A 55,455-nucleotide genomic window follows, 5' to 3' on the forward strand; every position below is an offset into this window, starting at 1 on the left:
GGTGTCGGCGCCCTGTAGGCCATGTCGGTGATCTGTCGGTCGTTTGTCGGTGGGTCCTGACACCGTCCTCTGCATGACGCGAATCGACAAGAACCCCGACGGCGTGAGCAGCGCCGTATCCGTGCGGGGACTGGTCAAGCACTACGGCGAGACCAAGGCTCTGGACGGTGTTGACCTCACGGTGCGCGAGGGCACCGTCATGGGCGTGCTCGGGCCGAACGGCGCCGGGAAGACCACCCTGGTGCGGATCCTGTCCACGCTGCTGGCGCCGGACGCCGGACGGGCCACCGTGGCCGGGTACGACGTCGTCCGGCAGCCCCGGCAGCTGCGGCGGGTGATCGGGCTGACCGGGCAGTACGCCTCCGTGGACGAGAAGCTCCCCGGGTGGGAGAACCTCTACCTCATCGGGCGGCTGCTCGATCTGCCCCGCAAGGAGGCACGCACGCGTGCCGACGAGCTGCTGGAGCGGTTCTCCCTGACCGAGGCGGCCAAGCGGCCCGCCTCGACCTACTCCGGCGGTATGCGGCGGCGGCTCGACCTGGCCGCCTCGATGATCGGCCGGCCCGCGGTGCTGTTCCTCGACGAGCCGACCACCGGCCTCGACCCGCGCACCCGCAACGAGGTGTGGGACGAGGTCAAGGCCATGGTCGGCGACGGCGTGACCGTGCTGCTGACCACCCAGTACATGGAGGAGGCCGAGCAGCTCGCCACCGAGCTGACGGTCGTCGACCGGGGCAAGGTCATCGCGGGCGGCGGCATCGAGGAGCTCAAGGCCAAGGTCGGCGGGCGGACCCTGCGCGTCCGGCCGGCCGACGCCCTGCAGCTGCGGCCCCTCGCCGGATACCTGGACGAGCTCGGCATCACCGGGCTCGCCACCACCACCGTGGACACCGAGACCGGCACCCTGCTCGTCCCGGTCCTCAGCGACGAGCAGCTCACCGCGATCGTCGGCGCCGTCACCGCGCGCGGCATCACGCTCGCCTCCATCACCACCGAACTGCCCAGCCTGGACGAGGTCTTCCTGTCCCTCACCGGCCACCGCGCCAGTGCCCCGCAGGACGCCGTGCCCGCCGACGCCCGCGAGGAGGTCGCCGTATGAGCGCCGCCACTCTTTCCACCCCCACCCCCACCGACGACGCCCGCATCCCGCTGCGCGGGCACCTGCGGCACACCGGCGCCCTCGTCCGCCGCAACCTGCTGTGGATCCGCCAGGACCCCGAGTCGATGGCCGACGCGCTGCTGATGCCGGTCATCTTCACCCTGCTGTTCGTGTTCGTCTTCGGCGGCTCGATCGGGCAGGCGCTGGGCGGCGGACAGGACCAGTACGTGCAGTACGTGATCCCCGGCATGATCGCGATGATGAGCATGACGCTGTCCCAGGGCGTCGGCACCGGCTTCAGCCAGGACTTCAACTCCGGTGTCATGGACCGCTTCCGGTCCCTGCCGATCGGACGCGGCTCGGTGCTCTTCGCGAAGATCTCGGTGGAGCTGCTGCGGATGCTGTTCGCGACCGCTGTGCTGATGATCGTCGCCGTCGCCGTCGGGTTCGACATCGACAACTGGGCCGGTCTGTTCGCGACCGTGGCCCTGTCCACGGCGTTCGCCTCGTCGATCATGTGGGTGTTCCTCACCCTCGGCGTGATCATGAAGAGCGCGCAGTCCGTGCAGGCCATGGGCTTCCTGGTGCTGTTCCCGCTCCAGTTCGGCTCGTCGATCTTCGCGCCGACGACCTCGATGCCGGGCTGGCTGCAGGCCTTCACCGACTACAACCCGCTGTCCACGCTCGCGGACGCCTCACGCGGACTGATGGTGGGCGGGCCGGTAGCGCACGACCTGTGGGTGACGCTCGGCTGGTCGGTGGCCATCACGGCGGTGATGGCGCCGGTCGCGATCCACAAGTTCCGGACGAAGAGCTGACGTACGGACCCGGTCCGTGCCGGTGCGCGTCAGATCAGGGCGGCGGCCTCCCGCGCGGAGAGGGCGCCGCCCTCCGCGTACGCCGACTCGTAAGCCGCGTCGCCCAGCACGGCACGGATGCGCTCCCGGGTCCGGTCGCGCACCTCGCGCTCGTGGAACGTCTCGACGTACACGGGCGGCAGCCCCGCGTCGGCGGCGCCGAGGCAGCGGGCGGCGTCGCGGCCCCGGCCACCGTCGTGGAGGCCGGCGAGGGCGTACGCGGCCGTGGTCAGAAACGCGGAGCGGATGTGCGGGGTCAGGGCCTCGGCCAGCGGGTCCTCGGCCTGTTCCAGGGCGCGCCGGATCAGGGCGAGGGACCTTTCACTGTGGCCGTCGACCGCGTCCAGCCAGGCCTCGGCGCCGAGGATGTAGGCGTCGAAGACGACGAAGTGGGCGATCTTGAACTGCTCGCGCAGCAACCGGAGTTGTTCGCGCGCCTCGGGCACCCGGCCGATCACGCCGAACCAGCCGGCCAGTATGAGCCGGGCGAAGGGCAACGCCTGGTCGTACCCGCCCTTCGAACCGTCGATGACCTCGCGCAGCAGCCGCTCACCCTGCTCGGCCTCGCCCGCCTCGATGAGCACGCTGCCGAGCCGGGCGCTGAGGACGCCCGCCTGGGCATGGGCGCCGAGGCGTTCGGCGTGTTCGATCGCGGCCTCGTAGTCGGCTGCGGCCAGGCGGTAGTCGCCTTTCTTCTCCCGTGCCTCGGCGCGCGCGGCGAGCGCCTCCGCGGTGCCCCACAGATCACCGAGGCGGCCGTAGATGGCCAGCGACTCATCGGCGTCGCGGGTGGCGTCGCCGCTCCACTCGGTGCGGTTGGCGAGCAGATTGGCCCGCATCTGCAGACCGGCGGCGAGGTCCCACTCGTATGCGGGCACACGGCGGCAGGTGTCGACGGCGGCGTCGACGATCTCCCGGACCCGCGCTATGTCCCCGGTCATCAGGACGGCGTAGAACCACAGGGAGCCGGGGAACCGGCAGCCCTGCGGAAGTCCGGGCGCGTACGTCTCGCTGATGACGCGCAGCTTCTGCTTTCTCTCAGGCGTCTGCCAGGCGTCCAGCTCCGTGTCCATGCAGGCGAGATGGACCAGGTGGACACCGCGGCGGGCCTCCGCGAGGACCTCGCCCGTCCAGGGCGGCGGCGTGGCCGTGCAGCGCTCCCACAGCGGGGCGGCGGGCCGGACCGGCTCGGTGAAGGGGTCGGGGCCGAGCTGCTGGACCTCCCGGCACCAGTTGCGGGCGACGATGCGCTGGTCGCGCATCTGCCAGTACCAGCCCATCGACAGCACCAGGCACATCGCCTCCTGCTCGTCGCGCAGGGCGACGGCGTGGTGCAGGGCGGCGCGGACGTTCTCGCTCTCGCGCTCCAGCCGCTGGATGGCGGTGAGTTGACCGGCGCCGCGCAGCAACGGCTCGGTGGTGCGGGCGAGTTCGCGGTAGTACGTCATATGCGCGCGCTCGGCCTCCGCGCGCCGTCCCGCCTCGTCGAGCCGCTCGCCCGCGTACTCGGCCACGGTCTCCAGGAGCCGGTAGCGCATCTCGCCGTCGCCCGAAGGGGCCGCCACCACGAGGGACTTGTCGACGAGTGAGCCGAGCGCGTCCAGGGCGCCCGGACCGCACACGGCCTCGGCGGCTGCGAGATCACACCCGCCGGCGAAGACCGACAGCCGCTGCAGCACGTCCCGTTCGGCCTCGTCCAGCAGCTCCCAGGACCAGTCGACGACCGCGCGCAGGGTCTGCTGGCGGGGCAGGACGGTACGGCTGCCCGAGGTGAGCAGCCGGAAGCGGTCGTCGAGCCGGTCGGCGATCTGCCGCGGGGTCAGCATGCGCAGGCGGGCGGCCGCGAGCTCGATGGCGAGGGGCAGTCCGTCGAGCCGCCGGCAGATCTCCGCGCACGCCTCCGGATCGGCCTCGGTCCGGAATCCGGGCCTCGCCGCGGCTCCCCGGTCGGCGAGCAGCTTCAGCGCCACCGGCTCCGGCAACGGCTCCACGGGCCGCAGCAACTCCCCCGGTACGCCGAGGGGTTCACGACTCGTCGCGAGCACCGTCAGCTCCGGGCAGCGCTCCAGCAGCTCCTCCACCAGGCGGGCGGCGGCCTCGACGACATGCTCGCAGTTGTCGAGGATCAGCAGCATGCGGCGCTTGCCGCAGTGCTCGGCGAGCCGCTCCACGGGGTCGTCGTGCCGCTCGGACCCGGCCCGCATGGCATCCGCCCCGGCGCCGTACAGCACGGTCTCGCGGGCGCCGACGGCGGTGAGCACGGCCTCCGGTACGGCCTGCGGATCGTCGACCGGCGCGAGCTCGGCCAGCCACACCCCGTCCGGGGCGGCGTCCCGCACCCTCTCGCCGGCCTCCTGCGACAACCGTGTCTTCCCGGCACCGCCGGGGCCGAGCAGCGTGACGAGCCGGGCGGCACCGAGGTCCCCGCGGATGGCCTCGATGTCCGCTTCCCGCCCGACGAAAGAGGTGAGGCGGGCGCGGAGGTTGCCGGTGGGCGGGGGTGGGGTGAGGCCGGTGCCGGGGGACTTGCCGCTCCACGAGCCGGACGCGCGGGGGTGACGAGGTGCCGCCTGCCCGTTGCGGTCGGCGCGCGGGGCGTCGTGGGTGGGGTGGAGTCCGTCGCGCGTACGCGGGCCGGGCCCTCCGACGTGCACGCCCTCATCCTGCCGGAGCAACTCGCCGTGCAGCGAGCGCAGTTCCGGCCCCGGGTCGGAACCGAGCCGGTCCGCCAGCAGTTGTCGTACGTCCTCGTAGGCGACCAGGGCCTCCGCCGTGCGGCCCGCGTCGCGCAGGGCGCGCAGGCGCAGGGCCTGGAGGGGCTCGTCCAGGGGGTGGGTGTCGCACAGGGCCGTCAGCTCGGGGAGAGCCTCGTCGGCGCGGCCGAGGGCGAGGGCGGCGGCGTGCCGGGTGCGCAGCGCGTCGAGGCGCCGGGTCCCCCAGCGGGCCGACTCGGCGGTGCGGTCGGGGAGGTCGGCGAGGGCGGGGCCGTGCCACAGGGCGAGAGCGTCGTCGAGGACGACGGCGGCCTTGGCGGGGTCGTCGTCGGCCAGCGCGCGCGTGCCCTCGCCGACGAGGCGTTCGAAGCGGTGCAGGTCGATGTCGTCGGGCGTGGCCGCGAGGCGGTAGCCGCCCTCCACCGACAGCACCGCGTCCGCGCCGAGCGCCCGTCGAAGCCGGCCGACGAGCGCCTGCAGGGCCCCCGCCGCGTCGGCGGGCGCATCCCCGTTCCACACCTCGTCGACCAGCACACTCACCGGCACGGTACGTCCGCCCCGCAGCGCCAGCACGGTCAGCAGGGCGCGCAGCCGCGCACCGCCCACCGGAACCGGGGTTCCGTCGGGCCGGAGAGCCTGGGTGGTGCCGAGGATGCGATAGCGCACGGGGTTCATTCTCTCCGGTCGGTCAGGGGAAGGTCACAGGGTCGGGTGACATGGGGACGTCGTGACGCATCACGACGATCGTGACGAGGAGTGGCGGCTCGCGTCCCCGTCCGGCACCTCCAGCGTCACCACCACCCCCGCCTCCACCGACCGCCGCCCCCGCTCGCCCGGCATCCCGTCGGCGAACCACTTCGGGCACGCGTCCACCGACCGCAGCGTCCGCGCCCCGGGCCCGCGCACCGGCTCCCAGGACCGCGACCCCGGCGGCGTCTCCGCGTACTCCTGGGTCACCACCCGCACCGCCCGCACGCGGCCGCTCACCTCGGGCCACTCGCCCCCGTGCGTCTCCACCGCGAGGAGGCCGACCAGCCGGACCCGGTCCCCCGGCCCGACGCCGGCCCCGGTCTCCCCGCCCAGGGCCACCGTGAGCCCCGACCCGTCCCGCAGGATCCGCACCGAGCCGTCCTCGCCGTCCGCCAGGTCCTCCACCGGTCCCGCGACCTTGGAGAGCTCGTCGTCCCAGCCACCGCCGAGCGCGTCGTCCGCGTCCGTGAACAGCAGCGGCCAGCTCACCTCGTCGCCCACCTCGAACGGCGTGCCGCAGCACTCCATCTGCCAGTCCTCGTAGAAGACATGCCACAACCCCATGCCTCCACCCTCCACGGAACCACCGCTCACCGCGAGACGTTTTCCCGGTGCGCCCGCTACGGTCGGGCAGGCCCGACGTCCCGTCCCACAGGAGCCCTTCCTCATGACGACCGCCCTCAGCCGCCGCAGCGACCGGCGGGTCAGCCCCGTCTTCGTCGGGATCCTGGCCGTCACGGCGGTGACGGGCTGGGCCACCTGGACCGGCTTCGCCGAGCAGCCCGGCGTGGCCGTGTTCCTGTTCGTGACCGCCGCGTGGATCGTGTCCCTGTGTCTGCACGAGTACGCACACGCGCGTACCGCCCTGCACAGCGGCGACATCTCGGTGGGCGCGAAGGGCTATCTCACGCTCAACCCGCTGAAGTACACGCACGCGCTGCTGAGCATCGTGCTGCCCGTCCTGTTCCTGATCATGGGTGGTATCGGTCTGCCCGGTGGCGCCGTCTTCATCGAGCGCGGGCGGATCAAGGGGCGCTGGCGGCACAGTCTCATCTCGGCGGCCGGTCCACTGACGAACGTCCTGTTCGCGCTCGCCTGCACGGCCCCGTTCTGGCTGGACGCCCTCGACGGTGTGCCGCTGAAGTTCCGCTTCGCCCTGGCCCTGCTGGCCCTGCTCCAGGTCACGGCCGCGATCCTGAACTTCCTGCCGGTTCCGGGCCTGGACGGCTACGGAGTGATCGAGCCCTGGCTGTCGCAGAACATCAAGCGCCAGGTGGAGCCGTTCGCCCCCTTCGGCCTGCTCTTCGTGTTCGCGCTGCTGTGGCTGCCGCAGGTCAACAGCGTGTTCTTCGGCGCCGTCGACGCGATCCTGCGCGGCCTCGGAGTCAGCGAGGTGGAGACCGCGTCCGGCTGGCACCTCTACCGCTTCTGGTAGGTGGCCTTCCTGTGCTTCACGTAGTACCAGCACATGTTGGACGAAAGCCCTGCCAGCAGCACCCACACGATGCCCAGCAGACTGCCCTGGGCGAAGGAGACGATCGCCGCGGCCACGGAGAGAAGGCAGACGACGAGGGCATAGAGGGCTAGACGGGGCATATCGGTCGGCTCCTGTCGGGGGACACTGCTGCACTGCTGGTGCCGACCAGTGTCCCCCATCGGCTCATACGTCCGTGACGCGGAGCCCGGCGTGCGCCTTGTACCGCCGGTTCACCGAGATCAGGTTCGCGACCAGCGACTCCACCTGGTGGGCGTTGCGCAGCCGCCCCGCGAAGATGCCGCGCATGCCGGGGATGCGACCGGCCAGGGCCTGGACGATCTCGACGTCCGCCCGCACCTCGCCGAGGACCATCACATCCGTGTCGATCTCGTCGATCTCCGGGTCCTGCAGCAGGACCGCCGACAGGTGGTGGAAGGCCGCCGTCACCCGGGAGTCCGGCAGCAGGGCGGCGGCCTGCTCGGCGGCGCTGCCCTCCTCCGGCTTCAGCGCGTAGGCGCCCTTCTTGTCGAAGCCGAGCGGGTTGACACAGTCGACGACCAGCTTGCCGGCCAGCTCCTCGCGGAGGGACTCCAGCGTCTTGCCGTGGCCCTCCCACGGCACGGCGACGATCACGATGTCGCTGCGCCGCGCGCACTCGGCGTTGTCGGCGCCCTCGATGCCGTGCCCGAGCTCCTCGGCGGCGGCCCGGGCACGCTCGGCGGCCCGCGAGCCGATGATCACCTTCTGGCCGGCCCGCGCCAGCCGGTAGGCGAGGCCCTTGCCCTGCGGCCCGGTCCCGCCGAGCACGCCGACGACGAGCCCGGAGACGTCGGGCAGGTCCCAGGGGTCCTTGGCCGGGGCCTTCGCGGGGGCGTCGGTGGGCTGCTGTGCACTGTCGGTAGAGGTCATGGGCCGACTTTACGTCCGCCCCGCGCACCCCAAGCGGTCAGGTGAGGTGCGTCACGGGCACCCGCCGGAAGGTGATGGTCTCGTACGCGCTGAAGTCGCCGGTCTCGTAGAGGAGTCCGACCGTCCGCGCGTCGATCCGGGCGAGGTCCGAGTAGGCGGCGGGCAGCCCGTCGACCGTGTGCACGGGGCGCCATGTGGTGCCGCCGTCGGTGGAGGCGCGGATGGTCATCAGGGCGCGGGCGGCGGGGTCGGCGGGGCCGGAGAAGAGCAGGACGTCGGGGTCGCGCAGGTGCAGGACACTGCCCTCGCAGACGGGGGCGGACAGGCCGGCCTGCGGGCGGAAGCGCTTGGTCAGCGTCCGGCCGCCGTCCTTCGAGTGGGCGTCGGCACGGGTGCCCGGGGACGGGGAGTCGTTGCGGGTGTTGAAGTAGACGCGGCCGTCGGGGAGTTCGGCGGCGGTGGTCTCGTTGACGTTGATGTAGCCGTCGGTGTTGTCGTCGACGTATCCGATGCGCCAGGTCGCGCCGCGGTCGTCGCTCAGCAGGCAGTGGCCGCCGTTGTACTTGCCCTCGGTGCCGTTGTCCCGTCCGGTCGGCGGCAGGGAGTGGTTGGCGGGGACGACGACCCGGCCGCCGGCCAGCTGGATCGCATGGCCGGGGGTGGTGGCGTACCAGCGCCACTCCGGCCGTTTCGTCTCCTTGGTGATCTCCTTGGGGCTCGACCAGGTGGCGCCTTCGTCGTCGCTGTGCTGCACCCATACCCGTCGCCCGTCCGCCGCGCTCACCACACCGCGCCGGATGGCGTCCTCGGTCGCGAGGGCGGCGTTGCGTACGTGCACGAGCAGGATGCGGCCGGTGTCCAGGACGACGGGGGCCGGATTGCCGGCGAGGTGGTCGCCGTTCTTGGCGGCGACCTGGAGCGGGCCCCAGGTGCGGCCGCCGTCGGTGGAGCGCTTCAGCACGATGTCGATGTCCCCGAAATCGGCGCCCGATCCGACCCGGCCCTCGCAGAAGGCGAGCACCGTGCCCTGGCCGCTGACGACGACGGCGGGGATGCGGAAGGAGGCATACCCCTCCCGGCCCGCACGGAAGGGGACGCTGGTCTCAATCATGGTCGGACTCCTCGGACATGGCCGCCGGGTCCCTCTGCTTCCCCAGGCCGGGCGAATTCGAGGTGAACTCGGGGTCACGACTGGTCGGTTGCGGCAGGATGCGTTCGTATGGACGCCGTACGTGTCGCGTTGCTCCGTGAAGTGCTCGCCGGGACCGAGTGGTTGGGGTCCACGCGGCGGTTCGCGGGGGTGCTGCGGGCGTCGGCGGTGGCGCACGGGGGCGGGCTGCTGCTGGTCGGCACCCCGGAGTACGAGCCGTGGCATCTGGCGGCCCATCTGGTGGACGAGGCCGCGTGGTCGGGGACGCCGGAGCTGGCCCCGACCCTCGTCCGGCACGGCGCGCGCGCCTCGGATCCGGCGCATCTGGCGGTCGGTCTCGGGCGGTTGGCGGCGGCGCGGCGCGGGGAGACGCTGCTGGTGGTGTCGCCGGGAGGGCCCGGGGCGCCGCTCCTGGAGCGGGTGCACGACGCCCGGCAGGCCGGGGCGACGGTGCTGGCGCTCGGCGCCGGGGAGCGGGAGCTGACGGCCCTGGCGCATGAGGCGCTGGCCGTGCCGGAGGGTGCGGAGCTGGATCTGGACACGGTGCAGCACCTGGTGAGCGCGGCGGCCGGGGAGAACGCGCTGCCCTCTCCGAGGGGGCGCAGGCGCTTCAGGGACCGTCTGGCGCAGCTGGCGGAGCTGCTGACGGCACCGCCGCCCACGCGCTGGTGACGCCGGCCACCCGGCTCGTCCCCCGGCCGGCTCGCCCCCGCCCGTAAATCCGGTTGCCTCCGGCTCCGGCCCCGCCCGAACATGGCCCCTCGTGACCTCCGTGCTGCCCGACCTCGCGCCTTGGCGGGCCTCCGCCGACTTCCGCAGGCTGTGGCTCTCCGGACTGATCTCGTCCTTCGGCAGTTTCCTGACCTTCGTCGCGCTGCCCGTGCAGATCAAGGAGCTCACCGGGTCCGCCGCGGCGGTCGGGGCGATCGGGGCCGTGGAGCTGGTGCCACTGGTCGTGTTCGGGCTGTACGGGGGCGCGCTCGCCGACGCGCTCGACAAGCGGAAGCTGATCCTGTGGACGGAGGCCGGCCAGGCGGTGCTGAGCGCGGCCCTGCTGGTCAACGCGCTGCTGCCGAGCCCGGCCGTGTGGCCGCTGTTCGCCGTCGCCGCCCTGTCCTCCGCCCTCGTCTCCGTGCAGCGCCCGGCCCTGGACGCCCTGTGGCCCCGGATCGTGGCCCACGAGCACCTGCCCGCCGCCGCCTCGCTGAACGCCCTGCGCTGGCAGGCCGGCGGCGTGGCGGGCCCGGCCGTGGCCGGCGTGGTCGTGGCATACGCGGGGCTCGGCTGGGCCTACGGCGCGGACCTGCTGACCTTCGTCGCCTCCGTCCTGCTCACCCTCGGCATCGCCCCCTCCCCCGCCTCCCACGCGGCGGCGAAGCCGTCCCTGATGGCCATCGCCGAGGGCGCACGGTACGCCTGGAGCCGCAAGGAGCTCCTCGGCACGTACGTCATCGACATCGCGGCGATGCTCTTCGCGATGCCGCTCGCCGTACTGCCGTTCCTCGCGGACGAGTTGGACGCCCCGTGGTCGCTGGGGCTGATGTACGCGGCCGTCCCGGCCGGCGCGATGCTGGTGAGCCTGACCGGCGGCTGGACGTCGCGGGTGCACCGGCACGGGCGGATCGTGGTCCTCTCGGCGGCGCTGTGGGGCCTGGCGATCGCGGCCGCCGGTGTCTCCCGGAACGTCTGGCTGGTGCTGCTGTTCCTGCTCCTCGGCGGCGCGGCCGACATGGTCAGCGGCATCTTCCGCGGGGTGATGTGGAACCAGACGATCCCGGACGAGCTGCGCGGCCGGCTCGCCGGGATCGAGCTGCTGTCGTACTCGGTCGGCCCGCAGCTCGGCCAGACCTACGTGGGCGGCGTCGCCGCCTGGAAGGGCGTCAGGACGTCCGTCTGGTCGGGCGGGCTGCTGTGCGTGGGTGCGGTGGGGCTGCTGGCGCTGTGTCTGCCGAAGCTGATGTCGTACGACGCGCGCACGAACGAACATGCGGTACGGCTGCGGGAGCAGCGGGCGGCGGCAGCGGGTACCGCACCGGCACCCTCGTCGACACCCGCATCGGCGCCCGCGGAGGGCTGATTCAGTCGTCGTCCGCGGGACCGGCCGGGGCGTCGTGCCACCGGGGGTCGTTCTCCCACTCCAGGTTGCGCTCGCGGGCGAGGTCCATCGCGTGCTGGGCCTCTTCCCGGGAGGCGTACGGCCCGAAGCGGTCCTTGGCCGGGCACTCCGGCCCCTCTTCGACCTTCTTGTGCACGAGGCAGTAGTACCACTCCCCCGGCTTCCCGACCGTCCGCTTCTTGAACAGGGCCATGACCGGCTCCTTTCGCCTGGGCTCGCCACGGACATGGTCCCCCATGGCCGCTGTCTTAGACTCGCTGGCATGTCTGGCCAGTCGCTGCTCGTCCCAGGGGAGCTCTCTCCCACCCGTTCCGTGCCCGGAAACATCCGCCGCCCCGAGTACGTCGGCAAGCCCGCGCCGACCCCGTACTCCGGTCCGGAGGTGCAGACCCCGGAGACCGTCGAGGCGATGCGCGTCGCCGGTCGGATCGCCGCGCGGGCGATGGCCGAGGCGGCGAAGCTGATCGCCCCCGGCGTGACGACGGACGAACTGGACAAGGTGGCGCACGAATACATGTGCGACCACGGCGCCTACCCCTCGACGCTCGGCTACCGCGGCTTCCCCAAGTCCCTGTGCACCTCGCTCAACGAGGTGATCTGCCACGGCATCCCGGACTCCACGGTGCTGCGCGACGGCGACATCGTCAACCTCGACGTGACGGCGTACATCGGCGGGGTGCACGGCGACAACAACGCGACGTACCTGGTGGGTGACGTCGACGAGGAGAGCCGCCTGCTGGTGGAGCGCACCCGCGAGTCGCTCAACCGCGCGATCAAGGCGGTCAAGCCGGGGCGCCAGATCAACGTGATCGGCCGGGTGATCGAGTCGTACGCGAAGCGCTTCGGCTATGGAGTGGTCCGCGACTTCACGGGCCACGGCATCAACTCGTCCTTCCACTCGGGCCTGATCATCCCGCACTACGACAGCCCGCACGCGACGACGGTGATGCAGCCCGGCATGACCTTCACCATCGAGCCGATGCTGACGCTCGGGACGCACGAGTACGACATGTGGGACGACGGCTGGACGGTCGTCACCAAGGACCGGAAGCGGACGGCACAGTTCGAGCACACGCTGGTGGTGACGGAGACGGGAGCGGAGATCCTGACGCTGCCCTGATCCCCGTCTCCGATCACCGATCACCGGCCCGCCCTGCCAGGGCGGGCTTTCTCTTGTACGCTTTTACCGACAGAGTGTCGGCAAACCTATTGACTTAGGTTAGCCTTACCTTAGAGGATGTGCTCATGGACTCCTTCTCGACACTCATCCGCACGGCGTCCCAGGAACAGCACATGGAGGCCGAGACCTCGACGTTCATGAGCGACCTGCTCGGCGGACGGCTCGGCGTCGACGCGTACGCGCGCTACACCGAGCAGCTGTGGTTCGTGTACGAGGCACTGGAGACCGGGGCCGAGCGGCTGGCGTCGGACCCGGTGGCCGGACCGTTCGTCCGGCCGGAGCTGTTCCGGCTGCCGGCACTGGAGCGGGACCTGGCGCATCTGCGGGGACCGGACTGGCGGGCGGGACTGTCGGCGCTCCCGGCGACGCGGATGTACGCGGACCGGGTGCGCGAGTGCGCCGAGCGCTGGCCGGGCGGTTACGTCGCCCACCACTACACCCGCTACCTCGGCGACCTCTCCGGTGGCCAGATCATCCGCGACAAGGCGGAGAAGACGTGGGGTTTCGCGCGCAAGGGTGACGGGGTCCGGTTCTACGTCTTCGAGCGGATCGCCAACCCGGCCGCGTTCAAGCGGGGTTACCGCGAACTGCTGGACGCCGTCCACGCGGACGACCTGGAGAAGCAGCGGATCGTGGCCGAGTGCAGGACGGCGTTCGCCTTGAACACCGGGGTCTTCCGGGCGTTGGGCGAGGAGTTCCCGCTGAGCGCCTGAGGCTCACCGCTCCAGGAGAACGCGGCCCCCGACCTCCACCCAGCCCCCCGGCTGCGGTGCCGTCAGGATCTGCGACCCCGCTCCCTGCGTGATGTTCAGGGCACGGCCCAGCCGGTCCGTGAGGAGCAGTGCCGCCGCACCCGTGGCCTCGTCCTCCTCGATGCCGTCGTCACGGCCGGGGAAGGCGCGGGCCCGGACACGTCCGGCCGCCTCGTCCTCCCAGGCCCAGGCGTAGACCCACTCGCCGGGCTGCGGGACGTCCAGGGCCTCCACCTCGGCGGCCGTCGCGTACTGCCGCAGGGTGCGCGGCGGGGCCCACTCCGCCCGCGCCTCGATCCAGCTGAACTCCCCGTCCAGCCGCGCCCCCACCACACCGGCGGGGGTGACCAGTTCGGGCACGTCGAGCAGCCAGGCCGTACCGACGCAGGGGTGACCGGCGAAGGGCAGCCGCAGAGTCGGCGTGTAGATGTCGATGACCCCGCGCTCGGGATCATCGACGAACACGGTCTCGCTGAACCCCAGCTTGGCCGCGAACGCCTGCCGGTCGCTGCGCTCGGGCATCACCGATCCGTCACGGACGACACCGAGTTCGTTGCCGTATCCGCCTCGGGGGCCGCAGAAGACGCGGAGGACGTCGTAGTCAGTCACGGGGGAATTGAAACATCGTGCGGGCGGCGAGGTCGTCCCAGGCGGCGGCTCCGCCGGGGAGGGGCGAGAAGCGGGCGGGGGGCGCACAGGAGGGCGCCGCGATTCACTTGACCAGCCCTTGACCTCCCCATGGGGGCCGTTTTGAGCCACCGTGATCAAGCCGTGCTCGTACGCCGTCAATGAGAGAAGCTTCACTGGACGTACCGGTTTTGGTGAGGTAAGCCTCAGATAAGTTTGGGCAACCTCACCTTATCTGTGTGCCCGCTAGGTACCTCCTTGGAGCCGAAATGCGCCCCTTCAGACTGTCCGCCGTCGCCGCTGCCACGACCGTGGCGGCGCTCACCGCCGTCACCGGCTGCACCGAGAAGGGCAGCTCGGAGGGCGGCGACCGCGTCATCAACGTGACCTCGACGGACGACAAGTGCGAGGTGTCGAAGAAGGAGTTCCCCGCCGGGCACGTCGAGCTCGCCATCGAGAACAAGGGCTCCAAGGTCACCGAGGTCTACGTCCTCTTCCCGGACGACCGCATCGTCACCGAGCGCGAGAACATCGGCCCCGGCACCAAGCAGAGGGTCACCGCCGAGGTGAAGGCGGGCGACTACACGATCGCCTGCAAGCCCGGGATGAAGGGTGACGGCATCCGGCAGACCGTCAAGGCCACCGGCGGGGGCGCCACCGCCAAGCGCGACCCGCGCCTCGACAAGGCCGTCGCCGCCTACCGCGAGTACGCGCAGGAGCAGGCCGACCAGACCCTGCCGCTCGCCGAGACCTTCGCCAAGGCGGTCAAGGACGGTGACGTCGAGGCCGCGAAGAAGGCCTACGCCCCCTCCCGCATCGGCTGGGAGCGCACCGAGCCGGTCGCCGAGTCCTTCGGCGACATCGACCCGAAGGTCGACCTCCGCGAGGACGGTCTGAAGGGCGACCAGAAGTGGACCGGCTGGCACCGCCTGGAGAAGTCCCTCTGGCAGGACAAGAAGATCACCGCTGCGGACAAGACCCTCGCGGACCAGCTCATCACCGACCTGAAGGACTGGCAGGAGCGGGTCGGCAAGGCCGAGATCACCCCGACCTCCATGGCCAACGGCGCCAAGGAGCTGCTCGACGAGGTCGCCACCGGCAAGGTCACCGGCGAGGAGGAGCGTTACTCGCACACCGACCTGGTCGACTTCAAGGCCAACGTCGAGGGTGCCCAGAAGGCGTACGAGCTGCTGAAGCCGGTCGCCAAGGAGAACGACCAGGCGCTGGTCACCGAGCTCGACAAGCAGTTCGCCGCGCTCGACGCGCAGCTCGACAAGTACCGCGCGGACAAGAACTCGTACGACTTCGTCTCCTACGACAAGGTCACCGAGGCCCAGCAGAAGGAGCTGTCGGACGGCGTCAACGCCCTCGCGGAGCCGCTGTCCAAGCTCGCCGCCGCCGTCGCGAAGTAACCGGGAGCCCAAGCCATGACGGACACGGACAGCAGCCCGAAGTCGCCCACCCGGCGCGCGCTGATCGGCTGGGGCGGTGCGGGCCTGGCGCTCGGCGCCGCCGCGGCCGGCGGTACGGTCGCCATGACCCGTACCGGCAACGACGTGGACCCCGCCGGTGCCGCCACGGGAGCCGCGATCGCCTTCCACGGCACACACCAGGCCGGCATCGCCACCCCGGTGCAGGACCGGCTGCACTTCGCCGCCTTCGACGTACAGACCGACGACCGCGCCGAGTTCGTGCAGATGCTCAAGGACTGGACGGCGGCCGCGCGCCGGATGACCGCCGGGCATGCGGTCGGTGAGGGCGCGTACGGCGGCCTGGCCGAGGCGCCGCCGGACGACACCGGTGAGGCGCTGGGGCTGAAGCCGTCGCGGCTGACGCTGACGATCGGCTTCGGTCCGTCGCTGTTCCAGAAGTTCGGGCTGGACGGGCAGCGGCCCGAAGCGCTCGTCGACCTGCCGCACTTCGCCGGCGACAACCTCGACAAGAACCGCAGCGGCGGCGACCTGTGCATCCAGGCCTGCGCCGACGACCCGCAGGTCGCCGTGCACGCGATCCGCAACCTGGCCCGCATCGGCTTCGGCAAGGTCGTCATCAAGTGGTCGCAGCTCGGCTTCGGCAAGACGTCGTCGACGACGCCCGAGGAGCAGACTCCGCGCAACCTCATGGGCTTCAAGGACGGCACCCGCAACATCGCGGGAACCGAGACGGACCGCCTGAAGAAGTTCGTGTGGGTGGACGAGAAGGCCGGTCCCGACTGGATGGTGGGCGGCTCGTATCTCGTCGCCCGGCGCATCCGCATGCACATCGAGACCTGGGACCGCACCTCCCTGCAGGAGCAGGAGGACATCTTCGGCCGCGACAAGGGCGAGGGCGCCCCGGTCGGCAAGGCCAAGGAGCGCGACGAGCCGTTCCTGAAGGCGATGAAGCCCGACGCGCATGTGCGGCTCGCGCACCCCGAGTCCAACCACGGGTCGACGATCCTGCGCCGCGGCTACTCCTTCACCGACGGCACCGACGGCCTGGGCAGGCTGGAGGCGGGCCTGTTCTTCCTGGCCTACCAGCGTGACGTGCGCGAGGGGTTCATCCGCATCCAGCGCAACCTCGCCACGGACGCGCTCAACGAGTACATCCAGCACGTGGGTTCGGCGGTCTTCGCCGTTCCGCCCGGCGTCCGGGACAAGGACGACTGGTGGGGCAGCACGCTGTTCTCCAAGGAGGCGTAAGGGACCGTGTTCTCCAACTATCTGATCGGCCTGCGTGAGGGCCTGGAGGCCAGCCTCGTCGTCTGCATCCTCATCGCCTACCTGGTGAAGACGGACCGGCGGGACGCGCTGAAGCCGATCTGGATCGGCATCGGCGTCGCGGTCGCCCTCGCCCTCGGCTTCGGCTGCGCCCTCGAATTCGGCTCCCAGGAGCTGACGTTCGAGGCGCAGGAGGCGCTCGGCGGCACCCTGTCCGTCATCGCGGTCGGCCTGGTGACCTGGATGGTGTTCTGGATGCGGCGCACCGCCCGGCACCTCAAGGCCGAGCTGCACGGCAAGCTGGACGCGGCCCTGCAGATGGGCACCGGCGCACTGGTCGCCACGGCGTTCCTGGCCGTCGGCCGGGAGGGGTTGGAGACGTCCCTGTTCGTGTGGACGTCGGTGCGCGCGGCCGGTGACGGCAGCCCGCGCCCGGTGATCGGCGCCGCCCTGGGCCTGGCCACGGCCGTGTTGCTGGGCTGGCTGTTCTACCGGGGCGCGCTGCGCATCAACCTGGCCAAGTTCTTCACCTGGACCGGCGGCATGCTGGTCGTCGTGGCCGCGGGCGTGCTGGCGTACGGCTTCCACGACCTGCAGGAGGCCCGCTTCCTGCCGGGCCTGAAGACGCTGGCCTTCGACGTCAGCGACACCATCGATCCGTCCAGCTGGTACGGCACTCTGCTGAAGGGCGTCTTCAACTTCCAGCCGGACCCGACCGTCCTCCAGGTCACGGTGTGGCTGCTGTACCTGATCCCGACGCTCGCGCTGTTCCTGTCCCCGGTAGGGTTCGCCTCCGGGAAGGGGAAGGTGAAGGGACCTGATGAGCAGGGAACGCGGCCCTCGAAGGCTCCGCAGGCTTGACCGGAACGCTCTGATTGCGGCCTCGGTGACCGCTTTGTCGTTGACGGCGAGCGGATGCATGGTGGTCCACGGGGAGAAGGAGATTCTCCCCTCGGCCACCAAGGCGGAGGCCGCCAAGGCGCTCCAGCAGTTCACCACCGCGTACAACAAGGCCGAGAAGGCCTACGACATCTCCCTGGAGGCCGATCATGTCTCCGGCGCGCTCAGCGACATACTCGAGGCGCGGCTGAAGGCGAGCAAGGCGACCAGCCCCGGCGGCAATCCGTCGTACACCCCGCTGGAGTTGTCGGACACCAAGTTCACGATCCCGAAGAAGGCCGGCTGGCCGCGCTGGTTCGTCGCCGACGCGGCCGCCAACAAGGGCGGCAGCGCGCGCTGGGTCTTCGTGTTCAGCCGCAACAGCCTGTCCGACCCGTGGGAGGCGGCGTATCTGACGCTGATGGCCCCCGGCGACGTACCGGAGTTCAAGACGGACAAGGACGGCTGGGCCGAGGCCGTCCCGGCGAATTCGTCCGAACTGGCCGTGCCGCCCGCGGACTTGAGCAAGGCATACGCGAACTACCTCAAGAACGGCGGGGACACCTTCGCGGACGGCCTGAACACCACCAAGTGGCGCGCCGACCGGGCGAAGGACGCCAAGAAGCCGGGCCTGGTCAGGCAGTACATCGACGAGCCGATGACGAACGGCGACTACGCGCCGCTGGCACTGCGCACCGCGGACGGTGGCGCGCTGGTGTTCTTCACCACGCATCACTTCGAGAAGCAGACGGCCTACACCGGCACCACGCTCACCGCGCCGAACAAGGCCGTGGAGACCCTGACCGAAGGCGAGATCAAGCAGTCGCTGACGATGGAGATCGTCTCCAACGAGGCGGCCCTGACCCCGAAGAAGGGCTCGGGGAAGGTGGACGTCCTCGGCCGCATCCAGGGACTGACGTCGGCGAAGGGCGAGTAGCCGCAGTTCAGTGGCGCAGGGGCCAGGCCGCGGGGATGTGGTGGTCGGGCTCCTCGCCGACGTGGCGGGCGCAGGCGTCGGTGAGGACTTCCAGCAGGCTCAGCGGGTCGGGCAGCGGATGCTCCAGCCCGCGCACCCAGTGCACGGTCTGTTCCTCACCGGGCAACTGCGCGGGCGGGACGAGGACGTACGACCCCCGGCAGTGCCAGCGCAGTCCCGGGTGCTCGTCCATGGTCTCGGGGTGGCAGTCCAGCTCGCAGGGCCACCACTCGTCCTCGTCCTCGGGGGTGCCGCGGGTGAGGGTGAAGAACAGCAGGCGTCCGTCGTCGCTCTCGGCGACGGGCCCGACCTCGATCCCCGCGCCGAGCAGCCGCTCCAGCGCCTCGCGCCCGGCCTCCAGCGGCACGTCGAGCACGTCGTGGACCATGCCGGTCGCGGTGATGAAGTTGGCCTGCGGCTGGTGGCGGGCCCAGCGTTCGATCTGGGCGCGGTCGGTGGTGGACTGCGTCTGCCAGGCGAAGGACACCGGGTGCCGGGCCGGCGTGGGACAGCCGACGCGGTCGCAGGAGCACCGGTAGCCGGGGGCGGGGTGCGCGGCGGGCGCGAGCGGCAGACCCGCTCCGGCGGCGGCCAGCAGCAGGGCCTCACGACCGCCGTCGTCCGCGGCGGTGTCCTTCGGGCGGCGTCCACGCAGCCACTGGGAGAGTTTGCCCTGCAGGCCGGTCCGGCCGCCCAACTCCGCGCTCATCTATCCCCTCGCCTCGCTGTCGTGCGGAACAGCATGCCCTATGGTCCCATCATCGTGCGCTCCGGGGGGCCGTAGCGGACAAGCGGGCCAGGTGGGGCGAGGTGATACACAGCACCTTGATCAGGCGTAATGGACTGCATTGGCGGGATTTACGCCCCTACCGCGCATGGGCCGCGATGCCGTGCAAGGCGTACTCGACGAGGGTGTCGGTGTAGTCGTACGAGATCGGTCCCGTGTGCTGGAGCCAGCGCTGGGCGAGCGGGGAGACGAAGAGCTCCAGGGCGATGCGCGGGTCGACCTCGGGGCGTACGTCGCCCGCCGCCTGGGCGGCACGCAGCCGCTCGATGTACAGGTCGAGCGAGGGCTGCAGGAGCTTGGCGACGAGCTCCCGGCCGAACTGCTCGTCCACCACGCCCTCCGCGGCCAGGGCCCGGGACGGCACCTCGAACCTGGGGTCCTTCAACTCGTCGACGGTGGCGCGCAGGACACCCTTGAGATCGGCGGCGAGGTCTCCGGTGTCCGGGAAGACGTGGGGCTCCTGGCCCACGTCCCGCGACGCCTGCTCGGCGAGATCGAGGAACGCCTCCATCAGCACGTCCGCCTTCGACGACCACCAGCGGTAGATCGTCTGCTTGCCGACACCGGCACGGGCGGCGATGCCCTCGACGGTGGTCCTGGCGTAGCCGACCTCTCCGACGAGGGCGAGGGCGGCGTCGTAGATGGCGCGGCGGGACTTCTCGCTGCGGCGGGTGGCGTTGGGGGCGGACTTCTGGGCGGCCATGGGTCGAATTTATCAGGTTGACAAGACGGAGCGTCTCGCCGGACTCTGATGAGCGCGAGATATCGAGACGATACGTCTCGTGTCAGTCGGATGACGGAAGGAGCCCACGATGACCCGAAGCGGGGCCGGAAGCATGCTGGGAGTCGGCGGGACGCGACGAAACCTCGGCCGGAAGGCGCTGCGCGGCGGTGGCCGAGGCGGCGGGATCGGTGGCGGGGGCGACGCCCAGGCCCAGAAGAAGGAACTGTTGCGCAAGCTCCAGGAGAAACGACAGGGCGGGGCGGCATCCGACGCGTCGACGTGACCGGCCGCGCCGCCGCCTCTCCTGCGGCCCGTCTCCCCCTCCCGAGGGAGACAGGCCCCTCTCGCGCGGGATCCCCGCCCGACGCCCGACGGCTGTACTGAAGCGGTCAGCAGCTCCAGGGAGACACGGGGAGGAATCAGGATGCGTAGCAGGATGCGCGGCTGGACGAGACGACGGGCACTCATCGCAGGGGCCGCGACGGTCTCGGCCGCGGGGCCGGCCACTGCCACCGCCGCGCCCGCACTCGCCGCGGGCCGGCCGCGCCCGGGGAGCGGCGACATCGCCGACGCCTTGCGGGCGCTGCCGGGACTGAGAGTGATCGAGGAGCGGCCGGGGGCCGAGCCGGGGTACCGGTTCTTCGTGCTCGGACTGCGTCAGCCGGTCGACCACACCGACCCCGCGGCCGGCACCTTCGAACAGCGCCTCACCCTCCTCCACACCTCCGCCGACCGTCCCATGGTGCTGTTCACCACCGGGTACCACGCCGTGCTGACACCCCGGCGGACCGAGGTGACCGTGCTGCTGGGCGCCAACCAGCTGCAGATCGAACACCGCTTCTTCGGCACCTCCCGACCCGCGACCCCCGACTACGCGCACCTGACCATCCGCCAGGCCGCCGACGACCACCACCGCGCCGTGCGCCTCTTCCGCCGGCTGTACCCGGCCCCATGGGTCTCCACGGGCGGCAGCAAGGGCGGCATGGCCACGGTCTACCATCGCCGCTTCCACCCGTTCGACGTGGACGGCACCGTGGTCCACGGCGCCCCCAACAACGTCGACGACCGGGACGACTCCGCCTACCTGCGCTTCCTGGAGACCGTGGGCAGCGCCGACGTCCGCGAGGCCCTCAAGGCGGCCCAGCGGCGGATCCTCGTGCACCGCGCCGAGATGGTCGCCCGTTACGAGGCCTGGGCCACCGCCGCCGGGGACACCTTCCGCCTCGTCGGCGGCGCCGACACGGCACTCGAAATCGCCGTACTGCGCGCGCCGCTCATGTTCTGGCAGGACGCCACCGCGGCCGACCACGCCGCCGTCCCCGGCCCGCACGCCACGACGGACGAGCTGTACACCTGGCTCGACCGCACGGCCGGACTGCCCCTGTACGCCGACTCGACCGCGCGGAACTACATCCCGTACTGGTACCAACTGGGCACCCAGCTGGGGTACCTCAGCCTGCCCACGTCCCATCTCGACGGACTGCTGCGCCACCCGGGCGCCGTCGAGCCCCGCTCGTTCGTGCCGCGTGACATTCCACTGCCGTTCGACTCGGCCGCGATGCCGGACGTCGACCGCTGGGTCCGTCGGCGCGGCAGCCGCCTGCTGTTCGTCAACGGCACCATGGACCCCTCCGTCGCCGAGCCCTTCCGTCCCGGCGGGCCCGACTCCCGCGTCCTGTGGGTGCCGGGCGGCAACCATCACGTCACGCTCGGGCAGCTCGCCCCGGCCGACCGCGACGAGGCGATCGCGACGCTGACGCGGTGGGCTTCCTAGGCGTCCTGGATGTCTGCCTTCCTAGGCGTCCTGGATGTCTTCGGCCGGGGGCCAGGCGTCGCCCCAGTCCGCGTCGCGGGCCGCCTTGTAGAGGTCGCCGTGGCGTTTGGTGACCGTGGCGCGGCGCAGGGACGGCTCGGTCTCGCACAGGTCGAGGAGGACCTGGCCCTTGCGGATCTGGGGTTTGCGGACGATGCGGGCGGGGGCCGGGGTGGCCGGGAGGCGCGTGGCGGCGACGTAGCTGAACTTCTCGTCCTCGTAGGCGAGGGAGCCGCCCTTGATCTGGCGGTGCAGCGAGGAGCGGCTGACGCGGGCCGAGAAGTGGCACCAGTCCGTGCCGGGGGCGATGGGGCAGGCGGCGCTGTGCGGGCAGGGGGCGGCGATGCGGAAGCCGGCGGTGATCAGGTGATCGCGGGCCTCGATGACGCGGGTGTAGCCGTCGGGGGTGCCGGGTTCGACGATCACGACGGTCCGGGCGGCGGACGCGACGGTGGTGAGGAGGGCGGCGCGGTCGGGGGCGGTGAGCTCGTTGAGGACGTAGGAGACGGTGACGAGGTCGGTGGGGTCGAGGGTGAGCGCCGAGCCGATCCGGGCGCGCTGCCAACGGGCGTTCGCCAGTGCGGGGTTGGCTGCGGCGATCTCCCGGCCGATCGCCAGGGCGGGCTCGGCCCAGTCCAGCACGGTGACGCTGCGCTCGCCGGGCCAGGTGGCGGTGACGGCCCAGGTCGCGGCGCCGGTTCCGCCGCCGACGTCGGTGTGGTCGGCGGGGGTCCATGCCGGTACGGCCGCGGCGAACGCCTCCAGTGCCGCGTGGACCGCCTCGAAGGTGGCGGGCATCCGGTAGGCGGCGTAGGCGGCCACGTCGGCGCGGTCGCGGAGGATCGGGGCGTCGGTGGGGGTGGCGCCCCGGTAGCTGGCGATCAGCCGGTCGACGGCCTGGGCGGCCTGGCGGGGTGGGAGGCCGTCGAGGAGGGCGGCGAGACTGCTGCGCAGGGCGTCTGCCGGGGATGCGGGGGCGTTCACTCGCCGATTCTACGAGGCGGCGTGCACCGGCCTCGCGGGTCCTCGCCCCCGCCGCCCCTACCCATTCCCATCCCCCAGGGGCTCCGCCCCTTCGACCCCGGCTCCTGGGGGCTGCCGCCCCCAGACCCCCGCTTCGGCCCCGAAAGGGCCTCGTCCTCAAACGCCGGACGGGCTGAAATGCTGGACCGGCGTCGAGAGGTGCGGCCTCGCTACCGGCCCCGCACCGCCCGTGCCACCCGTGTCCCCGCTCGTGCCCTCGGGCCGTTGTCCGCCGCACGTCGGCGTGGGTGGACCGTGTTGGCCAGCAGCACCAGGAAGGTGTCGGTCGCCGGGTCGAGCACGAGGGACGTGCCCGTGAAGCCCGTGTGCCCCGCTGCTCCCCGCCCCGCCAGCTCCCCCATGAACCACGGCTGGTCGACCGCGAACCCCAGCCCGGGCGGGGTGAGGAGCAGTTCCACGAAGTCGGGGCCGAGGATGCGGGCGGGGCCGTACGCGCCGCCGGAGAGCAGGGCGCGGGAGAAGACCGCCAGGTCCCGGGCCGTGGAGAACAGGCCCGCATGGCCCGCCACCCCGCCCAGCGCCCACGCGTTCTCGTCGTGGACGACACCCCGCAGCATGCCCCGGTCCGCCTTGGCCCAGGGACGCCGCTGGTCCTCGGTCGCCGCCGCACCGGGGCAGGGGCCGAAGCGGGTCGCGGTCATGCCGAGGGGTCGGGTGATGCCGTCATGGATCAGGACGTCGAGCGTGCGGCTCGTGATGCGTTCCAGCACGTGCTGGAGCAGCAGAAGGTTCAGGTCGGAGTAGCAGTAGGTGCCGGGCACGCCGATCGGCGGTTCCGCGCGCAGCCGCTCCAGGCGCTCCGCGTCGTCCGCGCAGTCGTACAGCGGGAGTTCGGGCCGCAGCCCTGAGGTGTGAGTGAGCAGCTGGCGCACGGTGACGTCGTGCCGGTCGGCCGCCCGGAAGTCCGGCAGATACGCCCCGACCCGCGCGTCGATGCCGAGCGTGCCGCGCTCGATCTGCTGCACCGCGGCGACCGAGGTGAACAGTTTCGTGAGGGAGGCCAGGTCGAAGGGGGTGGCCGTGGTCATCGGAACGCGGGAGTCGGGCGGCAGCTCCACCCCCGCGTCCGTCTCCTCGTCGTAGGAGGCGTACCGCACCGCCCAGCCCGCCGCCTCCTCGGCGGCGACGTACGGCCCCCGCCCGACGACCAGTACCGCTCCGGCCGCCCAGGGGCGGGGGCCGGTGGTGAGATCGTGGACCTCGCGGACGAGATGACGGATCTCCTCGGGGTCGAGTCCGGCCCTATCCGGCGTGTCCCCGCGCAGTCTCGGCGCGCTCAGTTCTCTGCTCCCTCCGCAGCCGCATGTCCATCCGTACGTCCATCCATACGTTCATCCGTACGTATGTTCCAAGGACGGCACAGTCCCATGAAGCACACCAGCGCCACCAGTGCCGCGGCCAGTTGGACGACGGCCATCGGGACGGCGGTGTCCTCCCCGGCGATGCCCACGAGGGGTGAGGCAATCGCGCCGATGAGGAAGGAGGACGTACCGAGGAGCGCGGAGGCGGATCCGGCGGCGTGCCTGGTGCGCAGCAGGGCCAGCGACTGGGCGTTGGGGAGCGTCACCCCCATCGCCGACATCAGGACGAACAGCGCCGCGGCGACCGGGGCCAGTCCGACCTCGCCGAAGGCGCCGACGGACATCAGCAGCAGCGCCGTCGCCGAGAGGATCACCACGGCCAGGCCCGCGCCCAGGACCTTGTCCAGGCCGACCCGCCCCACCAGCAGCTTGCCGTTGATCTGGCCGACGACCACGAGCCCGACCGAGTTGAGCCCGAACAGCAGGCTGAAGGTCTGCGGCGAGGCCCCGTAGATCTCCTGGATCACGAACGGCGACGCCGATATGTACGCGAACAGCGCGGCGAAGGCGAACCCGCCGGCCAGCATGTACCCGGCGAAGGCACCGTCGGCGAGCAGACCGCGCATGGCGCGCAGGGCCTCGCCGACCCCGCCGCCGTGCCGGTCGGCCGGCGCGAGTGTCTCGGGCAGCTTCCGCCAGACGAGCCCGGCGAGCAGCAGTCCGACGACCGTGAGCACGACGAACACGCCCCGCCAGTCCGTCACCCGCAGGATCTGCCCGCCGATGAGCGGCGCCACGATCGGGGCGACCCCGGAGATCAGCATGAGGGTCGAGAAGAAGCGGGCCATGGCCACGCCGTCGTAGAGATCGCGGACGACCGCCCGCGCGATCACGATTCCCGCCGCACCGGCGAGGCCCTGCGCCAGCCGGAAGGCGACCAGGAACTCGACGGTGGGCGCGAGCGCGCAGAGCGCCGTGGCGACGACGTAGACGGCGAGGCCGGCCAGGAGCGGGCGCCTGCGGCCCCATCGGTCGCTCATCGGGCCGACCACCAGCTGCCCGAGCGCCATGCCGGCCAGGCAGGCGGTGAGCGTGAGCTGGACGGTCGCGGCGGGCGCGTGCAGGGAGCGGGTGACCTCCGGGAGCGCCGGGAGGTACATGTCCATCGCCAGCGGGGGCGTGGCGGTGAGGCCGCCCAGGACGAGGGTGACGAGGAGGCCGGTGCGGCGGAGGGAGCGGGTGGGCGGTTGCGCCGTCTTCGGGGGAGCCGACTGCCGAGTGGCCGGCTGCCGCGTGGCCGGCTGCGGAGTGGCTGTCTCCGGTATCGCCGGCTGCGGTATGGCCGGTTGCGGCACGTCCTGTGCCGGCCCCCCACCGTCGCCCATGCGCCCCTCCCTCTCCGAGTGATCCGCCCTCTATGCTCTCAGCTCGTACAGAGTGCCGAGCGTCACATGTGCTGACATGAGCGAGGGGTGGGGCCGCGGTGGCGGAACGCAGCGTGCGGTGGGGAATCCTGGCGACCGGCGGGATCGCGGCCACGTTCACGGCGGACCTGGTCGATCTGCCCGACGCCGAGGTGGTCGCGGTGGCCTCGCGCAGCCAGGACTCCGCGGACGCGTTCGCGGAACGGTTCGGGATACCGCGGGCGTACGGCGACTGGGACGCGCTCGCGCAGGACGGCGACATCGATGTCGTGTACGTCGCCACCCCGCACTCGGCGCACCGAGCCGCCGCCGGGCTGTGCCTGGAGGCCGGGCGGAACGTGCTGTGCGAGAAGGCGTTCACGCTGAACGCGCGCGAGGCCGGGGAACTGGTCGCCCTGGCGAAGGCGCGCGGGAGCTTCCTGATGGAAGCGATGTGGATGTACTGCAACCCCCTGGTCCGGCGGCTCAAGGCGCTGGTGGACGACGGCGCGATCGGTGAAGTGCGCCATGTGCAGGCCGACTTCGGGCTGGCCGGCCCCTTCCCGCCCGCGCACCGCCTGCGTGACCCGGCACAGGGCGGCGGCGCGCTGCTGGACCTCGGCGTGTATCCGGTCTCCTTCGCCCAGCTGCTGCTCGGGGAGCCGTCGGATGTCGCGGCCCGCGCGACGCTGTCCGCGGAGGGCGTCGATCTGCAGACGGGAGCCCTGCTCTCCTGGGACGGCGGCGCGATGGCCTCGGTGCACTGCTCCATCGTCGGCGGTACGGCGACCGCCGCCTCCGTCACCGGTTCGCAGGGCCGTATCGACGTGCCGTACGGCTTCTTCTTCCCGGACCGCTTCGTCCTGCACCGCGACGGCCGCGACCCCGAGGAGTTCGCGGCCGACCCGGCCGACGGGCCCCGGGCCAGCCTGCGGCACGAGGCCGCCGAGGTGATGCGCGCCCTGCGGGCCGGGGAGACCGAGTCCCCGCTGGTCCCGCTGGACGGCACGCTGGCCGTGATGCGGACGCTCGACGCGATCCGGGACCGCGTCGGCGTCCGCTACCCGGGCGAGGCCCCGGAAGCGGACCCCGCGCGCGAGCTCACGCCCGCTTGAGCCCCGGCGCCCCCGCCTCCGTCACGAAGGACGCGGCCGTCGTGACCGGCGCCCCGGGCCTGGTCACGTACGGCACCGTCTTGAAGTCGGCCCGCGCCTGGTCCTCCCCCAGCGCGACGGTCACATAGCCGCGCCGTCCGTTGTAGAACCGCATGTGCGGGTTGGCCTGCATGTACGTGTCCCAGTTGGCGGGCTTGTCGATGCCGTCCCGGCCGCTCGCGACGGACGTGGCCACGATCTCCGTGCCGAGGGTGGCGGAGTCGGGGTCGTCGAAGTCGTCCTTGATGTCGAAGCAGTAGCCGACGTGCACGTCCCCGGTGAGCACCATCAGGTTCTCGACGCCGGCGGCCTTCGCCCCGTCCAGCACCCGGCGCCGGGAGGCGCGGTAGCCGTCCCAGGCGTCCATCGACACCCGGGACGGCGTGGTGAGGTCGAACTTGCGCTGGGAGAAGGTGACCTGCTGCGGTACGACGTTCCACAGCGCCGTCGACGCGCGCCACCCGTCGAGCAGCCAGCGCTCCTGCGTCTCGCCGGTCATCGTGCGCGCGGGGTCGTCGACGTCCGGCCCGGGAATCTGGGAGCCGTCGCCGTACGCCTGGTTGGAGCGGTACTGCCGGGTGTCCAGCACGTCGAACTGGGCGAGCCGGCCCCATTGGAGACGCCGGTAGAGCCGCATGTCGGGGCCCGTGGGCTGCTGGGGGCCGCGCAGGGGCTGGTTCTCCCAGTAGGCGCGGTAGGCGGAGGCCCGGCGCAGCAGGAACTCCTCCGGCGGGACGTCGTTCTCGGGGGTGTCGCCGGCGTAGTTGTTCTCGGTCTCGTGGTCGTCCCAGGTGACGACGAAGGGGTGCGCGGCGTGCGCGGCCCTGAGGTCGGGGTCGGTCTTGTAGAGGGCGTAGCGCAGGCGGTAGTCCTCCAGGGTCATGGTCTCGCGGTTGAAGAGCGCGGGGAGCGTGCGGTCGGTGTAGTTGCGGTAGCCGCCGACGGAGTTGACCGCGTACTCGTACAGGTAGTCGCCGAGGTGGAAGACGACGTCCACGTCGTCCTCGGCGAGATGGCGGTACGGCGTGTAGTAGCCGTCGGTGTAGGCCTGGCAGGAGACGGCCGCCAGGGTCAGCGAGCCCGCGGCGGCGTTCGCGAGCGGCGCGGTGCGGGTACGGCCCGTCTGGCTGATCCAGCTGCCGGTGCGGAAGCGGTAGTAGAAGACGCGGTCCGCGTCGAGCTGGTCGACCTCGACGTGGACCGTGTGGTGGAACTCGGGGTGCGCGGTGGCGGTGCCCCGTCGGGCGATCCGGCTGAACTTCTCGTCGTGGGCCAGCTCCCAGTGGACGGTGACCCGTTCGGCGGGCAGTCCGCCGTCGGGCTGGTAGGGGGCGGGGGCGAGGCGGGTCCACAGGACGACGGAGTCGGGCAGCGGGTCGCCGGAGGCGACGCCGAGGGTGAAGGGGTCGTCGTCGATCCGGCGGGCGTCGAGCTCCGCGGCGCTTGCGACGCCCGCGGCGGGCAGGTTCACGGCGAAGGCCAGCGCGGCGGCCGCGCCGGTGAGGGTCAGGAAACCGCGGCGTCCGAGGTGGCGGGCGGCGGCGCGTAGTTCGGGGGCGTGCTGGGGCGCGTGTGGTGTGATGGTCATACGGTCCTCCCCTGCCTGATGGATGCACGAGGCATTGGAGTGGCCGGGGACGACACTCGCTTGGCGCGTACACAACACCCGGATGGCGGACGAATGAGTTCCGGATGGCGGACCCTCGCCTACGCTGCGAGCCCATGACGAACAGGCAAACGGACACGAGGACCGCCGTGGTGACCGGCGCCGGCTCCGGCATCGGGCGCGCGGTCGCCGTGGAACTGCTGCGCGCCGGCTGGTCGGTGGCGCTCGCGGGGCGGCGCGTCGGGACGCTGGAGGAGACGGCGGGGCTGGTACCGGGCGCCGCCGCTCTCGCCGTACGGACGGATGTGGCACGCCAGGAGGACGTGGCGGCCCTGTTCGCCGCCACCGTGGAGCGGTTCGGGCGGGTGGACCTGCTGTTCAACAACGCGGGGACGTTCGGGCCGGGCGGGGTGCCGGTGGAGGAGCTGCCGTACGACGCCTGGCGGCATGTGGTGGACACCAACCTCAACGGCGCGTTCCTGTGCGCGCAGGCGGCGTACCGACAGATGAAGGAGCAGGACCCGCAGGGCGGCCGGATCATCAACAACGGCTCGATCTCGGCCCACACGCCACGACCGCACTCCGTCGCCTATACGGCCACCAAGCACGCGCTGACCGGCCTGACCAAGTCGCTGTCGCTGGACGGACGGCCGTACAACATCGCCGTCGGCCAGATCGACATCGGCAACGCGGCGACCGACATGACCGCCCGCATGCAGACGGGCGCGCTGCAGGCCGACGGCTCGGTGGTGCCCGAACCCGTGATGGACGTCGCCGACGTGGCGCGGACCGTGCGGCACATGGCGGAGCTGCCGCTGGCGGCGAACGTGCAGTTCGCGACGGTGCTGGCGACGGCGATGCCGTACGTGGGGCGTGGCTGAAAAGCTCCGGCAGCCTCCACCGCCTTCACAACTTGCACAAGCGGAATCTGAAATTCCGCTGCATCGACGCCGGTGGGAGGCATATGCTCAACGTCATCTGCACCAGAGCTTCACATATGGAGCAGACGGCTTCCGCAAGCCATGCCGAGGGGGGGGAGGCGGCAGCCGTTCCACGATCACCGGGTGGGGGTGGACCTCGCGCGGGACCGCGAGGTACGCACCGGTGCGTGGAACGGCTGCCGCACAGCCGGTACGGCGGCGCTCACCGCCCCAGGATCCGGTCGACCTCGGTCATCTGCTCCGCCGTCAGCGGACCCTTCGCCAGCGCGCCCGCGTTCTGCTCCGCCTGAGCGACGGAACGGAACCCCGGGATCGGCACGGCGCGTGGGCTGCGGGCCCACAGCCAGGCGAGGGCGCCCTGGCCGAGCGTGCGGCCGTTGCTGGTGAGGATGTCCTTGAGCGCCTCCACGCGGGAGACCCACTCCGGGTCGGCACCCGACCCGTCCTCGAAGCCCTGCAGCCACTGCGGCGGCCGGCTGCGGATGTCCCCCGCCTCCAGGGCCTGCCCGGTCCTGCGCTTGCCGGTCAGCAGGCCCATCGCCAGCGGGCTGCGGTTGATGCTCGCCAGCTCCAGCTCCTCGCACAGCGCGAACATCTCCGGCGCGTCCTGGAGCACATTGGCCATGTGCTGTACGGCCGCACAGTGCTCCCCTTGCGCGAAGACGGCGGCGCGGGCCGGGTCGTCGGTGCTCCACGCATAGGCCCGTATGAGCCCTTCGCGCACCAACTCCTCGCAGACGTCGCGCAGTTCGGCGGCACGCTCCGGACCGGCGTCGGACAGGTGCAGCTGGTAGAGGTCGACGTGGTCGGTGTCCAGCCGCTTCAGCGAGGCGGTCAGCGCCCGGCGGACGTACTCCGGCGAGTCGTCGGCGCCGGTGAGGGTGCGGGTCTCCTCGTCGAAGACGTTGCCCCACTTGGTGGCGACGACGACATCGGCGCGGCGCTTGCCGAGAGCGCGGCCGAGGACGCGTTCGCTGTGCCCGGCGCCGTAGGTGTCCGCGGTGTCGAAGAAGGTGACGCCCAGGTCGAGGGCGCGCCGGATCGCCCGTACCGACTCCTCGTCGTCGACCTTGCCCCAGCCGAGCGGCTGCCCGTCCGCGGCCTGCCACTCACCGCCGATGGCCCAGCAGCCGAAGCCGAGAGCGCTTACCCCTATGCCGGTCCGTCCCAAAGTCCTGTTGGTCTCCATGAGGTGGGACGTTATGAGGTGGAGCGCACACGAAGGCAAGGCCTTGAGCGAACTCCTTGAAAGCGATTTCGCCTGAAGCGATTACGCCTGACCGGTCTCGAAGCGGGAGATCCTGCCGTCCTCCTCGACCTCGAAGTGCCACCGGGTGCGCATCTCGCCCCAGGTGTCGTTGCGGTAGCTCGCGAGGAGGTCGCGGCCCTGGTTCGACTCGTTGTCGACCTCCATGTGGCCGTTGGAGGAGAAGATCTCCGCTTCGATCCAGTCGGCGAGGTCGCGGTCGGAGCCGTCGTCGGCCATGGTCGCGCCCGGCGCGAGGATGCTCAGGAAGCCCTCGCGGTCATGGGCGTTGACGGCGGTGACGAAGGCGCGGACGGCGGGGTCGCTGAGTTTGGACGTCTGAATCGTCATACCGGTCAGCCTCACACCGGCCCCGGCGGCCCGCCACCCGAACGGCGGCGACGGGAGGCCGGACGGGTGTCGTCGGTGCGACGGTGGATACGCGGGAGGGGAACTGTTCCTGCTGTCTGTTCCTGCTCTTTGTCCAGGAGGCACTGTGAGCGCATTCGACCGACGTGATCTGGGCCTGCTGTTGCTCCGGCTGGGTGCCGGCGGGGTGCTGGCCGCCCACGGCACGCAGAAGCTGTTCGGCTGGTTCGGCGGGCACGGCATCCAGGGGACCGGCCAGTTCATGGAGTCGGTCGGCTACAAGCCGGGCAAGGCCAGCGCCGTGGCGGCGGGCCTCGCGGAGACCGGCGGCGGCACACTGCTGGCGCTGGGGCTCGCGACCCCGGCGGCGGGTGCGGCGGCGGCCGGCGGGATGGCGGGCGCGGCCACGGTGCACGCCCCGAACGGCTTCTTCAACCAGGAGGGCGGCCTGGAGTACGCGGCCACCCTGGGCCTGGCCGCGGCCGGCCTCGCGATCGCGGGCCCCGGCCGCCTCTCCCTCGACCACGCGCTCGGCCATGTCCTCGACCGCGGCTGGATGGTACCGACGGCCCTCGCGGCGACGGCCGCCGCGACGGCACTGGTGGTGGGCGCGCGCAACCGGAGGCTGGACAAGCCGGAGAAGGACGAGGGAGCGGCCGGGTTCGAGGGCCAGGAGTCGTTGTTCGGGGAGTAGGGGGCTCCGCTCGGGGCGAGCAGATAGGGCGACGGTTGGGCAACGCCCCCAAAGGGGCCCGGGGCTGTATCGATTTCGCGGCTCCGCCGCGTGGGCGGTGGCGGCCCGACCGGCAGGTCCTCGGTGTCGACGCGGCTCTCCCCCGTCGTCAGGGTCACCGCCCGCGGCCTGCGCCGCCCGGTCTCCCCCGTGAACAGCTCGTCGCCCGGGACCGCGAGCCCCTGCGGCGCGTCCAGCCCGTCCACGACGACCGTCGGCGGGGCTGCCCCAGCCAAAGTCGGCGAGCAGGCGCCCTTACGTCCAGGGCGTGGCGACGAGCCGGATCCTCGCGTCGCCGCCGACGAGAGGGGCCGCGGTGTCCGGCAGCCGGATGTGCGCGACCCAGCGGCCGGGGGCGGGGTCCTCGTCGGAGCGGGGTGCTCCGGCGATGCGGTGATCGCGGATGGCGCCTTCGATCTCCGAGTTCCAGGCGGCCCAGATGCCGGGGCCGGCCTGAGGTGTGCCCACGTCGATGACGAGGGTGTCGGCGAAGTCGGCGCTCTGCTCCAGGTGGTCGCCGAGGTGCAGGATCCCGTGCCGCTCGCGCAGGGAGATGACCCGCAGGTCGAGCATGAACCGCATGGATTCGTCCTCCGCCGGGCGCAGGCCGCTGTTGAGGAAGGTGGTCGCCAGCGGCACCGACGCCCCCGGTCCGTCCTTGGCGGTGTCGAGCTGGATCGGACACCAGTGGGCCGCGAGCTGCTCGTGCGTCACCACGGGCAGTCCGCGCACCGACAGCCTGGTCTCGGCCTGCCACACCAGATCGTCGTCGTCGGGCAACCGGTAGTCGACCAGCGACGCCTCGATCCGGGTGTCCCCGAACAGGAACCGCCGCAGGTTCTGGTAGCCCTCCTCGGAGTTGACCATGCCGTAGCGCCCGCTGTGGCTGCGGTGCACAAAGGCCCGGTGCGCACCCGGGACATACGCCCGCTCGATCTGCACGAGCCCGTCGCTGTGCGGGCCGACGGCGGCCGAGGACAGCCCGAGGGCGACGCCGTAGTCGGCCGGGTCGGTGCCCACCAGGCAGAAGACCCGCTCCACGGGCAGCTTCCCCGGGCCCTGGGGCATGACGCGGGCGTCCCAGCCCTTGGCCGGGCCCTCGGGGTCCAGATCGGCCTGCGCAGTGAGGTACTCGTACATCCGCCGGGGGCCGAAGATGTCGGCGCCCTGGACACCGAGGGCGTCCCGGGCCCGCTCCAGCCATCCGCCCCCGATGTCGAAGGCGATGCCGCCGTGCGGGGTGCCGTAGGTGAAGAACTTCGCGACGCAGCCGGCGTCACGGCCCCGGTCCGGCAGCACCTTCTGCAGCAGGCAGCGGCAGATCAGGCCGCCCATCGAGTGGGCCACGAGGAACACGGCGGGCGCGCCGGACTTCTCGCGCAGCCGGTCGATCAGGTCGAGCAGATCGGCGGCGGCGTGCTCCAGCACGTACTCCTGGGGCTCGCCGCCCCACGTCGTCGCCGAGCGGTCGTAGAAACGGTGGATCCAGACGGAGTTGGCGGGGATCTGCGCATGGTCGGCGAGATAGGTCTCCTGGTTCCCCTTCACGAGCAGTTCATAGCCCTCCTCCCGCAGCAGGCGCAGCAGCGGGCTCTCGAACTGGTGGAAGCGCGGCTGGTTGTGCCCGCCGACGCGGATGTGCACGGAGCCCTCGTTGAAGCCGTAGAAGGGGTCGTCCACGGCCTTGTCGATCCCGCGCGTCCCGCCGGCGAACCCCCGGACGTAGACGATGGGGAGTCTGCGGTTGTCGTCCACGCCTTGCCTCCAAGCACCGGGGCCTACTTCTCCTGCCTAGAGGAAGCCCGGAACTCCGACCTCCAGGAATAGCCCGGACAGGTGGTGTGCCGGGTCGGGCGGGTGCGGCCGGTCCGGTCGGGGCTTTCACCCGTGGGGAGCAGGTTGCCTGGTGGTGCGGGTCGCGTTCGTGTCGTACTGGAGTCTCACGAGGGAGGTCAGGGAGGCCCGGATGTGGGACACGGGGAAGGCCCGGCGCGTCTTCGGGGCGCCCTCGCCTCCCCGCTCCGGCGGCAGAGCCAATCTCGCGTCGTGGCGCGAGCTGCCTCTGACGGTCATCTCCCGGATGAGAACTCAGCTCGCGAAGGAGAGACACCGTCCCGTGGGCGACGCCGACGGCCGACGGCAGGCCGTGCTCGAAGGAGTCGAGCGGCATCTCCAGCAAGCCGAGGAAGCGTGCCTGAACGCCTCGCGGTTCAGGCCCAGATCCGGCACCCTCGAACGCGCCTGGTCGAACATCCGCGCCGCCGAGACCGATCTGCTCTCCCTCGCTTCCGACGACGAAGTGCGTGCGAGAGCCCCCGAAGTCCTGGGCATCGTGCGTCGCCACCTGCCGGAGGACAGCCCCCAGCGGCAGGCCGTCGAGGAGATCGCCGAGAGCGTCGAGGCCGGCGACGGGCCGCTGACGGACCAGGAGCGGAGCGCCCTGGTCAGGGCCCTCGGCTTCGCCTACGCGGCCGTGGGCGGCAAGTACCGGCGGGTGCGGGTCCTTGCGGACCTGCTCTGGATCGTCACGGGGGCGGCGACGCTGGGCTTGGTCGCGCTGGCCCTGTGGGGCTACTTGGACAAGCAGTCCCTGGATCTGTGCTTCCGCCCCCAGCCACCCGGAAACCGGGTCGTCTGCCCCACGGGTGAACACAAGGTCGAGGCCCCGCCTCCGACGGCTGTGCCGCCCGCCGCCACGGATGTCGTCACCGGCGCGTACTCCGACCCGCTGGACGTGCTGACGGTGGAGTGCGCAGGGCTCATCGGCGCCGCCCTGACGGTGGTCGCGGCGGTGCACCACCTCCATGTGGACCAGGCCACGCAGTACAAGTTCCGCCTGCCGCTCGCCACGGCCGTGCTGAAGTTCCCCGTGGGCGCGCTGTCCGCGGTGGCCGGAATCGTGCTCATCAAGGGGGCTTTCGTACCCGGCCTGAGCGACCTCGACAGCTCCGCGCAGATCCTCGGCTGGGCGGTCGTCTTCGGAGCGGCCCAGCACTTGGTCACCCACATCGTCGACCAGCGGGCGGAGGAGGCGCTGAGCGGGGTGCGCAGACCGCCTTAGCGGGGCTTTCGCAAACCCGGCGACGGATCCGCCTCCCTGGCGCGTAGAGCAGACGACAGCAGTGCACAGGGAGGGGATCAGGACGTGGCAGGGGACAGAGGCAGACGCGTCAGGGGTACGACCGCCGCGGTGGCCGCGATGGTGGCGCTCACCGCCTCACAGGCGCCGGGCACGGTCCCGGCGCGCGCCACGGCGCCGGCACCGAGGCAGACACCCGCCGAGCACGGACCGAGCGTCTCCGGCGACGCCCCGTACCGCACCGGGCTGCCGCCGCTGCGGACCGGGAAGCGCGACGGCGACAGGGCGCAGGCTCCGGCGGAGAGGGCCGCCGCGCTGCCGGCGAGCGTGTTCGCCGCGTACCGGCGCGCGGAGGAGCGGCTGGCGCGCGAGGCGCCCGGCTGCCGGCTGCGGTGGCAGTTGCTGGCGGCGATCGGGCAGGTGGAGTCCGGCCAGGCCCGGGGCGGCCGGGTGACGTCGGACGGTACGACCGTGACGCCGATCCTCGGTCCGCGGCTGGACGGCGTGGCCTTCGCACGGATCCGGGACACCGACGCAGGCGCCCACGACGGGGACGCGGTGTACGACCGCGCGGTCGGGCCGATGCAGTTCATCCCGTCGACCTGGGCCCGCTGGGGTGCGGACGGCAACGGTGACGGGCGCAGGGACCCGAACAACGTCTTCGACGCGGCCCTCGCCGCCGGGCGCTACCTGTGCGCGGGCGGGCGGGACCTGTCCGTGCCGGCCGAGCTGGACCGGGCGGTCCTCGGCTACAACCACTCGGCGGCCTATCTGCGCACGGTCAGGGCCTGGTACGCGTACTTCCTGGACGGGCACCGGGTCGTCCCGGACGGCTCCGCCGCCTCCGCCGAACACCCCGAGCCGTCGCCGTCCCCTTCCCGGCCGAAGCAGGTCTCACCGACGCCCCCCTCCGCCCGTCCGAGCGCCACCCCGTCCCGCCCGCCGTCGTCTCCCCCCACATCACCGACCCCCACCCCGTCCCGCCCCGCCGCCGAACCCGTGGAGACCGACAACGCCCCGCAACTCCCCCTCCCCACCCCGGACATCGGGCTCCCCGACGACGACCTGCTGTCCGACGGCACCCTCACTCACCAGTAACAGCGCGGACTCGATGACCGCCGCCCCCTCCACAACCGCCGATACTCGGCGGTAATGTCGCCCACCGCCGGACGGAACAACGCCGGTGGGGTGAGCCTGGGTCTGAATCCCGGCCGGATCAGCGCGCGTCGTCTGGTGCGTGCGATCGGTTCGGCAACGCGGCGAGCGTGCGTGCCAGGCGGCGCGCGCCCGGCCGGGGTTCAGACCCAGGCTCAGAGCGCGAAGGGGCCCTCATGGCGACGGACATGCCTGCGGACATGCCCGCAGAGACACCTGCGGAGATGCACGCCGCCGACGAACGGTGGCGGCGCATGTGGAGCCACCGTGAGCAGTTGCTCAAGGTGGCCCGGCGCAGGTCGATGAGTGCGGAGGACGCCGAGGACGCGGTGCACGAGGCGATGCTGCGTGCCGCCGAACGCCCCGACCTGGACGACGAGCGGCTCGCGGCATGGCTGACGACGGTCACGATGCGGCTGTGCGTCGACCGCTACCGGCAGGTCAACCGCGAGGCCGCGGTGCGCACCAGCCCCACCCTCATCGCGCCCGGGCCCGTCCCCGTCGAGGAAGCCGTGTGCGACCGGGCCGAGGCGAAGTGGCTGGCGGTGCGCAGCGGTGAGCTGCCCGCGCGGCAGGCCGAGGCGCTGCGGCTGAAGTCGGAGGACCTGGACGTCGGGCAGGTCGCCGTCAAGATGGGCCTGAGCTATCGGACCGTCGAGTCACTGCTGGCCCGCGCCCGGCGGACGCTGCGGCAGTCGCTGGCGGCGACGCTGGGGTTCGCGCTGTTCCTCATCGGGTGGGGACGGCCGCGCGGCGGCGGCAAGGTGCACGCCGTGGCGGTGGCATCGACGGCGGCGACCCTGGCGGTGGCGGGGTTCGTCCTGCCGTACGCCCTCGACGGAAGCGGGGACGGAGGCGGTACGGCGCCCCGGCCCGCCGTGGCCCCACCGGACGGCGCGCAGGCGCTGCGCACCGACGGCGACGACGCGGGCCGTACGCCTCCCGGAAACACGCCCGCTGCCACAGCCGGCGAGCGGAAAGCCGCGGACTCCCCGGCGGGGGAATCGTTCCTGCCACTGTCCGTGCCGTCACTGCCGGCCGCCCCGGAGGTCCCCGCGGTCCCGGTGTCCCCGCTGCCGGTACTGTCCGCCCCGGACGTCCCACTGACCCCCGAGCTGCCGGACGTCCCGGACCTGCCCGAGACCCCGGACCTGCCGGTGGACCCCTCCCTCGACCCGACCACCGTCCCGGACACCTCCACCCCCATACCGTCCGCCTCACTCCCCGCACCGACACCGAGCACACTGCCGTAACCACGACCAGGCGCCCGCACCCAGCCCACCACCTCACCGCCAGCTCCCGGCACCACCGCGCGGAAGGCCCCGCACCCACCCGGCCCGCCCTGCATCCCGAAACCCCAAGGCCCCCGACCCGCCGGTGGATCCCTCCGCCGATCCAACCGACACGGCCACCTCCACCGCTCTACCGTCCGTCTCACCCCTCGCGCCGACGCCGAACACGCTGCCGTGACCGCGACCAGGCTCCGGTAGCCCCCCCCCCGGCCCGTCCGACGGACACGACGGCAACCCCGGACATTCCCGCCCCGCACCATCACCCCCCTCGCTCCCGCACCCACAGCAAGCGCCCTCCGACAGCCGTCGGCACACGGACGTGAGCCCCCGGGGCATTCAGCCGCAAGCCACCCCCAATCCCCCATCCCGAAACCCGGCCGAAAAAAATCCGCCACAGAAACGACGGACGTCCGCGCCCTCCCCGTAGAGCAGATGTCAGAGCTGCTCCACGGCTGAAGGGCGGACCGGATGGGTGTCGAGATCTGTGTGGAAGGGCTGACCAAGTCCTTCGGTCACCAGGTCATCTGGCAGGACGTGTCACTGACGCTGCCCGCCGGGGAGGTCTCGGTCATGCTCGGCCCCTCGGGCACGGGCAAGTCGGTGTTCCTCAAGACGCTCGTCGGGCTGCTGAAGCCGGAGCGCGGGTCGATCACGATCCAGGGCCGGGACATCACCAGGCTCCGCGAGCACGAGCTGTACGAGGTGCGCAAGCTCTTCGGCGTGCTGTTCCAGGACGGCGCGCTGTTCGGCTCGATGAACCTGTACGACAACATCGCCTTCCCGCTGCGCGAGCACACCCGCAAGTCCGAGAGCGAGATCCGGCGCATCGTGCTGGAGAAGATGGACATGGTCGGGCTGATCGGGGCGGAGGGGAAGCTGCCCGGTGAGATCTCCGGCGGGATGCGGAAGAGGGCCGGGCTCGCCCGGGCTCTCGTGCTCGACCCGGAGATCATCCTTTTCGACGAGCCGGACTCCGGCCTCGACCCGGTCCGCGTCGCGTATCTCAACCAGCTCATCGTCGACCTCAACGCCCAGATCGACGCGACCTTCCTGATCGTCACCCACGACATCGCCTCGGCCCGCCAGGTCCCGGACAACATCGGGCTGCTGTTCCGCCGCGAGCTGGTGATGTTCGGGCCGCGGGAGGAACTGCTGACCAGTGAGGAGCCCGTCGTACGGCAGTTCCTCAACGGCCGTATGCAGGGGCCGATCGGCATGGCCGAGGAGAAGGACGCCGCCCAGGTCGAGCAGGAGCTCGCCGCCCTCGGCGCCACGGACGGCGGCAAGGGCACACAGTCTCCCGGCAGTCAGGCCATGACTCCCCGCCTGCTGCCGGGCCCGGGCATCCCGCGGCCGCCGCGCTGGGAGGCCATCGCCCGGCGCGAGGCCGCGCTGCGGCAGAAGGCGGGGGCCGGCGCATGAGCCTGTCACCGATCGGAGCGCTGCGGCAGTCGGGGAGCCTGTTCGCGATGGCGCTGGACGTCGTCCGGACCATTCCCCGACGGCCGTTCCAGGCACGGGAGTTCATCCAGCAGGCGTGGTTCGTCGCAAGCGTCACCATCCTGCCGACGGCCCTCGTGTCCATCCCCTTCGGCGCGGTCATCGCGCTCCAGATCGGCAGCCTGACCCGGCAGCTCGGCGCCCAGTCCTTCTCGGGAGCCGCCTCCGTGCTCGCCGTGCTGCGCGAGGCCTCGCCGATCGTCACCGCGCTGCTGATCGCGGGCGCGGGCGGCACCGCGATCTGCGCCGACCTCGGGGCACGGAAGATCCGCGAGGAGATCGACGCGATGCAGGTGCTGGGCATCGACCCCATCCACCGCCTCGTCGTGCCGCGCGTCCTGGCGTCGATGCTGGTCGCGGTGCTGCTCAACGGCCTGGTGTCGGTGGTCGGCGTGGCGGGCGGCTACTTCTTCAACGTCGTCCTGCAGAACGGCACCCCCGGCGCCTACCTCGCCTCCTTCACCACCCTCGCCCAGCTCTCCGACCTGTGGGCGGCCGAGATCAAGGCACTCGTCTTCGGCGCGATCGCCGCGATCGTCGCCTCCTACAAGGGGCTCACCGCGAAGGGCGGCCCGAAGGGTGTGGGCGACGCGGTGAACCAGTCGGTGGTGATCACCTTCATGTTGCTGTTCGTGACGAACTTCGTGATGACCGCGGTGTACTTCCAGGTCGTCCCGCAGAGGGGTTAGCCGATGAGACGACTCCTTCAGCGCCCCCTGCGCTCCCTCGAAGCGCTCGGCGTCCAACTCTCCTTCTACGGCCGCTCGCTGGCCTGGACCGGCCGCACCCTGCACCGCTACAAGAAGGAGATCCTGCGGCTGCTCGCCGAGGTGAGCTTCGGCCGGGGCGCCCTGGCCGTCGTCGGCGGCACGGTCGGCATCATCGCCTTCCTGTCCTTCTTCACCGGCACCGAGGTCGGCCTCCAGGGCTACGCGGCCCTCAACCAGCTCGGCACCTCCAACTTCGTGGCGTTCCTGTCGGCGTACTTCAACACCCGCGAGATCGCCCCGCTGGTGGCCGGCCTCGCGCTCTCCGCGACCGTCGGCGCCGGCTTCACGGCCCAGCTCGGCGCGATGCGGATCAGCGAGGAGACCGACGCGCTGGAGGTCATGGGCGTGCCGTCGCTGCCGTTCCTGGTGACGACGCGGATGATCGCCGGGTTCGTGGCCGTGATCCCGCTGTACGTGATCGGCCTGCTGTCCTCGTACCTCGCCGCCCGCACCATCACCACCGGCTACTACGGCCAGTCGGCGGGCACCTACGACCACTACTTCCAGCAGTACCTGCCCCCGGTGGACGTGCTGTGGTCCTTCGGCAAGGTGCTCGTCTTCGCCGTCCTGATCATCCTGGTGCACTGCTTCTACGGCTACTACGCGAGCGGCGGCCCGGCCGGCGTCGGCGTCGCGGTGGGCCGTGCGGTGCGGACCTCGATCGTGGCGATCAACGTCCTGGACTTCTTCCTGTCGTTGGCGATCTGGGGCGCCAACACAACCGTACGGATAGCGGGGTGAGCCGCCCGATGAGGGTGCCGAGGGTGCCGAAGGTGCTGAGACTGCGGTTGTACGGCGTGGTGTTCCTCGCCGTGCTCGCCCTGCTGCTGGGGCTGTCGGTCGCCGTCTACCAGCAGGCCTTCACACCGGCCGTGCGGATCACGCTGGAGGCCGACAGCCTCGGCAACCAGCTCGATCCGCGGGCCGACGTCAAGCTGCGCGGGCTGCTGGTCGGCGAGGTGCGCGAGGTGCACGCCGACGGGACGAAGGCGCGCCTCGACATCGCGCTCAAACCGGAGCACGTCGCGTACATCCCGTCGGACGTGCACGCGCGGCTGCTGCCCAAGACGCTGTTCGGCGAGAAGTACGTCGACCTGGTCCCGCCCGCCGGCGCCGGGTCAGCGGCGGCCCGCCCGATCCGCGCCGGTGACGTCATCACCCAGGACCGCACCCGCGTCGGCATCGAGGTGCAGCAGCTGATGAACGACCTGATGCCCCTGCTGCGCACGGTCCAGCCCGGCAAGCTCAACGCCACGCTCTCCGCGTTCGCCACCGCCCTCGACGGCCGCGGCGACCGCATCGGCGACAACCTCACACGCCTGGAGTCCTACCTGCACCGCCTCAACCCCCACCTGCCGTCCCTCACCGAGGACATCGCCCGCTTCGCCGAGGTCGCCGAGATCTACGGCGACGCGGCACCGGACCTGATGGACATCCTGCGCAACACCGTCACCACCAGCCGCACCCTCGTCGAGCAGAAGGACCGGCTGGCGACGGCGCTGAAGACGACGGCGACCGCGGCGGGCACGGCAAAGGAGTTCCTCGACGCGAACGGCGGCCGGCTGATCACCCTCGGCCAGGTCTCCCGCCCGACCCTGGAGCTGTTCGCCCGCTACTCCCCCGAGTACCCGTGTCTGCTGGCCGGTCTGGTCCGGCAGGAGAAGGCCTCGGAGGGGGCGTTCCGGGGCGGCAAGATGCACATCACGCTGGAGGTCGTACGGCCGCAGGGGGCGTACGAGCCGGGCGAGGAGCCGCGCTACGGCGAGCGGTCGGGCCCCGACTGCCGTGATCTTCCGGGTCCGCCGGTACCGGCGCCCGGAGCCCACCTCAACGACGGTTCGAAGTCCTCGGGTTCCTCCGCGGGCGGCCCGCTCGGCGTCTCCGCCACCCGGGCCGAGCAGCGGGCAGTCGGCTCGCTGGTCGCCCCGGTCCTGGGCGTGCCCGCCGACGAGGTGCCCCCGGTCACGACGCTGCTGTTCGGGCCGCTGGCGCGCGGGACGGCGGTGAGTGTGGCATGAGCCGTACGAAGGCGACGGGCGCCCGGCAGACGGCCGCCCCGCTCATCAAGTTCAGCCTCTTCGCGCTGGTGACGATCCTGGCGACGGCCCTGCTCGCGGCGACCATCGTGAACATCTCCTTCAGCCCGAAGGACACCTACCGCGCCGTCTTCAGCGACGTCACGGGACTGGAGAAGGGCGACGACATCCGGGTGGCCGGGGTGCGGGTCGGCGAGGTCGAAGGCATCCGGATCAAGGACCGGACCCTGGCCGAGGTCACCTTCACGGTCAGCCGGGACCGGCCGCTGCTCACCGGCACGGGCGCGGTCATCCGGTACCGCAACCTGGTCGGCCAGCGCTACGTCGCCCTGACGGAAGGGGCGGGCGACAGCACCCGGCTGCGCCCCGGCGCGACGATCCCGCTGTCCCGCACGCAGCCGGCGCTGGACCTCAACGCCCTGCTGAACGGCTTCAAGCCGCTGTTCGCCGCACTCAGCCCGAAGGACGTCAACCAGCTCGCCACGGAGATCATCCGCACGCTCCAGGGCGAGGGCGGCACGGTCAACAGCCTCCTCGTGCACACGGCGTCGCTCACCTCGACGCTGGCCGGCCGCGACAAGCTGATCGGCTCGGTCATCGACAACCTCAACACTGTGCTGGGCACGCTGGACAAGCGCGGCGCCCGCTTCTCCGGCCTGCTCAAGCAGCTGCGCCGGGTCGTCTCGGGCCTGTCCGCCGACCGGGGGCCCATCGGGAAGTCGCTGATGGGCATCGGCGACCTCACGGAGGCCACCTCGGGCCTGCTGAAGGACGCGCGCCCGCCGCTGAAGGACGACATCGCCGAGCTGACCGAGCTCACCGGAACGCTGAACGACAACGAGAAGACGGTGGAGGGCGTGCTGAAGCGGCTGCCGAACAAGCTCAACGAGCTGACCGGGACGGCGTCCTACGGCTCGTGGTTCAACTTCTACCTGTGTGACTTCGACGGTCGGATCGTCCTGCCGAAGACGGAGTCGACGTCGAAGCAGGTGCTCACCCCCGACCTGCACGTGGCGAGGGCGAGGTGCGGGGCATGAGCCGTACGAGGCACCGCCCGGAGCCGATGTTCAGGGTGCGGGTGGAACCGCCGAAGCTGCCGAAGCTGCCGTTGCCGCGCGTCCGCCTGCTGCCGCGCCGCAAACCCCGCCGGCAACCGCTGGTCAAGGTGCGCGTCGCGCCGCCCCGCATACGCCTCCCCCGCATCCGCCGCCCGCACCTGTCCCCCTTCCGCGACCGCAACCCCGTCGTCATCGGCGCGGTCGGCCTCACCGTCCTCGCGCTGCTGACGGTGGCCGCCTTCAACGCCGACCGGCTGCCGGTCATCGGCGACGGCGAGACGTACAGCGCTGCCTTCGCGGAGGCGGGCGGTCTCAAGCCGGGCGACGAGGTGCGGATCGCCGGGGTCAAGGTCGGGAAGGTGGAGGAGGTCGACCTGGACGGCGACCACGTCAAGGTCACCTTCAAGCTGAAGGGCGAGCCGGCCTTCGGCACCGAGACCGGGGCGTCGATCCGGGTCAAGACGATCCTGGGCGCGAAGTACCTGGCGCTGCACCCGAAGGGCCGCGGCCAGTTGGCGCCCGGCAGCGAGATACCGATCCGGCGGACCGTCCCCGCGTACGACGTCGTACAGGCCTTCAGCGACCTCACCACCACGACGGAGGAGGTCGACACCGACCGCGTGGCGGAGGCCCTGAACACGATCTCCGCCACCTTCGAGGACTCCCCGTCGGAGGTACGGGCGTCGATCAAGGGCCTGTCGCAGATCTCCCGGACCGTCGCCACCCGCGACAGGGCGCTGCGCGATCTGCTCGACCACGCGAACGGCGTCACGGGCGTCCTGGCGGACCGGTCGTCGGACTTCACCACCCTGGTCAAGGACGGCGACAAGCTGTTCAAGGAGATCGGCAAGCGGCGCGAGGCGATCCACAGACTGCTGAAGAGCTCCGCCGCGCTCGGCATCCAGCTCTCCGGCCTGGTCCAGGACAACGACAAGGAGATCGGCCCGGCACTCAAGGGCCTCAACCGCGTGGTGGACATGCTCGAACGGAACCAGGCCGGCTTGGACAGGAGCATCAAGCTCCTCGCTCCCTACGTCCGGCTCTTCACCAACACCCTCGGCAACGGCCGCTGGTTCGACTCCTACGTCCAGAACCTGGTCGCGGCTCCGGTGGTGCCGCAGACGCGGACGGGAGGGGCGCGGTGAGCGGCCGTTGGGGCGCGGTGGGCGCCCGCTGGAGGAAGCGCGCGGCCCTGCTGACCGTGCTGGTCCTGGTCGCCGGGCTCACCTACGTGCTGTGGCCGCGCCCCGAGCCGGTCCGCGTCACGGCGTACTTCCCGCGCACGGTCGGCATCTACCCGGGCTCGGACGTCCGTGTCCTCGGTGTCCGGATCGGCGAGGTCAAGGAGATCACGCCGGAGGGCGGCCGGGTGCGGGTGGAGCTGGAGTACGACGCGGGCCGCAAGGTCCCGGCGGACGCGCAGGCGGCCATCATCAACTCCTCGGTGGTCAGCGACCGTTATGTGCAGCTGCTGCCGGTGTACCGGGGCAGCGGTCCGGTGCTGCGGACCGGGGACGAGATCCCCGAGTCGCGCACGGCCGTACCGGTCGAACTGGACCGTATCTTCGACAGCCTCCACACCACGGCCGAGGCGCTCGGCCCGGACGGCGCCAACAAGGACGGGGCCCTGTCCCGGCTGCTCGGGGTGAGCGCGGACAACCTGGACGGCCAGGGCAAGAACCTGCACCAGACGGTCGAGGACCTCTCGGCGGCGGTCTCCACCCTGTCCGACGGCCGCACGGACCTGTTCGGCACGATCCGCAACCTCCAGGTCTTCACGGCGGCGCTGGCCGCCGACGACAAGAGCGTGCGGTCGTTCAACAGCAGTCTCGCGCAGGTCGCCGAGCAACTCGCGGGCGAGCGCAAGGACTTGGCGGCGGCACTGAAGAACCTCGGCACGGCCCTCGGTGACGTGTCGGCCTTCGTGAAGAAGAACAAGAAGTCGCTGACGTCGAACGTGGAGGGTCTCAGCAAGGTGACCAAGGTCCTCGTCACCCAACGGGCGGCGCTGGAGGAGCTGTTGGAGGTGGCCCCCACCGGCATGTCGAACCTGAACAACGCCTACAACCCGGCGGCCGGCACCCTCGACACCCGCAACAACGCCGATCAGGCACAGGACCCGGCATCGCTGCTGTGCTCCGTACTGAAGACGACGGGCGACGAGGGCGGCAAGAACCCCGACTGCGCCGAGCTGAGGAAGCTGTTCGACTCCCTGCCGGAGCTGCCGCAGGGCGGCACGGCGGTCACGGGCACGGTCGACCGCACGCTCGGCGGAATCCTGGGGGCGAGGGCATGAGCGTCGAGCGCGAGGGCGTGCTGCGGAGGGGCGCGCTGGGCAAGTACGGGGTGGCGGCGTGGGCGGCCGTCGGCTCCCTCCTCCTCACCGGCTGCGAGTTCAACGGCTGGTACGACGTCCAACTACCCGGCGGCGCCGCCTCGGACGGCAACGCGTACCACGTCACCGTCGAGTTCCGTGACGTACTGGACCTGGTGCCGCAGTCGGCGGTGAAGGTCAACAACGTGACGGTGGGCGCGGTCGAGAAGGTCGAGCTGGACGGCTGGCACGCGCGCGTGCACCTGCGTGTCGCCGACTCGGTGAAGCTGCCGGCGAACGCGATCGCCGAACTCCGGCAGACCAGCATGCTCGGCGAGAAGTACGTGGCGCTGTCGAAGCCGGCGGGCACGGCCCCGGTGGGCCGACTCGGCGAGGGAGACGTGATCCCCCTGTCCCGCAGCGGCCGCAACCCGGAGGTCGAAGAGGTGCTGTCGGCCCTGTCCGCCCTGCTCAACGGCGGCGGGGTGGCCCAGCTGAAGACGATCACGGTGGAACTGAACAAGGCGCTGGAGGGCCGGGAGAACAGGGTCAAGTCGCTGCTGACGGAGCTGAACGTGTTCCTGGGCGGCCTGGACAAGCAGAAGCAGGACATCGTCCGGGCACTGAAGGCGGTGGACCGCCTGGCCAAGCGCCTCGGCAAGGAGAAGGAGACCATCGCCGAGGCGGTGGAGGAGATGCCCCCGGCCCTCAAGGTCCTCGCCGACCAGCGGCGCGATCTGACGAGGATGCTGACGGCCCTGTCGAACCTGGGCCGGACGGGCACCAAGGTGGTCAACGCCTCGCACGACGACACGGTCGCCAACCTGAAGCAGCTCCGCCCGATCCTGCAGCAGCTCAACAAGGCGGGCGACGACCTGCCCAACTCCCTCGAACTGCTGACGACTTACCCGTTCCCGCGCAACGCGGTGGACGCGATCAAGGGCGAATACGTCAACCTGCACATCACTGCGGACCTCGATCTGGCAGGCGTCTACGGCAACCTGACGAAGAAGCCGGGTGAGGGGGACGGGGGCGGCGGCGACGGGGACACGCCGGGGCCCGAGCTCCCCGGAACCCCCGACCTCCCGGACGTACCGGATCTCCCCGACGTGCCGGGCGTGCCGACACCCACGGCGCTGCCGAGCAGCACGCCGGGTGTGCCGTCCTCCCCCTCCGGGGGCGGCGGTGACCTGCTCTGCCCGCCGGTGTGCACGGCCGCCTACATGTCTCGGGCCGACTGGCCGGAAGGGATCAACCTCGAACTCGCCGAGCTGATGCTGAAGGGGGTCCAGCCGTGATCACCCGTACGGTCAAGGTCCAACTGCTGGCCTTCGCCACGATCACCGCGGTAGGCGTGTCGTACGTGGGCGCCGAGTACACGGGCCTGGTGAACGGCGTCCTGGACCGCGGCTACACGGTCCGCGCCGACTTCGCCGACTCCGGGGGCGTCTTCCCCGGCGCGGAGGTGACGTACCGCGGCGTGCCGGTGGGCAAGGTCGGCGCGCTGCACCTGACGGGCAAGGGCGGAGTGACCGGCAAGGGCGGGGTGTCGATCGCCCTGGACATCGAGGACGGGGCGCCCCGCATCCCCGCGGACACGCTGGCGGTGGTGGCGAACCGCTCGGCAATCGGTGAGCAATACGTCGACCTGCAGCCGCGCACGTCCCACGGCCCGTACCTGCTGGACGGCAGCGACATCCCCCGCCGGAACACCCGTGTACCGCTGCCGACGACGGACATGGTTCTGAGCCTGGACCGCCTGGTGAACTCGGTCGGCAAGAAGGACCTCCGGGTGACGATCGACGAGCTGGGCGAGGCCTTCGCCGGAACCGGCCCGAACCTCAGCCGCCTGGTGGACTCGGGAAACGACCTGGTCGACTCGGCGTCCGAGGCCCTCCCGGAGACGATCGCGCTGATCGAGGACTCGAGGAAGGTCCTGAAGACACAGGCGGACCAGGGCTCGTCGATCACATCATTCGCGCATGATCTGGCCCTGCTCTCGGCCCAGTTGAAGGAGAGCGACGGCGACCTGCGCAAGCTGATCGGCAATGCCCGGCCGGCGGCGCAGGAGGTGAACTCGCTGCTGAAGTCGACGGGCCCGGAGCTGTCGGTCCTGCTGGCGAACCTGATCAGCGGCGGCCAGGTCACCCTGGCCCGGCTGCCCGGCGTGGAACAGACGCTGGTCACCTTCCCGGTGATGGTGGCGGGCAGCTACACGGTGATCCCCGGCGACGGCACGACCCACTTCGGCCTGGTGGTGAACGCCGACGACCCGCCGGCCTGCAAGCAGGGCTACGGCACGGCGCGCCGCGACCCGGCGGACACGAGCACGCGCGAGGCGAACACCGGTGCCCGCTGCACGCTGCCGCGCGGGAGCGGGTCGTCGGTGCGGGGCGCGCAGAACGCCCCGGGTGCGTCGCGCTCATACGGCGGCGGCGCGAACCAGGCGGCGTACACCTCGCCGTACGTCACCCCCTACGACCCGGAGACCGGCACCACGACCGGCCCCGACGGAGGAACTGTCGAGATCGGCTCGACGGGCGGCCAGCGGGCCGTGTTCGGAAAGGAGTCGTGGCAATGGCTGCTCGTTGGCCCCATGGCATGAGGCTGAAGCGACCGAGACTGACGACAACCGCGCTCATCGCGGCGACCGTCCTGACCACGGCGCTGACGGTCTGGCCGGCCCTCGGCCTGTACGGCCAACGCGAGGCGGAGCACCGCCGCCAGGACATCCTGGCCGCGGCCCGCCAGTCGGCCCTGAACTTCACCTCCCTCGACTACCGGCACTACGACCGCGACAGCGCGAACGTCCTGTCGGGCGCGACCGGCGACTTCAAGAAGCAGTTCGCGGCGCAGACGAACCAGTTGACGGACCTCGTGGCCCAGAACAAGTCGGTGTCGGAGGGCCAGGTCCTGGAGGCGGGCATCGTCCGCGCCGACGACGACTCGGCGCGGGTGCTGGTCGTGGCCGACAGCAAGGTGACGAACACGGCGGTGCCCCAAGGGGAGGCGCGGACATACCGCCTCCAGCTGGACCTGGTGCACCGGGACGGCCGTTGGCTGACGTCGGACGTCGAGTTCGTCGGCTGACAAGCAGGATTGAGGAGTACGACCATGCCGAAGACGACCACCGGCACCACCACCCGCCGCACGATGACGGCAGCCGCCCGCGCGGCAGCCAAGCGAGCGGAACGCGGCCACCGCGACGCGAACTCGACACCGGCCACGGACGAGGCGCCCGGCGCCGAAGGCTCGTCGGGAGCCCGCACCGTGCTGATCGACGCCCCGAAGGACGGTTGGCAGGACCCGCCCGAGCCGTCCCCGGAGACCTTCGACGAGGACGACGCCCCGGAGGAACGGCCGACACCCGGCCGCGGGCGGCTGCTCACAGTGCTGCTCGCCGTCCTGCTGGTTGCGTCCCTGGCCGCAGCTTTCGCACTGGCTTGGAAGTCCTGGGACGCCCGCCGCACGGAAACCGCCCGCACCGAGGCGGTCGCGGCAGCCCAGAAGGCGGCACCGGTCGTCCTGTCGTACGACTACCGCCACCTGGACCGCGACTTCGCGAGGGCCCGCGCCCACCTGACCGGCGACTTCCGCGACGAGTACGGCAAGACGACGAAGACGGTGGTGGGCCCGACGGCCACGAAGTACCACGGCGTCGTGAAGGCGACGATCGCCGCACCGGCCTCCGGCGGAACCCCGGCAGCCTCGGTCGTCTCTGCCTCCTCTGACAAGGTCGTGGTCCTGCTCTTCGTCAATCAGGTCACCGAGAGCACGCAGGTTTCGGGCTCGCGGGTGGATCTGAACCGGGTGCGGATGACGATGACCCGCACGGACGAGGGCTGGAAGGTGAGCGCTGTGGACGCGCTGTGACGCCCATGCACGGTCCGCTACCGGTCCGCTTGCGCCGCCCTCGTCCACGCGGGTGGCGCTGACGCCGCCGCAGTACCGCATCGACATGTCTCCACAGCGCGCACAGGGCGCCTCGACGTGAGCGGTGGGCGAGTCCGCAAGGAACCGAGCGGGCCGCTGGGGCACCGTGCCGTCTCCGCCCCCGATCCGCTTTCGAGCCAGGCTCGAGGCACCGGCCGCAGCCTGCTCATGGCCCGAGCAACGGACCGTGATGCGTTGTACGTACGGAGGCGATATGACTCGGCGCGTTGTGATCACCGGCATCGGGGTGCGCGCCCCGGGCGGCCTGGGAACGAAGGCGTTCTGGTCGCTGTTGAGCGATGGACGGACGGCCACCCGGAGGATCTCCCGTTTCGACCCGGCGCCCTTCAGGTCCCGGATCGCGGGCGAGGTGGACTTCGACGCCGAGGCGGAGGGGCTCAGTCCGCGCGAGGTGCGCAGGATGGACCGCGCGACCCAGTTCGCCGTCGCCTGCACCCGGGACGCGGTCGCCGACAGCGGCCTGGAACCCGCGGCCCTGGACCCGTGCCGCATCGGCGTGAGCCTGGGCAGCGCGGTCGCGTCCGCCACCAGCCTGGAGCGGGAGTACCTGGTGCTGTCGGACAGCGGCCGGGAGTGGCTGGTGGACGACGCCTTCCTCTCCCCGCACATGGCCGACTACCTCAGCCCGGGGGTGATGCCGGCGGAGGTGGCCTGGAGCGTGGGCGCCGAGGGCCCGGTGACGATGGTGTCCGACGGCTGCACCTCCGGCCTGGACGCGGTCGGGCACGGCGTCCAGCTGATCCGCGAGGGAACCGTCGACGTCGTCCTCGCGGGCGCGTCCGACACTCCCGTCTCGCCGATCGTCGTCGCTTGCTTCGACGCCATCAAGGCGACGACGCCCCGCAACGACGACCCGGAGCACGCCTCCCGCCCGTTCGACGCCTCACGCAACGGCTTCGTCCTGGCGGAGGGTGCCGCGATGTTCGTCCTGGAGGAGTACGAGGCGGCCCGGGCGCGCGGCGCGCACGTCTACGCCGAGATCGGCGGGTTCGCCACCCGCTGCAACGCCTACCACATGACCGGCCTGAAGAAGGACGGCCGGGAGATGGCCGAGGCGATCCGGGCGGCGCTCGACGAGGCCCGGCTCGACCGCACCGCCGTCGATTACGTCAACGCGCACGGTTCCGGCACCAAGCAGAACGACCGCCACGAGACCGCCGCGCTCAAGCGAAGCCTCGGCGCGCACGCCTACGACGTGCCCGTCAGCTCCATCAAGTCGATGGTCGGGCACTCGCTCGGCGCCATCGGGTCCATCGAGATCGCGGCCTGCGCGCTGGCCATCGAGACCAACGTCGTACCGCCCACGGCCAATCTGCACACCGCCGATCCCGAGTGCGACCTGGACTACGTACCACTGACCGCCCGTGACAAGCGGGTGGACACCGTTCTGTCGGTCGGCAGCGGGTTCGGCGGGTTCCAGAGCGCGATGGTGCTGCACCGGCCCGAGGTCGCCGCATGAGCCGCCGTACGAGTCTGCCGACGGCCGAGGCCCCTGGGCGCGCCGCCTCTCGTGTGGTCGTCACCGGCGTGTCGGTGGTGGCGCCGGGCGGTCTGGGCACCGAGGAGTACTGGAAGTCCGTGCTCACCGGCCGCAGCGGCATCGGGGAGCTGACCCGGTTCGACGTCCGCCGCTACCACGCCCGGCTCGCCGGGCAGATCAGGGACTTCGAGGCCGCCGAGCACCTGCCCAGCCGACTGCTGCCGCAGACCGACGTCTCGACCCGTTACGCGCTGGCCGCCGCGGCCTGGGCGCTGACCGACGCCGGCGTGGGCGCGGACACACTGCCCGACTACGACATGGGCGTGGTGACCTCCACCTCGCAGGGCGGCTTCGAGTTCACCCATCGAGAGTTCAACAAGCTCTGGAGCAAGGGCCCCCAGCATGTCAGCGTCTATGAGTCGTTCGCCTGGTTCTACGCCGTCAACACCGGCCAGATCTCCATTCGGCACGGCATGCGGGGCCCGAGTGCGGCTCTCGTCGCGGAGCAGGCGGGCGGCCTGGACGCCGTGGGCCATGCCCGCCGGACCGTTCGCCGCGGCACGCCTCTGGTGCTGAGCGGCGGAGTGGACTCCGCGTTCGACCCGTGGGGCTGGGTGGCGCAGTCGGCCGGCGGCCGGATCACCACGGCGACCGATCCCGATCACGCGTACCTGCCCTTCGACACCGCCGCGTCCGGACACGTGCCCGCCGAGGGGGGCGCGATCCTCGTCGTCGAGGACGCGGACTCGGCCCGCCGGCGCGGTGCGGAGCGGATCTACGGCACGCTCGCCGGGTACGCGTCCACCTTCGACCCGCGGCCCGGCTCGGGCCGCCCGCCGGGGCTGCGCCGTGCGGCCGAACTGGCGCTGCAGGACGCCGGGTTGGCGGCGGACGACATCGACGTCGTCTTCGCCGACGCGGCCGGAGTGCCGGAACTGGACCGGTCCGAGGCGGAGGCGATCAGGCAACTGTTCGGGCCGGGCGCCGTCCCGGTGACCGCGCCGAAGTCCCTCACCGGCCGGATGTACGCGGGTGGCGGGCCGGCCGACCTGGTCGCCGCTTTGCTCGCCGTCCGCGACGGCGTGGTCCCGGCGACCGCGCACACCACGTCGGTGCCGGCCGACTACGGCATCGACCTCGTCCTCGGGGAGCCCCGCGCGCTGCCCGTGCGGGCCGCACTGGTGCTCGCCCGCGGGCGCTGGGGCTTCAACTCGGCGATGGTCGTGACCGATCCGTCGTACTGACCTCCCCCGCCCGGATACCGAGTGCCGGCTCGGGCCCTCCCACGGCCCTCGGCACTTTCCCCCTTCGACCCGTCAACTGCTGGCAGGAGACCATTCCATGGCACACATCCACATCGACGACCTCCGGCGTATCCTCGTCGCCTGCGCGGGCGAGGACGACGGCATGGACCTGAGCGGCGACATCCTCGACACCTCGTTCGGTGACCTGGGGTACGACTCGCTCGCCCTGATGGAGACCGCCGCCCGGATCGAGCTGGACTACGGGGTCGCCCTCGCCGACGATGTGATCGCCGACGCGAAGACGCCACGGGATCTGCTCGACCTGGTCAACCGGGCCGTTCCGGCGGACGCCCCGTGACGGGCGGACCTGGTCTGCGGCGCGTCGAGCACACCCGGGTGGTGCACGCGCCGCCCGCGCCGCTGTACGACCTGGTGGCGGACGTGACCCTGTGGCCGGCCGTCTTCGGCCCCACCGTGCACGCCCGACGGCTCGAAGGCGGCCGGGACAGCGAGCGGATCCGGCTCTGGGCGACGGTGAACGGCCGGGTGAGCGACTGGGTGTCGCGCCGCGCCCTCGACCCGGCACGGCTCACGGTCGGCTTCGAGCAGGAGGTGAGCAGTCCCCCGGTCGCCTCGATGGGCGGCGAGTGGAACTTCACCGAGCTGAGCGGCGGCCGGACCGAGGTGGTGCTGAAGCACCACTTCACGGTCGTCGACGACGAACCGGCCGCCGTGACCTGGGTGCACGAGGCGCTGGACCGCAACAGCGCGGCGGAACTCGCCGCCCTGGCCCGGATCGCGGAGAGCGGGCACCCGCCGCGGGAGATCGTGTTCTCCTTCACCGACACCCTCGCGCTGACCGGCCCGGCCGAGGCGGCCTACGACTTCGTCGCACGAGCCGACCTGTGGCCGCGACGGCTCCCGCACGTCGCCGGAGTCACGCTCACCGAGACCGCGCCGGGCGTGCAGGACCTGCGGATGGAGACGGCGACGGCGGACGGCTCGACCCACACGACCCATTCGGTACGGGTGTGCCGGCGGCCGGAGTGGATCGCGTACAAGCAGGTCGTCACCCCGGAGCTGCTGCTGGGGCACAGCGGGCTGTGGACGTTCGGCGAGGGACCGAAGGGCCCGTTCGCCACCGCGAGTCACACGGTGGCCCTGAACCCGGAGGCGGTGTCCCGGGTCCTGGGGGCGGACCGCACGACTGCCGACGCGCGGCAGCATGTGCGGGAACTGCTGGGCCGCAACAGCCGCACCACGCTCTCGTACGCCGCCGGGCAGGAGGCTCCGGTCCGGTAGCCGGGCAGGAGCGGACGAGGGCCCCGGCGGTGAACCTCCGCCGGGGCCCTCGCTGTTCAGCCCTGGATGATCCGGGTTCGGGCGAGCAGGGCGGTCCCGTCGGGGCGGCCGGTGACGACGCCGCTCATGTCCTTCGACGGCTGCTCCCAGTGGTAGCCCCATACGGGGCCGGTGCCGTCCGGCCCGCCCAGCGCGACCTCGACCACGCCACCCGGGCCGGCCGTCACCGTCCAGGTCAGGCACGGCAGGATGAAGGGCGTACCGGAGACGAAGGGCCCGGGGGCGTGCAGCACCAGCGCGCCGTCGGCCGGCGCGGTGTACGGCTCCGTGCCGCCGAGGCCGCTGCCCCCGGACATCACGGCGCCGCCCGCGCCGGCTCCCCGGGGAGGGACGAAGCACAGCCGCAGGTCCCGGACGCGGCTGCTGAACCTGGGGCTGAAGGTGAGCGGTTCGGGCTGTACGGCGACGGTGAACCACTCGCCGGGACGCACCGTGTCGGGGGCCGTGACGGCGAAGCCGAGGCGGTAGGGGATGTCATGGGTGTCACCGGCGGGTTCGGTGTACACCTGGCAGGTCAGCGCCACCGTCACGGTGGCCGGGGTGGTGGGCGCGGCCATCCGTCACCCTCCCCGCACGGCGGTGACCAGGCCGCCTGCGCCGGTACCGGTCCGTTCGTCCAGGAACGCCTCGCGCCCGTAGCGACGGTGCAGTTCCTCCATGGTCGGTGCGTCGGCGGGCCGCCAGCCGTGCCGGATCAGCCAACCTGACGGATCGGGTTGGGTGGAGCGCCACGGGGCACCGATCGAGGACTGCATGCGCTTGAAGCCGCTGACGTCGCCGCGGTAGGTGGTGGTCGGGTTGACGACCTCGATGCCGAGCCGGCTGCCGGGCGCGGACAGGTCGCCGACACGGTCGACGAGCCGGTCGTTGTCGGCGTCGGTCAGATACGGCAGCAGCCCCTCCGCGAGCCACGCGGTCGGCGCTTGTGCGCTGAACCCGGCGCCCGTCAGGGCGGCGCCCCAGTCCTCACGCAGATCGGCCGGGACGACGGTGCGCCGGTGTCCGGCGGCCTCGGCGGCTTCGCCCAGGACGTCGTACTTGAAGGCCAGGACATCCGGCAGGTCGATCTCGAACACCCGGGTTTCGCCGGGCCAGTCGAGCCGCAGGGCGCGGGTGTCCAGGCCGGCGGCGAGGATGACCACCTGGGTGCAGCCGCCCCGGGCCGCGGCCAGCAGATAGTCGTCGAACAGCGCCGTCCGCAGGGCTATGTAACTGCCGAACACCTTCATGCCCGCGACCGTCTCGTCGCCGACGGCGTCCACGAACGCCTCGGCGTACGGGTCGTCGAAGAGCCGGTCGTCGCGGGCGCTCTCCCGTGCCCGGGCCAGCGCCACGCCGACCGCCGTCAGTCCGACTCCCTCCGGCAACCGGAGGGAGTCGGACCGTGGCGGTGCGCCGCCGAGTCGTGCCTGGTCGAGCTCGTCCATGCGCGCTCCCCTTTCCTTCCCTGTGTCGGGTCTGCGTGTGTCGGGTCTTCGCGGCCGCCGGACGCCGGCCGCCCTCCACTTGTGTCAGGTGCCGCTCGACTTCCGCTGGAAGCGGCCGAAAGCCGTCGCCGGACCGGACCACGCCTCGTGCGGGCCGCGGTGATCGAGCCATGCTTGAGCCCCGGTCGAGTTCCCTCGGCCAGCGTGGCGACGGACGTGCGACACCACCGCACCGACGAACGGAGGTCGTTTCCAGTGACTGGTGCTCAGCGGCAGGAGGCAAACCCGGCGGCCGTCGCCGACCGCCCGGCGGGGCGTCGGCTGCGCGTCGGCGGAGATCTGCCGTACTTCGACGATCCGGCCGAACTGCGCGACTACGCCCAGGCCTTCGAGGATCTCGGCTACGACCACCTGGGATTCGGTGAGCACGTGATCTCGGCCCGGACGGACGACTGGCCCTCGGAGATCTCCCCGTGCGCCCCCTGGCACGAGTCGTTCACGCAGGCCGCTTATCTCGCGGCGGTCACGTCCCGGGTGGAGCTGACCGCCGCCGTCCTGCTGCCGCAGCGGCCGGTGGCCCTCGCCGCCAAGCAGGCCGCCGAGGTGGACCTGCTGTCCGGTGGGCGGCTCAGGCTGTCGGTGAGCGTCGGCTGGAACCGGGAGGAGGTCCGCGCCCTGGGCGTGGATCCGGCCGTGCGCGGCCGGCTGATCGAGGAACAGATCGAGGCGATGCGGCTGCTGTGGGAGCAGCCGGCGGTCAGTTACGGGGGTGAGTTGGTGCAGCTGCGGGACGTGGCGCTCAACCCCCGTCCCGCGCGGCGGCTGCCGGTGTGGATGGGCGGCGGCGACTTCGCCGGGGGTGGTGTGCCACGGCCTGTCGTCCTGGACCGGATGGCGCGCGTGGCGGACGGCTTCAGGATGTTCGGGCCGCTGATGCGGGACACGGAGGCCGGGTTGAAGGTCGTCGCGCGGCTGCGCGAACTCGTCGCCCGGTACGGCCGGGACGAGGATGCCTTCGGGATCGAGGCGCGGATCCCGTTGCAGCTGGTGCCCGAGGAGGAGTGGGCCGCGCGGCTGGCCGTATGGCGGGACGCCGGGGTCACGCACATCTCGCTGTCCAACCGGCGGGGGGCCGGCGGTGCGGACGCCGAGATCGCCAGGCTGGCGCGGTTCGCTGAGCTGACACGGCAGGACTGGTGACGCGGGAGCGCCACGCCGGCTGACGCTCATCGCCGGTACGGGCGTCAGAGCCTGTGTCGCCTCCCCGGCCGGATCAGCGCGCGGCGTCCGGTGCGGCCGGGGACGCGACACAGGCTCTCAGCCGGCGGCCGTCGCCACGTCGCGGGCGTGCACGCCGGGGGCGTCGGGGTCGACGTTCCAGGCGATGACGCGGACCGGGTGGATGCGGATCAGCTCGCCGCTGAAGTACGGGTTGGGTGGCGTCAGGCCGCGCAGGGCCTCGGCACGGCCGCGTATCT

Annotated in this window: 54 protein-coding genes (1 of these 54 cut by a window edge); 35 read left to right on the top strand and 19 right to left on the bottom strand. The window is 71.8% G+C overall.

Annotated features, from left to right (window positions below):
- Nucleotides 1-73: 73 nt before the first annotated feature.
- Together ACIBU0_RS14975 and ACIBU0_RS14980 are read left to right on the top strand one after the other, a co-directional pair.
- Nucleotides 74-1,099 carry an ATP-binding cassette domain-containing protein gene (locus ACIBU0_RS14975; RefSeq protein WP_398817208.1) on the top strand — a complete coding sequence of 342 codons (1,026 nt, stop codon included), beginning with the start codon at nt 74-76 and terminating at the stop codon, nt 1,097-1,099.
- On the top strand, nt 1,096-1,917 hold the full coding sequence (locus tag ACIBU0_RS14980; protein WP_398817211.1) for an ABC transporter permease: 822 nt from the start codon (nt 1,096-1,098) through the stop codon (nt 1,915-1,917). The genes ACIBU0_RS14975 and ACIBU0_RS14980 overlap by 4 nt, the downstream gene beginning before the upstream one ends.
- Before the next feature lie 29 nt (nt 1,918-1,946).
- Here the strand turns inward: ACIBU0_RS14980 and ACIBU0_RS14985 are convergent, their stop codons facing one another.
- Complete coding sequence (locus ACIBU0_RS14985) at nt 1,947-5,345, bottom strand: AfsR/SARP family transcriptional regulator (protein WP_398817214.1); 3,399 nt, start codon at nt 5,343-5,345, stop codon at nt 1,947-1,949.
- A 60-nt stretch (nt 5,346-5,405) separates the two neighbouring features.
- Nucleotides 5,406-5,984: a DUF6578 domain-containing protein gene (locus ACIBU0_RS14990; RefSeq protein WP_398817217.1), complete on the bottom strand. Its 579-nt coding sequence runs from the start codon at nt 5,982-5,984 to the stop codon at nt 5,406-5,408.
- Between the two features lie 103 nt (nt 5,985-6,087).
- Between ACIBU0_RS14990 and ACIBU0_RS14995 the strand changes: the two genes are divergently transcribed.
- Complete coding sequence (locus ACIBU0_RS14995) at nt 6,088-6,855, top strand: site-2 protease family protein (protein WP_398817220.1); 768 nt, start codon at nt 6,088-6,090, stop codon at nt 6,853-6,855.
- Here the strand turns inward: ACIBU0_RS14995 and ACIBU0_RS15000 are convergent.
- The 3 genes from ACIBU0_RS15000 to ACIBU0_RS15010 are packed head-to-tail and all read right to left on the bottom strand — an operon-like array spanning nt 6,840 to nt 8,917.
- Nucleotides 6,840-7,076, bottom strand: a complete 237-nt coding sequence (locus tag ACIBU0_RS15000; RefSeq protein ID WP_398817223.1) for a hypothetical protein — start codon at nt 7,074-7,076, stop codon at nt 6,840-6,842. The two genes, ACIBU0_RS14995 and ACIBU0_RS15000, sit on opposite strands and share 16 nt — an antisense overlap.
- A gap of 4 nt (nt 7,077-7,080) precedes the next feature.
- Nucleotides 7,081-7,806 carry an NADPH-dependent F420 reductase gene (gene npdG / locus ACIBU0_RS15005; protein ID WP_398817226.1) on the bottom strand — a complete coding sequence of 242 codons (726 nt, stop codon included), beginning with the start codon at nt 7,804-7,806 and terminating at the stop codon, nt 7,081-7,083.
- 37 nt (nt 7,807-7,843) lie between these two features.
- Complete coding sequence (locus tag ACIBU0_RS15010) at nt 7,844-8,917, bottom strand: exo-alpha-sialidase (RefSeq protein WP_398817229.1); 1,074 nt, start codon at nt 8,915-8,917, stop codon at nt 7,844-7,846.
- A 108-nt stretch (nt 8,918-9,025) separates the two neighbouring features.
- Between ACIBU0_RS15010 and ACIBU0_RS15015 the strand changes: the two genes are divergently transcribed.
- Both ACIBU0_RS15015 and ACIBU0_RS15020 read left to right on the top strand, forming a co-directional pair.
- Nucleotides 9,026-9,628 (top strand): hypothetical protein, encoded by a 603-nt coding sequence (locus ACIBU0_RS15015; RefSeq protein ID WP_398817232.1) that lies wholly within the window; start codon nt 9,026-9,028, stop codon nt 9,626-9,628.
- 91 nt (nt 9,629-9,719) lie between these two features.
- Complete coding sequence (locus ACIBU0_RS15020; RefSeq protein WP_398817234.1) at nt 9,720-11,033, top strand: MFS transporter; 1,314 nt, start codon at nt 9,720-9,722, stop codon at nt 11,031-11,033.
- A gap of 1 nt (nt 11,034) precedes the next feature.
- On the opposite strand, the gene ACIBU0_RS15025 is transcribed toward ACIBU0_RS15020, so the two are convergent.
- Nucleotides 11,035-11,265, bottom strand: a complete 231-nt coding sequence (locus tag ACIBU0_RS15025) for a hypothetical protein (protein ID WP_398817237.1) — start codon at nt 11,263-11,265, stop codon at nt 11,035-11,037.
- 69 nt (nt 11,266-11,334) lie between these two features.
- Between ACIBU0_RS15025 and map the strand changes: the two genes are divergently transcribed.
- Nucleotides 11,335-12,192 carry a type I methionyl aminopeptidase gene (gene map / locus ACIBU0_RS15030; protein WP_398817240.1) on the top strand — a complete coding sequence of 286 codons (858 nt, stop codon included), beginning with the start codon at nt 11,335-11,337 and terminating at the stop codon, nt 12,190-12,192.
- Nucleotides 12,193-12,317: 125 nt separating this feature from the next.
- Nucleotides 12,318-12,965, top strand: coding sequence for a heme oxygenase (biliverdin-producing) (locus ACIBU0_RS15035; RefSeq protein ID WP_398817243.1), 648 nt, complete (start codon nt 12,318-12,320; stop codon nt 12,963-12,965).
- 3 nt (nt 12,966-12,968) lie between these two features.
- Here ACIBU0_RS15035 and ACIBU0_RS15040 read toward each other — a convergent pair whose 3' ends face one another.
- Nucleotides 12,969-13,613, bottom strand: a complete 645-nt coding sequence (locus tag ACIBU0_RS15040; protein ID WP_398817245.1) for a PhzF family phenazine biosynthesis protein — start codon at nt 13,611-13,613, stop codon at nt 12,969-12,971.
- Between the two features lie 287 nt (nt 13,614-13,900).
- On the opposite strand from ACIBU0_RS15040, the gene efeO reads away from it, so the two are divergent.
- The 4 genes from efeO to ACIBU0_RS15060 are packed head-to-tail and all read left to right on the top strand — an operon-like array spanning nt 13,901 to nt 18,146.
- On the top strand, nt 13,901-15,043 hold the full coding sequence (efeO, locus tag ACIBU0_RS15045; protein WP_398817248.1) for an iron uptake system protein EfeO: 1,143 nt from the start codon (nt 13,901-13,903) through the stop codon (nt 15,041-15,043).
- Nucleotides 15,044-15,058: 15 nt separating this feature from the next.
- Entirely contained in the window at nt 15,059-16,312 is a 1,254-nt protein-coding gene (gene efeB, locus ACIBU0_RS15050) for an iron uptake transporter deferrochelatase/peroxidase subunit (RefSeq protein WP_398817251.1), read from the top strand.
- A gap of 6 nt (nt 16,313-16,318) precedes the next feature.
- Nucleotides 16,319-17,191 (top strand): iron uptake transporter permease EfeU, encoded by an 873-nt coding sequence (gene efeU, locus ACIBU0_RS15055; protein WP_398817254.1) that lies wholly within the window; start codon nt 16,319-16,321, stop codon nt 17,189-17,191.
- Entirely contained in the window at nt 17,151-18,146 is a 996-nt protein-coding gene (locus tag ACIBU0_RS15060) for a hypothetical protein (RefSeq protein ID WP_398817257.1), read from the top strand. Before efeU ends, ACIBU0_RS15060 begins: the two co-directional genes overlap by 41 nt.
- Before the next feature lie 7 nt (nt 18,147-18,153).
- On the opposite strand, the gene ACIBU0_RS15065 is transcribed toward ACIBU0_RS15060, so the two are convergent.
- Together ACIBU0_RS15065 and ACIBU0_RS15070 are read right to left on the bottom strand one after the other, a co-directional pair.
- Nucleotides 18,154-18,894 carry a bifunctional DNA primase/polymerase gene (locus tag ACIBU0_RS15065; RefSeq protein WP_398817260.1) on the bottom strand — a complete coding sequence of 247 codons (741 nt, stop codon included), beginning with the start codon at nt 18,892-18,894 and terminating at the stop codon, nt 18,154-18,156.
- A 157-nt stretch (nt 18,895-19,051) separates the two neighbouring features.
- A complete protein-coding gene (locus ACIBU0_RS15070; protein WP_398817263.1) occupies nt 19,052-19,675 on the bottom strand; it encodes a TetR/AcrR family transcriptional regulator in 624 nt (207 codons plus the stop codon).
- Nucleotides 19,676-19,784: 109 nt separating this feature from the next.
- On the opposite strand from ACIBU0_RS15070, the gene ACIBU0_RS15075 reads away from it, so the two are divergent.
- Nucleotides 19,785-19,979, top strand: coding sequence for a DUF6243 family protein (locus ACIBU0_RS15075; RefSeq protein WP_398817266.1), 195 nt, complete (start codon nt 19,785-19,787; stop codon nt 19,977-19,979).
- Between the two features lie 141 nt (nt 19,980-20,120).
- Nucleotides 20,121-21,470, top strand: a complete 1,350-nt coding sequence (locus ACIBU0_RS15080; RefSeq protein WP_398817269.1) for a S28 family serine protease — start codon at nt 20,121-20,123, stop codon at nt 21,468-21,470.
- Nucleotides 21,471-21,491: 21 nt separating this feature from the next.
- On the opposite strand, the gene ACIBU0_RS15085 is transcribed toward ACIBU0_RS15080, so the two are convergent.
- The 3 genes from ACIBU0_RS15085 to ACIBU0_RS15095 form a co-directional block, all read right to left on the bottom strand.
- Nucleotides 21,492-22,493 (bottom strand): small ribosomal subunit Rsm22 family protein, encoded by a 1,002-nt coding sequence (locus tag ACIBU0_RS15085; protein ID WP_398817272.1) that lies wholly within the window; start codon nt 22,491-22,493, stop codon nt 21,492-21,494.
- Between the two features lie 209 nt (nt 22,494-22,702).
- Entirely contained in the window at nt 22,703-23,818 is a 1,116-nt protein-coding gene (locus ACIBU0_RS15090; RefSeq protein WP_398818277.1) for a serine hydrolase domain-containing protein, read from the bottom strand.
- Nucleotides 23,819-23,829: 11 nt separating this feature from the next.
- Nucleotides 23,830-25,239, bottom strand: a complete 1,410-nt coding sequence (locus tag ACIBU0_RS15095) for a Bcr/CflA family efflux MFS transporter (RefSeq protein WP_398817275.1) — start codon at nt 25,237-25,239, stop codon at nt 23,830-23,832.
- A 98-nt stretch (nt 25,240-25,337) separates the two neighbouring features.
- Between ACIBU0_RS15095 and ACIBU0_RS15100 the strand changes: the two genes are divergently transcribed.
- Entirely contained in the window at nt 25,338-26,372 is a 1,035-nt protein-coding gene (locus ACIBU0_RS15100) for a Gfo/Idh/MocA family protein (protein WP_398817278.1), read from the top strand.
- On the opposite strand, the gene ACIBU0_RS15105 is transcribed toward ACIBU0_RS15100, so the two are convergent.
- On the bottom strand, nt 26,359-27,999 hold the full coding sequence (locus tag ACIBU0_RS15105) for an alkaline phosphatase D family protein (RefSeq protein ID WP_398817281.1): 1,641 nt from the start codon (nt 27,997-27,999) through the stop codon (nt 26,359-26,361). The genes ACIBU0_RS15100 and ACIBU0_RS15105 overlap by 14 nt on opposite strands.
- 134 nt (nt 28,000-28,133) lie before the next feature.
- Between ACIBU0_RS15105 and ACIBU0_RS15110 the strand changes: the two genes are divergently transcribed.
- Entirely contained in the window at nt 28,134-28,898 is a 765-nt protein-coding gene (locus ACIBU0_RS15110) for an SDR family oxidoreductase (RefSeq protein WP_398817285.1), read from the top strand.
- Nucleotides 28,899-29,160: 262 nt separating this feature from the next.
- On the opposite strand, the gene ACIBU0_RS15115 is transcribed toward ACIBU0_RS15110, so the two are convergent.
- On the bottom strand, nt 29,161-30,147 hold the full coding sequence (locus ACIBU0_RS15115; RefSeq protein WP_398817288.1) for an aldo/keto reductase: 987 nt from the start codon (nt 30,145-30,147) through the stop codon (nt 29,161-29,163).
- An 81-nt stretch (nt 30,148-30,228) separates the two neighbouring features.
- Nucleotides 30,229-30,555, bottom strand: coding sequence for a nuclear transport factor 2 family protein (locus ACIBU0_RS15120; RefSeq protein WP_398817291.1), 327 nt, complete (start codon nt 30,553-30,555; stop codon nt 30,229-30,231).
- Between the two features lie 145 nt (nt 30,556-30,700).
- On the opposite strand from ACIBU0_RS15120, the gene ACIBU0_RS15125 reads away from it, so the two are divergent.
- The gene (locus tag ACIBU0_RS15125; RefSeq protein ID WP_398817294.1) at nt 30,701-31,267 is read left to right on the top strand and encodes a DoxX family membrane protein; all 567 of its coding nucleotides are present in this window, start codon (nt 30,701-30,703) and stop codon (nt 31,265-31,267) included.
- A 294-nt stretch (nt 31,268-31,561) separates the two neighbouring features.
- Here ACIBU0_RS15125 and ACIBU0_RS15130 read toward each other — a convergent pair whose 3' ends face one another.
- On the bottom strand, nt 31,562-33,061 hold the full coding sequence (locus ACIBU0_RS15130; RefSeq protein WP_398817297.1) for an esterase/lipase family protein: 1,500 nt from the start codon (nt 33,059-33,061) through the stop codon (nt 31,562-31,564).
- A 361-nt stretch (nt 33,062-33,422) separates the two neighbouring features.
- Between ACIBU0_RS15130 and ACIBU0_RS15135 the strand changes: the two genes are divergently transcribed.
- From ACIBU0_RS15135 to ACIBU0_RS15220, 18 genes are all read left to right on the top strand, one after another.
- Complete coding sequence (locus ACIBU0_RS15135) at nt 33,423-34,367, top strand: hypothetical protein (protein WP_398817300.1); 945 nt, start codon at nt 33,423-33,425, stop codon at nt 34,365-34,367.
- Between the two features lie 84 nt (nt 34,368-34,451).
- Entirely contained in the window at nt 34,452-35,483 is a 1,032-nt protein-coding gene (locus tag ACIBU0_RS15140) for a lytic transglycosylase domain-containing protein (protein ID WP_398817303.1), read from the top strand.
- 233 nt (nt 35,484-35,716) lie between these two features.
- Entirely contained in the window at nt 35,717-36,793 is a 1,077-nt protein-coding gene (locus ACIBU0_RS15145; protein ID WP_398817306.1) for a sigma-70 family RNA polymerase sigma factor, read from the top strand.
- A 507-nt stretch (nt 36,794-37,300) separates the two neighbouring features.
- A complete protein-coding gene (locus ACIBU0_RS15150) occupies nt 37,301-38,254 on the top strand; it encodes an ABC transporter ATP-binding protein (RefSeq protein WP_398817309.1) in 954 nt (317 codons plus the stop codon).
- The gene (locus ACIBU0_RS15155) at nt 38,251-39,021 is read left to right on the top strand and encodes an MlaE family ABC transporter permease (protein ID WP_398817312.1); all 771 of its coding nucleotides are present in this window, start codon (nt 38,251-38,253) and stop codon (nt 39,019-39,021) included. Before ACIBU0_RS15150 ends, ACIBU0_RS15155 begins: the two co-directional genes overlap by 4 nt.
- 3 nt (nt 39,022-39,024) lie before the next feature.
- Nucleotides 39,025-39,843 (top strand): MlaE family ABC transporter permease, encoded by an 819-nt coding sequence (locus ACIBU0_RS15160; RefSeq protein WP_398817314.1) that lies wholly within the window; start codon nt 39,025-39,027, stop codon nt 39,841-39,843.
- An 8-nt stretch (nt 39,844-39,851) separates the two neighbouring features.
- On the top strand, nt 39,852-41,120 hold the full coding sequence (locus ACIBU0_RS15165; RefSeq protein ID WP_398817317.1) for an MCE family protein: 1,269 nt from the start codon (nt 39,852-39,854) through the stop codon (nt 41,118-41,120).
- Nucleotides 41,117-42,175, top strand: coding sequence for an MCE family protein (locus tag ACIBU0_RS15170; RefSeq protein ID WP_398817320.1), 1,059 nt, complete (start codon nt 41,117-41,119; stop codon nt 42,173-42,175). The genes ACIBU0_RS15165 and ACIBU0_RS15170 overlap by 4 nt, the downstream gene beginning before the upstream one ends.
- A 179-nt stretch (nt 42,176-42,354) precedes the next feature.
- A complete protein-coding gene (locus tag ACIBU0_RS15175; protein ID WP_398818280.1) occupies nt 42,355-43,341 on the top strand; it encodes an MCE family protein in 987 nt (328 codons plus the stop codon).
- Nucleotides 43,342-43,358: 17 nt separating this feature from the next.
- Nucleotides 43,359-44,492 carry an MCE family protein gene (locus ACIBU0_RS15180; RefSeq protein WP_398818283.1) on the top strand — a complete coding sequence of 378 codons (1,134 nt, stop codon included), beginning with the start codon at nt 43,359-43,361 and terminating at the stop codon, nt 44,490-44,492.
- Nucleotides 44,489-45,808: an MCE family protein gene (locus ACIBU0_RS15185; RefSeq protein WP_398817323.1), complete on the top strand. Its 1,320-nt coding sequence runs from the start codon at nt 44,489-44,491 to the stop codon at nt 45,806-45,808. Before ACIBU0_RS15180 ends, ACIBU0_RS15185 begins: the two co-directional genes overlap by 4 nt.
- Complete coding sequence (locus ACIBU0_RS15190; protein ID WP_398817326.1) at nt 45,805-47,115, top strand: MCE family protein; 1,311 nt, start codon at nt 45,805-45,807, stop codon at nt 47,113-47,115. The genes ACIBU0_RS15185 and ACIBU0_RS15190 overlap by 4 nt, the downstream gene beginning before the upstream one ends.
- Nucleotides 47,112-47,600, top strand: coding sequence for a hypothetical protein (locus tag ACIBU0_RS15195; RefSeq protein ID WP_398817328.1), 489 nt, complete (start codon nt 47,112-47,114; stop codon nt 47,598-47,600). The genes ACIBU0_RS15190 and ACIBU0_RS15195 overlap by 4 nt, the downstream gene beginning before the upstream one ends.
- A 24-nt stretch (nt 47,601-47,624) precedes the next feature.
- The gene (locus ACIBU0_RS15200; RefSeq protein WP_398817331.1) at nt 47,625-48,383 is read left to right on the top strand and encodes a hypothetical protein; all 759 of its coding nucleotides are present in this window, start codon (nt 47,625-47,627) and stop codon (nt 48,381-48,383) included.
- A gap of 274 nt (nt 48,384-48,657) precedes the next feature.
- The gene (locus ACIBU0_RS15205) at nt 48,658-49,923 is read left to right on the top strand and encodes a beta-ketoacyl-[acyl-carrier-protein] synthase family protein (RefSeq protein WP_398817333.1); all 1,266 of its coding nucleotides are present in this window, start codon (nt 48,658-48,660) and stop codon (nt 49,921-49,923) included.
- Nucleotides 49,920-51,188, top strand: coding sequence for a ketosynthase chain-length factor (locus tag ACIBU0_RS15210; RefSeq protein WP_398817335.1), 1,269 nt, complete (start codon nt 49,920-49,922; stop codon nt 51,186-51,188). The genes ACIBU0_RS15205 and ACIBU0_RS15210 overlap by 4 nt, the downstream gene beginning before the upstream one ends.
- 97 nt (nt 51,189-51,285) lie before the next feature.
- A complete protein-coding gene (locus ACIBU0_RS15215) occupies nt 51,286-51,546 on the top strand; it encodes an acyl carrier protein (RefSeq protein ID WP_398817338.1) in 261 nt (86 codons plus the stop codon).
- Entirely contained in the window at nt 51,543-52,490 is a 948-nt protein-coding gene (locus ACIBU0_RS15220) for an aromatase/cyclase (protein WP_398817341.1), read from the top strand. The genes ACIBU0_RS15215 and ACIBU0_RS15220 overlap by 4 nt, the downstream gene beginning before the upstream one ends.
- A 56-nt stretch (nt 52,491-52,546) precedes the next feature.
- On the opposite strand, the gene ACIBU0_RS15225 is transcribed toward ACIBU0_RS15220, so the two are convergent.
- The gene (locus ACIBU0_RS15225; RefSeq protein ID WP_398817344.1) at nt 52,547-53,107 is read right to left on the bottom strand and encodes a hypothetical protein; all 561 of its coding nucleotides are present in this window, start codon (nt 53,105-53,107) and stop codon (nt 52,547-52,549) included.
- 3 nt (nt 53,108-53,110) lie between these two features.
- Entirely contained in the window at nt 53,111-53,977 is an 867-nt protein-coding gene (locus ACIBU0_RS15230; protein ID WP_398817346.1) for an SAM-dependent methyltransferase, read from the bottom strand.
- A gap of 255 nt (nt 53,978-54,232) precedes the next feature.
- Here ACIBU0_RS15230 and ACIBU0_RS15235 point away from each other — a divergent pair, with 255 nt between their 5' ends.
- Nucleotides 54,233-55,177 (top strand): TIGR03619 family F420-dependent LLM class oxidoreductase, encoded by a 945-nt coding sequence (locus ACIBU0_RS15235; RefSeq protein WP_398817348.1) that lies wholly within the window; start codon nt 54,233-54,235, stop codon nt 55,175-55,177.
- A gap of 117 nt (nt 55,178-55,294) precedes the next feature.
- On the opposite strand, the gene ACIBU0_RS15240 is transcribed toward ACIBU0_RS15235, so the two are convergent.
- Nucleotides 55,295-55,455, bottom strand: partial view of a PPOX class F420-dependent oxidoreductase gene (locus ACIBU0_RS15240; RefSeq protein ID WP_398817351.1) — the final stretch only. It continues 271 nt past the right edge of the window; 161 of the gene's 432 nt are visible here — the last part of the coding sequence; its start codon lies beyond the right edge, outside the window; it ends in the stop codon at nt 55,295-55,297.

The organism is Streptomyces sp. NPDC049627, assembly GCF_044465645.1.
Classification (GTDB): Bacteria; Actinomycetota; Actinomycetes; order Streptomycetales; family Streptomycetaceae; genus Streptomyces.

Excerpts from the sequence above, each read along its gene's own strand:
- ACIBU0_RS15195 (WP_398817328.1), top strand. The coding sequence starts at position 47,112 with ATGAGGCTGAAGCGACCGAGACTGACGACAACCGCGCTCATCGCGGCG.
- ACIBU0_RS15025 (WP_398817237.1), bottom strand. The coding sequence starts at position 11,265 with ATGGCCCTGTTCAAGAAGCGGACGGTCGGGAAGCCGGGGGAGTGGTAC.
- ACIBU0_RS15150 (WP_398817309.1), top strand. The coding sequence starts at position 37,301 with ATGGGTGTCGAGATCTGTGTGGAAGGGCTGACCAAGTCCTTCGGTCAC.
- npdG (WP_398817226.1), bottom strand. The coding sequence starts at position 7,806 with ATGACCTCTACCGACAGTGCACAGCAGCCCACCGACGCCCCCGCGAAG.
- ACIBU0_RS15060 (WP_398817257.1), top strand. The coding sequence starts at position 17,151 with ATGAGCAGGGAACGCGGCCCTCGAAGGCTCCGCAGGCTTGACCGGAAC.
- ACIBU0_RS15225 (WP_398817344.1), bottom strand. The coding sequence starts at position 53,107 with ATGGCCGCGCCCACCACCCCGGCCACCGTGACGGTGGCGCTGACCTGC.
- ACIBU0_RS15230 (WP_398817346.1), bottom strand. The coding sequence starts at position 53,977 with ATGGACGAGCTCGACCAGGCACGACTCGGCGGCGCACCGCCACGGTCC.
- ACIBU0_RS15115 (WP_398817288.1), bottom strand. The coding sequence starts at position 30,147 with ATGGAGACCAACAGGACTTTGGGACGGACCGGCATAGGGGTAAGCGCT.
- ACIBU0_RS15010 (WP_398817229.1), bottom strand. The coding sequence starts at position 8,917 with ATGATTGAGACCAGCGTCCCCTTCCGTGCGGGCCGGGAGGGGTATGCC.
- ACIBU0_RS15000 (WP_398817223.1), bottom strand. The coding sequence starts at position 7,076 with ATGGGGGACACTGGTCGGCACCAGCAGTGCAGCAGTGTCCCCCGACAG.
- ACIBU0_RS15165 (WP_398817317.1), top strand. The coding sequence starts at position 39,852 with ATGAGGGTGCCGAGGGTGCCGAAGGTGCTGAGACTGCGGTTGTACGGC.
- efeB (WP_398817251.1), top strand. The coding sequence starts at position 15,059 with ATGACGGACACGGACAGCAGCCCGAAGTCGCCCACCCGGCGCGCGCTG.
- ACIBU0_RS14985 (WP_398817214.1), bottom strand. The coding sequence starts at position 5,345 with ATGAACCCCGTGCGCTATCGCATCCTCGGCACCACCCAGGCTCTCCGG.
- ACIBU0_RS15080 (WP_398817269.1), top strand. The coding sequence starts at position 20,121 with ATGCGTAGCAGGATGCGCGGCTGGACGAGACGACGGGCACTCATCGCA.
- ACIBU0_RS15215 (WP_398817338.1), top strand. The coding sequence starts at position 51,286 with ATGGCACACATCCACATCGACGACCTCCGGCGTATCCTCGTCGCCTGC.
- ACIBU0_RS15160 (WP_398817314.1), top strand. The coding sequence starts at position 39,025 with ATGAGACGACTCCTTCAGCGCCCCCTGCGCTCCCTCGAAGCGCTCGGC.
- ACIBU0_RS15170 (WP_398817320.1), top strand. The coding sequence starts at position 41,117 with ATGAGCCGTACGAAGGCGACGGGCGCCCGGCAGACGGCCGCCCCGCTC.
- ACIBU0_RS15210 (WP_398817335.1), top strand. The coding sequence starts at position 49,920 with ATGAGCCGCCGTACGAGTCTGCCGACGGCCGAGGCCCCTGGGCGCGCC.
- ACIBU0_RS15155 (WP_398817312.1), top strand. The coding sequence starts at position 38,251 with ATGAGCCTGTCACCGATCGGAGCGCTGCGGCAGTCGGGGAGCCTGTTC.
- ACIBU0_RS15200 (WP_398817331.1), top strand. The coding sequence starts at position 47,625 with ATGCCGAAGACGACCACCGGCACCACCACCCGCCGCACGATGACGGCA.
- ACIBU0_RS15035 (WP_398817243.1), top strand. The coding sequence starts at position 12,318 with ATGGACTCCTTCTCGACACTCATCCGCACGGCGTCCCAGGAACAGCAC.
- ACIBU0_RS15065 (WP_398817260.1), bottom strand. The coding sequence starts at position 18,894 with ATGAGCGCGGAGTTGGGCGGCCGGACCGGCCTGCAGGGCAAACTCTCC.
- ACIBU0_RS15205 (WP_398817333.1), top strand. The coding sequence starts at position 48,658 with ATGACTCGGCGCGTTGTGATCACCGGCATCGGGGTGCGCGCCCCGGGC.
- ACIBU0_RS15110 (WP_398817285.1), top strand. The coding sequence starts at position 28,134 with ATGACGAACAGGCAAACGGACACGAGGACCGCCGTGGTGACCGGCGCC.
- ACIBU0_RS14975 (WP_398817208.1), top strand. The coding sequence starts at position 74 with ATGACGCGAATCGACAAGAACCCCGACGGCGTGAGCAGCGCCGTATCC.
- ACIBU0_RS15105 (WP_398817281.1), bottom strand. The coding sequence starts at position 27,999 with ATGACCATCACACCACACGCGCCCCAGCACGCCCCCGAACTACGCGCC.
- ACIBU0_RS15070 (WP_398817263.1), bottom strand. The coding sequence starts at position 19,675 with ATGGCCGCCCAGAAGTCCGCCCCCAACGCCACCCGCCGCAGCGAGAAG.
- ACIBU0_RS15120 (WP_398817291.1), bottom strand. The coding sequence starts at position 30,555 with ATGACGATTCAGACGTCCAAACTCAGCGACCCCGCCGTCCGCGCCTTC.
- ACIBU0_RS15095 (WP_398817275.1), bottom strand. The coding sequence starts at position 25,239 with ATGGGCGACGGTGGGGGGCCGGCACAGGACGTGCCGCAACCGGCCATA.
- map (WP_398817240.1), top strand. The coding sequence starts at position 11,335 with ATGTCTGGCCAGTCGCTGCTCGTCCCAGGGGAGCTCTCTCCCACCCGT.
- efeO (WP_398817248.1), top strand. The coding sequence starts at position 13,901 with ATGCGCCCCTTCAGACTGTCCGCCGTCGCCGCTGCCACGACCGTGGCG.
- ACIBU0_RS14990 (WP_398817217.1), bottom strand. The coding sequence starts at position 5,984 with ATGGGGTTGTGGCATGTCTTCTACGAGGACTGGCAGATGGAGTGCTGC.
- ACIBU0_RS15145 (WP_398817306.1), top strand. The coding sequence starts at position 35,717 with ATGGCGACGGACATGCCTGCGGACATGCCCGCAGAGACACCTGCGGAG.
- ACIBU0_RS14980 (WP_398817211.1), top strand. The coding sequence starts at position 1,096 with ATGAGCGCCGCCACTCTTTCCACCCCCACCCCCACCGACGACGCCCGC.
- ACIBU0_RS14995 (WP_398817220.1), top strand. The coding sequence starts at position 6,088 with ATGACGACCGCCCTCAGCCGCCGCAGCGACCGGCGGGTCAGCCCCGTC.
- ACIBU0_RS15185 (WP_398817323.1), top strand. The coding sequence starts at position 44,489 with ATGAGCGTCGAGCGCGAGGGCGTGCTGCGGAGGGGCGCGCTGGGCAAG.
- ACIBU0_RS15075 (WP_398817266.1), top strand. The coding sequence starts at position 19,785 with ATGACCCGAAGCGGGGCCGGAAGCATGCTGGGAGTCGGCGGGACGCGA.
- ACIBU0_RS15015 (WP_398817232.1), top strand. The coding sequence starts at position 9,026 with ATGGACGCCGTACGTGTCGCGTTGCTCCGTGAAGTGCTCGCCGGGACC.